This window comes from uncultured Aureimonas sp. (genome assembly GCF_913775355.1).
In the GTDB taxonomy this organism is placed as follows: Bacteria; Pseudomonadota; Alphaproteobacteria; order Rhizobiales; family Rhizobiaceae; genus Aureimonas.
This window is the reverse complement of record NZ_CAJYIU010000041.1, coordinates 1-56,990: the sequence shown is the minus strand read 5'-3', so window position 1 is coordinate 56,990 and position 56,990 is coordinate 1. Positions and strand designations below refer to the sequence as shown.

The window sequence follows — 56,990 nt, the reverse complement described above, 5'->3', positions numbered from 1 at the left end:
ATGCCGGGCTTTCCGCCTGCGCCTCGCGCTCGTCGATGCGCAGAACATCGTTCATCCGCGTGCGCCGGATGGGGCGCAGATCCGACAGGCCGCTGATCGGTACCACGAGATCGATGCGGGACATGACGGGCGCGGGCAGCGGCGAGTCGCTCGCGATCTGGCGCGCCACAAGGTGACCGCCGGCGGAATGGCCGACGAGGCGGATCGGGCCGGCGATGAGCCCTGCGGCGTAGACGATGGCTCGCGCCACGTCCTCGCCGATCTCGGCGACGCGCGCTTCCGGCGCCAGGCGATAGCTCGGGACGGCGACCGCGAACCCGTTGTCGCGCGCGCCCCTTGCCAGATGCGACCAGACCGACTTGTCGAGCGCCTTCCAGTAGCCGCCGTGGACATAGACGACGAGGCCGGCCGGCGTGTCGCGGTCGGGCCGGAAGAGGTCGAGGCGATGGCGCTCGTGCGGCCCATAGGGAATATCGAACTCGGCGAAGCCCCGCGCGCCCGCCGCCTCGCGATAGGCGGCGGCTTGGCGCGGAAGCTCGGCGATGATCGCGGCGGAGCCCGGCACCGCCGCCGAATTGTCGTAGGCGGCGTCGAAGTCGGCGACGGGCGTCCAGGCTGTCATCGGGGCTCTCCGGCGGGAAACGAGCCCCGTTCTATCAGTCGACGAAGGCGCGCTCCACGACATAGGTGCCGGGATTGGCGTTGGAACCCTCGACGAGGCCGAAGCGCTCGCACATCGCGGCCGTATCCTTCAGCATCGCCATCGAGCCGCAGATCATCGCGCGGTCTTCGGCCGGGTCGATCGGCGGCACGCCGAGATCGGTGAAGAGCTTGCCGGTCTCCATCAGCGTCGTGATGCGCTCGCCCTTGTGCTCGCCCTCGCGGGTGGCCGAGCCGTGGTAGAGGAGCTTGCCCTGGCTGATCTCGGCCAGCATCTCGTCGGTCCGCAGCGCCTCGACGAGTTCTTCGCCGTAGTGCAGTTCGGCCAGCGTGCGTGTCGTATGCGTCAGAATGATCTGGTCGAACTTCTCGTAGGTCTCCGGGTCGCGGATCGTGCCGGCGAACGGCGCGATGCCGGTGCCTGTCGAGAAGAGATAGAGCCGCTTGCCCGGCAGGAGCGCGTCGAGCACCAGCGTGCCCGTCGGCTTCTTGCGCATCAGGACCGTATCGCCGGGCTTGATCTTCTGCAGGTGCTCGGTGAGCGGGCCGTTCGGCACCTTGATCGAGAAGAACTCGAGTTCCTCGTCCCAGGAGGGGCTCGCGATCGAATAGGCTCGGAACACCGGCTTCTCGGCGTTGGGCAGGCCGATCATCGCGAACTCGCCGGTGCGGAAGCGGAAGCTCGCCGGACGCGTCATCCGAAACTTGAACAGCGAGTCGGTGTAGTGCTTCACCTCGGTCACCGTCTCGGCGAAGACGTTGGCGGGGATCGGGAAGCTCGGCGCGCCGGAAGCCTGGGCCGCGGTCTCGGCGGTGGCGGTCATGATCGAACCTTCGGGCAAGAGATCGTGTGTCGGCTCCGGAGATAGAGCCGGATGCGGTGCAGCAAAAGCCCCGCGGAGGTCATGATCCACCCGTTTGCACGAAGACGGGTCAGGCTTGAAGGGACGATATTCTCAAACCACGACCTCGCGCGGAATTTTCGCCGCCGTGCCGAACACCCGGCGATAGCGCTCAATGTCCTCCGGCCGGCCCGTCGCCTTGGCGGGATTGTCGGAGAGCTTGACCGCCGGGCGGCCGTTCGCCTCCATCACCTTGCAGACCAGCGAGATCGGGTGGAGGCCGAAGTTCTCCTCCGGCGCGACGCCGCGAAAATCGTTGGTGAGGTTGGTGCCCCAGCCGAAGCTCATGCGCACGCGCCCGTCGAAGTGGCGGTAGGTCTCCTCGATCGTGTCGATGTCCATCCCGTCGGAGAAGACGAGAAGCTTCTCGCGCGGATCGATCCCCTTCGAGCGCCACCACGCCATGATCGCCTCGCCGCCCTCGATCGGCGGCGCGGAATCGGGGCGGAATCCCGTCCAGTTGCCGACCCAGTCGGGCGCGCGCTCAAGGAACGAGGCGGTGCCGAAGGCGTCGGGCAGCACCACGAGGAGGTTGCCGCCGTACCAGCTCTGCCACTCCTCGAGCACACGGTAGGGCGCCTCACGCAGCTCGGCTTCGGTGTCGGCGAGCGCGGCCGCGACCATCGGCAGCTCGTGCGCGTTGGTGCCGATGGCTTCCAGATCGGCCTCCATCGCGAGGAGCACGTTGGACGAGCCGATGAAGCGGGGGCCGAGCTTTTCCTTCAGCGCCTCGACGCACCAGCGCTGCCACAGGAACGAGTGGCGGCGGCGCGTGCCGAAGTCGGAGATGCGGATCGCCGGCAGCTTGTCGAGCCGCTCGACCTTCTCCCACATCTTCGCCTTGGCGCGGGCGTAGAGCACATCGAGCTCGAAACGGCGGTAGGTCTTCATCGCCGCGCGCGAGCGCAGCTCGTTGATGATGGCGAGCGCCGGGATCTCCCACATCATCGTGTCGGTCCAGCGCCCGAAGAACATGAGTTCGTACTGGCCGTCGCGCTTGGACAATTCGTAAGGCGGAAGCTGAAAGTCCTTCAGCCATTCGAGGAAGGCGGGCCGAAAGATCTGGCGCTCGCCGTAGAACGTGTTGCCGGCGAGCCAGATCATCTCGCGCTTGGAGAAGCGGACTGAGCGCGCGTGGTCGAGCTGGGCGCGCAGTTCGCCCTCGTCGATCTCGTCGGCGACGCGCACGGTCTTCGTGCGGTTGATGAGGCGGAAGGTGACGTCGGTGTCGCCGTGCAGCCCCCAGACCATCTGCAGCATCAGGAGCTTGTAGAAGTCCGTGTCGAGCAGCGAGCGGACGATGGGGTCGAGCTTGAACGTGTGGTTCCAGACCCGGGTGGCGATGTCGATGGCGACCATGATTCGTCCTGGCGTCCGCTGGCGCTCGTGGGGCGATCGACCCTTAGCCGAACGCGCGAGCACCTGACAAACCCTTCAAAGCCTTGGATGGCCCCTGCATCAACGGTTCCCGCCATGCCTGTGCCCGATTTGCAGCCGACGCCTCGGCGACGGGACACCTGACGGGAGCGGACCCCTCATGACACGCCACGCGATCATCGCCGCCCTTGCCGCCGCGGCGCTCGGGACCGGCATCCCGGCGGCCCGCGCCGAGTTCCGGCTCGGGCTGCCCGTCGCCTGCACGATCGGGCAGGACTGCTTCGTCCAGCAGTGGCCCGACATGGACGCGGGGCCGGGCGCCAGCGACCCGTTCTGCGGCATGGCCGCCTATGACGGGCACGACGGGCTCGACATCCGCGTGCGCTCCATGGCCGACGTGGCGCGGGGCGTCGCCGTGGTCGCGCCCGCCGCCGGCACCGTGAAGGGCTTTCGCGACGCGATGCCCGACCGGCTGATCGGGCCGACGCGAGAATCGCGCGACAGCGTGAAGGGCGTCGAGTGCGGCAACGGCGTCGTGATCGACAACGGCGACGGCTGGGAAACGCAGGTCTGTCACCTCCGCCGCGGCAGCATCCGGGTGAAGACCGGCGACCGGGTTGAGGCCGGGGCGGTGCTCGGGCAGATCGGTGCGTCGGGCGCCGCCGAGTTTCCGCATGTCCACCTGTCGGTGCGCCACAACGGCGAGAAGATCGATCCGGCGAGCGGGCGCGCGGTGGGCGCGGGCTGCTCCGCCGGCCCGGCCTTCGCCGGCACGCTCTTCGATCCGGTGGCCGTCGCGGCGCTCTCGAAGGGGCCGACCGCCGTTCTCGGCCTCGGCATCGCCGCAGCCCCGGTCGACTACGCGCGCCTCGTCGTCGAGGGCGGGCCGCCGACCCCGCTGGCTGGCGGCGATGCGGCGATCGTCTGGGCCTGGGTCAACAACCTGTCGAAGGGCGACACGCTCGCCTTCCGCATGACGGCGCCGGACGGCACGCCGTTCTACGAGGGATCGAGCTCCCCGGTCGACAGCAGCAAGGCGGCCTATTCCGCCTTTGCCGGACGCAAGCGCCCCCTCGCCCCCGGCCTCTGGACGGTGTCGGTCGATGTGGTGCGCAACGGCGAGACCGTAGTGTCCGAGAGCCGCCGGATCGATGTGAAGGGCTGATGGTTCAGCCAGCGGCCGGAAGGCGCTCGACGAGCCAGCCGCCACCCGCACGGCGGAGACCGACATCGGCGAGCAACCGCGCGTCGAGGTGACGAATGGCGTCGAGCGCCGCGCGGCGGCGACGGCGAGCGCTGACGAGACGGCTGAAACGGGCGAGCATGGCGTCCTCCTTTGGATCGGCCTCGTTCTGCCGCTAGTCGGTTTCTCCCGAACGACAGGTCCCATGTCGCTTTCGTTTCGACAGCGCGGCCGAGTTGCGCCATCCTCCCGCGTGTCCAAGAGATCGGGGAGCCTCTTCATGTCCATCCATCGACTTGCGCGCGCCGGCCAGGCCGGCGTCCTGACGCTCTGCCTGCTGCAGACCACCGCCGCCTTCGCCGCCTCGCCCGCGCCGGTCGCCGGCGAGAACGGCATGGTCGTCACCGCCCAGCGGCTGGCGAGCGAAGTCGGCGTCGAGGTCCTGAAGGCGGGCGGCAACGCGGTGGATGCTGCGGTCGCCGTCGGTTACGCGCTCGCCGTCACCTATCCGACCGCCGGCAATCTCGGCGGCGGCGGCTTCATGACGATCCGCCTCAAGGACGGGCGCTCAACCTTCATCGATTTTCGCGAGCGCGCGCCCGGACGGTCGACCCGCGACATGTATCTCGACCGGGACGGCAACCCGGTCGAGGGCCTGTCCACCGACGGCTATCTCGCGGTCGGCGTGCCCGGCTCGGTCGCGGGCTTCGAATACGCGCGCGAGCGCTACGGCACGCGCGAGCGACCCGACCTTCTCGCCCCGGCGATCCGGCTCGCGAGCGACGGCTTCGCGCTCTCGCCCGGCGATGTCGCGAGCTTCCGGGAGGGCAACGCGGACCTCGCCAAGGACCCCGCGGCCGCCGCGATCTTCTTGAAAGCCGGCGCGACGCCCTACGCGGTCGGCGAGCGGCTGGTGCAGGGCGATCTCGCCGGCGTCCTGCGGACGATCTCGGAACGCGGCCCCGATGGCTTCTATCGCGGGCCGGCCGCGCAGGCGATCGTCGACGCCTCGCGCGCCCATGGCGGCATCCTCGAGACCGCCGACTTCGAGGGCTACAAGGTCCGTGAACTCGCGCCCATCCGCTGCGACTACAAGGGCTACGAGATCGTCTCCTCGCCGCCGCCGAGTTCGGGCGGCGTCATCATCTGCGAGATCCTCAACATCCTGAAGGCCTACCCGATCGCCTATACCGGGTTCGGCTCGGCCGAGACCGTCCACCTGATGGCCGAGGCGATGCGCCACGCCTATGTCGACCGCAACTCGGCGCTCGGCGACCCGGATTTCGTCAAGAACCCGGTCGAGAAACTCCTGTCCGAGGAGCACGCGGCCGAGATCCGCGCCAAGATCGACCCCAACCGCGCGGGTGTCTCGGCCGACCTCAAGCCCGCCGGCATGGGCGAGAGCCACGAGACGACGCACTATTCGATCGTCGACAAGGACGGCAACGCGGTCGCCGTCACCTACACCCTGAACGGCTCGTTCGGCGCGCGCGTCGTCGCGCCCGGCACCGGCATCCTCCTCAACAACGAGATGGACGACTTCACGCAGAAGCCCGGCGTGCCCAACCTCTACGGCCTCGTGCAGGGCGAGGCCAACGCGATCGAGCCGGGCAAGTCGCCGCTCTCCTCGATGAGCCCGACGGTCGTCTCGAAGGACGGCGAGCCGCTGATGGTGATCGGCAGCCCCGGCGGCTCGCGCATCATCACCATCACGCTGGAGGCGATCCTCAACGTCATCGAGCACGGAATGGACATCCAAGAGGCGATCGACGCGCCGCGCATCCACCACCAGTGGCAGCCCGACCGCATCACGATCGAGCCGCACGCCCTGTCGCCCGACACGATCGCGCTTCTGGCCGCCAAAGGCCACAAGGTCGCCGAGGACCCGGACTGGCCGGTCTGGGGCGAGGCGGCCGGCATCCTGATCGGCGGCCCGAGCCTTGCCGCGCGGGACCCGTCGTCGAAGGAGCGCTTCTTTGGCGCGATCGACAGCCGCGCGACCGCGGGCGCCGCGATCGGCTACTGAGTGACGGCCGGCTCGCCGGTCTGCAGCGCGACGGCGCGGGTCGTCGTCGCCTCGCTGCAAGTGCCGGCGAGCACCCAGCCGGCGACGGTCGCGAGGACGACGTAGCCGGCAAGTTCGGCGGTCTCCTCGAGGAAGGTGCCGAGATCGGCGATGCCGCCGAGATAGGGCGCGCCGTCGAACACGGCGCCGAGGCCGACGAAGCCCGCCGCCAGCACGAACGGCCAGCCCTGAAAGCCGAGCCCGTAGCGCAGGAAGGTGCGCCAATGACGCCGGCCGGCGACGATGGGCGGCAGGACGAGGACGGCGAGCGCGATCGCCTCGTGCCAGCGGAAGGCGTCCGACACGAGATAAGTCGTCACCGGCCCCGTCGGCGGCAGTTCCAGCTCGCGCAGCAGGAAGACGAGATAGAGCAGCGTCGCGAGATAGGCGGCCAGACGCTCGGCGCCCCTCAGGCCGAGCGCCGCCGCGCCCGAGAACAACGCAGCAGCCAGAAGCGCGGCTTCCTGCGTCCATTCCAGCGGTCCGTTCTCGTGCGCCGCCAGCGGCAGGCCGAGAATCCAGGCCGCGACGAGAGTGCCCGCAAGGGTCAATCCCACCGCGCCCGCCAGAAGCCTGGCGAAGCCGTTTCGAAATTCCAGATGTGGCATCGTGTCCCCTCAGTCTCGGCGACATGCTAGAGACCGTAAGGATGCCTGTCATCCCGTATGACGGAATGATGAATAGCCGCCTACCCGCTCGGGCGGCTCGATCAACCGATCGTCATAACGCAGACTTATGCCGCAATGCAGCTATGCGCTTTTTGCACTACAGCATTCCGGGGGAGGCGCTTATATTCCAATCAACAGAGCGAGACGGACAGCCCTTCGGGACGTGACCGCACCGTTCGAGAGTTTCGCATCGGTCATCCTCCTCCCAACGACCGAAGCGGATCGAAGCCCGCGTTCCTCCCACGCTGGCTTTACCCATGACGCCCTGCCGGTCCTCCCCCGGCGGGGCGTTTTGCGTTGGGGCACGATCATCGGCCAAGCCCCGACACGAAAAAGGGGAGGCGCCGCAGCCCCTCCCCCTCGGACGGCTTGTCTGCGTTGCGCCGCCCGCCTCAGCCGAGCCGGGTCTTCGCGCCGTCCGCAAGCGTGCCGAGGATCATCGCGCAGGACGTCGCGCCCGCGTCGAGCACGCCGCGCGAGCGCTCGCCGAGACGGCTCGCCCGGCCGATCTTCGCCACGAGATCGATCGTCGAGTCGCGCCCCGTGTCGGCCGCGGCCGTCAGCGCGTCCAGCGCCTCGGCAAACGACTTGCCCTCAGCCGTCGCCGCATCGAACGCCTCGACCGCCGGCACGAACGTGTCGAGGAGGGTCTTGTCGCCGACCTTGGCCGAGCCGATCGACTGCACGCCCTCGAGGCCCTTGTGGAGCATGGTCGAGAACAGGGCGGCGTCGATGGCGTCCCGGCCCTCGATGCTTTCCGCGAACTCGGTGAAGGTCATGCCGTAGAGCGGCCCCATCGAGCCGCCGATCTCGCCCATCAGCACCTCGCCGAGAAGCGCGAAGGCCTCTGCCAGCGACGCGTCGCGGCCCTTCAGCCGCTCGGCCGCCATGCCGAAGCCCTTGGCCATGTTCACGCCGTGGTCGCCGTCGCCGATCTTGCCGTCGATCTCCGACAGGTAGGCCTTGTTCTCGACGATCCGCGCCGCCATCGCCTCGACGATCGCGCCGCTGCCGGCATTCGGGAAGCTCTGCATCGGTCCGGTCTCCCTCAACCCTGGAAGCCGGGCGCGCGGGCCTCGGCGTCGAGAAGGCGCTTCAGTTCGTCGTCGAGCGCGAGCACCGTCAGCGTCGCGCCGACCATCTCCAGCGAAGTGAAGTAGTTGCCGACATAGGTGCGGTAGACCGAGAGGCCGCGACCGACGATCTCGGCCTCGATCGTGTCGTTCAGGATGTAGAGCTCGTTGAGCGGCGTCGCGCCGAGGCCGGAGACCAGGACCGCGACTTCGGTGCCCGAGGCGAGCGCATGGTCGTCGAGGACGATCTTGGCCATGTCGCGCGCCACCTCGGCGGCGGTCTTCAGCGGTTCCACGCGGATGCCCGGCTCGCCGTGGTGGCCGATGCCGACCTCCATCGTGCCGGGCTCGATCTGGAAGTTCGGATGGCCGACGGCCGGCAGGGTGCAGGGGCCGAGGCCGACGCCGATCGAACGGCAGTTGTCGATCGCCTTCTGGGCGGTGGCGCGCACCTCCTCGAGGCTCGCGCCCTCGTTCGCCTTGGCGCCGCCGATCTTCCACATGAAGATCTCGCCGGCGACGCCGCGGCGCTTCTCGCGCTCCTCCGGCGGGGCCGAGCAGACGTCGTCGTTGGCGACCACGACGGCGACCTCGATGCCGTCCTTGGCGCTGAGCTTCTGCGCCATCTTCACGTTCATGTTGTCGCCGGCATAGTTGCCGTAGAGGCAGACGACGCCCGCGCCGCCGCTGGCTTCCTTGATCGCGTCATGGAAGCTCTTGGCGGTCGGCGAGGAGAACAGTTCGCCCACCGCCACCGCGTCGACCAGCCCCTTGCCGGTGTAGCCGATGAAGGCCGGCTCGTGGCCGGAGCCGCCGCCGGTGACGACGCCGACGCGCCCGCTCTTCGGCGCGTTCGTCGACACGACCACGCGCCGGTTCGTCTCCGACAGGCGCACGAGGTCGCGATGGGCCTTCACGAAGCCGCGGACGGTGTCGTCCACCACATTGTCGGGATCGTTGATGAAACGCTGCATGGCGCGGGGTCCGTTGTGAAAAGGATGGTCTGGAAGGCCGGGCTTCAGAGGATGGTGTAGCCGCCGTCGACGACGAGGTCGGCACCGTTGACCATGGCCGCGGCATCCGAGGCGAGGAAGACGGCCGCCGCCGCGATCTCGCCCGGATAGGCGAAGCGGCCGGTCGGGATGCGCTTCTTGGCAGCCTCGCCTTTCTCGCCGGCCCAGGCAGCTTTGCCGAGTTCGGTGAGGACGACGGTCGGCGAGATCGTATTGGCGGTGATGCCGTGACGGCCCCATTCGGCCGCCAGCGTCTTGGTGAGACCGATCACGCCGAACTTCGAGGCGCAGTAGGCGATGTGCTCCTCGATCGCGACCGTTCCGGCCTGCGAGGCGAGGTTGACGATGCGCCCGCCGCGCCCGGCCGCGATCATGCGCTTTCCGGCGGCCTGGCTGACGAGGAACGTGCCCTTCAGGTTGATCGCGATCGTGCGGTCCCACTGGTCGAGCGTCAGGCTCTCGGCCGGCGCGAGCGCGACGATGCCGGCACTGTTGACCACGATGTCGATCGCGCCGAACGCGCTTTCGGCCGCCGCGACGGCCTCCTCGACCGAGGCGGGATCGGCGACATCGCAGCGGAAGGCGCGCGCGTCGGCCAGCTCGCCGGCGGTCGCCTCGGCGGCCTGGAGGTTGTTGTCGAGAAGCGCGACCCGCGCGCCCTTCTGGCTCAGGGCGCGCGCGATCGCCTGGCCGATGCCCGAGCCGCCGCCCGTGACGAGCGCGACCTTGGCGGCCAGCGAGAAGTCGAGATCGATGGAAGGGGCGTCGCTCACGGGACGGGCTCCGGGCTTTGGGGAAAGGGACGGGCGATGGGCGGCGGCCGGACTGCCGGCCGCCGCCCGTCAGGCGTCTACTGGCGCGACTTCAGGAGCTCGTCGGCGTTGGCGGTCGTCACCGGCGTCCAGGGGACGAGGTAGGTCTTGGCCTTGCCGTCTTCCCACTTCATCGACGGATACTGGTTCCAGATCGGCGACTGCGGCTGGTAGTCCGCCTTCACGGCCTTGATCGCTACGTCGAGCGCGCCCTGGGCCTGCGCGTTCGCGTCCTGCAGGATCGACGCCATCTCGCCGGCCTTCACCGAGTTGATCGCGTCGGTCACGCCGTCGATGCCGGCGATCGCGAAGTCGTTGACGTTGAGGCCGGCGGCCTTGATCGCCTCGATCGCGCCGAGCGCCATCTCGTCGTTCTGGCCGATCACGCCGTTGATCTGGCCGGGATGCGAGGTCAGCCAGTTCTCCATCAGCGTCTGGGCCTCGGCGCGCGACCAGTTGCCGGTCTGCTTCTCCAGCACCTTCACGTCGGGGCAGGCGGCGAGCGCCTTCTCGTTGCCCTCGAGGCGCTGGATCTGGCCGCTCTGGCCGATCGGGCCCTCGATGATCACGAGGTTGCCCTTGCAGCCCATCTTGTCGAGGACGGCCTTGCCCTCGAGCTCGCCGGCCTCGACGTCGTTGGAGCCGACATAGGAGGTGAGAAGATCGGAGTTGACGCGCGCGTTCGAGCCGACGACCGGGATGCCGGCGTCGACCGCGGCCTGCACGGGCGCGGCGCCCGCCTCGATGTCCATCGGAACGAAGATGATCGCATCGTACTTCTGCGTGATCATCGTGTTGAACTGCTCCTGCTGGACCAGCGCGTCGTAGCGGCCGTCGAACACGGTCACCTCGACCTCGCCCTTCTGCACGGCCGGATGCTTCTGCAGCGCGGCGGTCCAGATCTGCATGAACTCGGCGTTGAGACCGTAGACGGTCGCGCCGATCTTCAGCTTCTCCTGCGCCATGACGGGCGCCGAGAGTGCGGTGGCAAGGCCGAGGGCCAGCAATAGGGTCTTCATCGTCTTCCTCCCTGTGGAACCTGTCTCGGAGAGCGCCGGGATGGCACCTCTCCCATCGGCCCGGCGTCGCCGCCGGGCGGAATTTTCCGAGCGCTCAGCCGGCGTGACTGCGCTTCTGGTCCAGCATCACCGCGCCCACGATCAGGGCGCCCTTGAGGATCTGCTGGTAGTAGGACTGGATGCCCATGAGATCGAGGCCGTTGTTCATCACGCCGATGATCAGCGCACCGATCAGGGTGCCGGTGACGCGGCCGACGCCGCCCGAGAGCGAGGTGCCGCCGATGACGACCGCCGCGATCGCGTCGAGCTCGTAGGCGACGCCCGCCTGCGGCAGGGCCGAGCCGGTGCGCGCCGACAGGATCATGCCGGCCAGACCCGCGAGCGCGCCCGAGATGACGTAGACCATGAAGCGGATGCGGGCGACGTTGATGCCCGAGGTCTTGGCCGCGTGCGGGTTGCCGCCGACGGCGTAGATGTAGCGACCGAAGCGGGTCGAGGAGAGAAGCCACCACGAGACGGCGAAGACGACGGCGAGGATCACGACCGGCAGCGGCACGCCGAAGACGTTGCCGGTGCCGATCCAGCGGAACTCGGGGATGAGGCCCGGCACGGGGCGGCCGCCGCCGTAGATCAGCGTCATGCCGCGTGCGGCCGACAGCATGCCGAGCGTCGCCACGAAGGCCGGCACGTTGAAGCGCGAGACGATGAGGCCGACGATCGCGCCGGAGAGAACGCCGACGCCGATGCCGATTGCGAGCGCCAGTACCATCGGGTACGGACCGCCCGCGACGCTGGCGTTCGCCGTCGTCGTCACGAAGCTGGCGCTGACGATGCCGGCCAGCGCCACGACGGAGCCGACCGACAGGTCGATGCCGCGCGTCAGGATGACGAAGGTCATGCCGATGGCGAGGATGCCGTTGATCGACGTTTGCAGGAGGACGTTCGAGATGTTGCCGGCCGTCAGGAAGTAGGGGCTGGAGACGGCGAGCACGCCGACCAGGATCAGGAAGGCGATGAAGATGCCGTATTCCTGGATTAGGAGCCGGCGGCGCTCGGCGCCCGCATTGGGATCGGCGGCTTTTGCGTTGATGTCGGTCACGGGATCGTCTCCCCCCAAAGGGTCTTGCGCGGGCGCGGGCTGCGGGAAGCCCGGTTCAGGTCGAAAGATGGACGAGCGATTGCGCGCTGGCCTCGCCGCGGCCGAGGATGCCGGCCGAGCGCCCGCCCCGCATCACCATCACGCGGTCCGACAAGCCGAGCACCTCGTCGATCTCCGACGAGATCATCGCGACCGTGCCGCCGGCGGCGGCGAACTCGCAGATTATGCGGTAGATCTCGCGCTTGGCGCCGACATCGACGCCGCGCGTCGGCTCGTCGAGAAGCAGCACCCGTGGATTGCGCAGGAACCACTTGCCGAGCACGACCTTCTGCTGGTTGCCGCCCGATAGGCCGGACACCGGCATCGTGTCGCGCGCCGCCTTGATGCCGAAGCGCGCGATCATCTCGTGGGCGGCCGCCGCCTCGTCCCGGCCACGCATGGCGAAGGCCGGGCTCATCTCGGGCAGGCTCGCCAGCGCGATGTTGCCGCGCACCGAATCGTGGAGGTTGAGGCCGGTCTGCTTGCGGTCCTCGGTGACGAGCGCCAGCCCCTCCGCCATCGCATCGGCCGGCTTGCGGACCACGATCTCCCGGCCATCGACGGCGATGCGCCCCTCGGCCTTCGGGTCGAGGCCGAACAGCGCATCGAAGATCTCGGTGCGGCCGGAGCCCATCAGCCCGTAGATGCCGAAGATCTCGCCCTTGCGCACGTCGAACGAGATGTCCTCGATCCGGCCCGGGCTCGCCAGCCCCTCGACCCGCAGGCCGACCGTCTCGGACGGCGTGTTGGTCTTGATGTATTCCTCGCCGAGCTCGCGACCGACGATCATGCCGATCAGGCCGGGACGGTCGATCTCGGCGAGCTTGCCGCTCGCGACATAGGCGCCGTCGCGGAACACGGTGTAGCTGTCGGCGATCTGGAAAATCTCGGACAGGCGGTGCGAGACGTAGACGATGCCGCGCCCTTGAGCCTTCAGGCGCTCGATCGCGGCGAAGAGGTGCTGCGCCTCGCGCTCGCCAATGGCCGAGGTCGGCTCGTCCATGAAGATGACTTCGGCGTCGTGGCTCAGCGCCTTGGCGATCTCGACGAGCTGCATCTGCGCGACCGAGAGCGTCGCCATCGCCTGACGCGCGTCGATTGCGAAGCCGAGATCGTCGAGCAGCGCCTGCGCGCGGGCGTTCATGGTGCGGAAGTCGATGCCGCCGAAGCGGCCGGACGGCTCGCGCCCGAGAAAGATGTTCTCGGCGACGCTCATGTGGGGAACCGGGCTCAGTTCCTGCTCGATGATCGCGATGCCGGCCTTCAGCGCATCGGCGGGGCTGGAGAAGTCGACCGGCTGGCCGTTGCGCCAGATCGTGCCGCCGTCGCGCTTCTGGATGCCCATGACGATGGTGAGGAAGGTGGACTTGCCCGCGCCGTTGCCGCCGCACAGGGCATGCACGGAGCCGGCTTCGAGCTCGAAGCGGCCGTCTCGCAGCGCAGCGACGCCGCCGAAGGACTTGCGCAGCCCTTCCACCTTGAGAAGCGGTTCCGACATTCAACATCCTCCCGGAACACCCTTACGGCGTTCCCGGCGCCGATTCTCCCTTCGACGCCTCGTTTCGACATTAGTCAGATTGTTTCCGACAAATGTCAACGCCGCATCCGAATGCGCTGCCGGACCGTCGTCGGCCGGCCGGCGCTTGCACGATCGCCCGCGCGCTCCGACACTCGGCCCATGTCACGAATCACAGCCGACCAGTTCGTCGAGATCCTGCGCACGGTGGCGCGCCGGATCGACGAGGCGCGCGAGCATCTGGCCGAGCTCGACGGCGCAATTGGCGATGCCGACCACGGCCGTACCATGTCGGAAGGTTTTGCGGCCGTGGTCCGCGATGCGCAGGACGCGGCCCATGCCGGCGCCGGCGCGGCCGACCTCCTGCCGATCGCCGCCCGCTCCTTCCTCGACGCCGTCGGCGCGACGGCCGGACCCCTTTATGCCAGCGGCTTCCAGGAAGCCGGACGGCGCCTTGCGGGACGGGCCGAGCTGTCGGACGGCGATCTCCTGGCGCTCGTTGCGGGCCTCGGCGAGGGGATCTCGCGGCGCGGCAAGGCGGTGCCGGGCGACAAGACGATGATGGACGCGTTCGGCCCCGCGCTGCGGGCGATCGGGGCGGCCGAAGCATCCGGCGTGGACGTGGGGACCGCGCTCGGCGCAGCGGCCCGGGCCGCCGCGCAGGGCCGCGACGCGACCCGGACCATGGTCGCCTCGAAGGGCCGCGCGGCGCGGCTCGGGACGCGCAGCCTCGGGCATGTCGATCCCGGCGCCGCCTCGGCCGCGATCGTGGTCGACGCGCTGCGCGAGGCCTTCGAGGCGATCCGCGCCGCACGCGGTGGGCGCGGCTGATGGCCCGCCCCTCCCCCCGCGCGGCCGGCGAGACGGCGATCCCGCTCCGCTTCGGCGACGACGCGCTGCTCTGGGCGTCCTGGCTCTACCACGAGGAGGGCATGACGCAGGGCGACATCGCCGCCGAGATGGGCGTCTCGCGGGCCTCGGTGAACACCTATCTCGCCGAGGCCCGCACGCGTGGCCTCGTGACAATCGAGATCGAGCCGCGCCAGTTCCGGGCGCTGTCGCTCGCCGAGGCGCTGCGCAAGCGCTTCGACCTCGAGGACTGCCTCGTCGTGCCGACGAACGGCGGCGAGCGATCTCTGAACGCGCGCCTCGGCGCAGCCGGCGCGCAGGCGCTCGCCCGTTTCGCGCGGCCCGGCGACACGCTCGCCGTGACCTGGGGCCGCACCATCCTCGAGCTGGTCGAGGCGCTCCGGGTCGCCCCGCTCGGCGACGTTCGCGTGGTGCAGGCGACGGGCGGCACCACGGCCAAGATCCCCTGGACGCCGGAAGCCTGCGCATCGCGCCTCGCCGAAGCGCTCGGCGGTCGCTGCATCCCGCTGTCGGCGCCCGCGATCGTCTCCAGCGCGGCGATGCGCGACATGCTCTTTGCCGAGCCCGTGCTGGCCGAACAGATGGCGGTCCTCTCCGAGGCGAACCGCATCCTTTTCGGCATCTCCTCGCTGCGGCCGGAAAGCACGATCCACACGAGCGGCTTCCTCGACGGGCCGGAGCGCCACGACTACGAGCAGGTGGCGATCGGCTCGATCGCGGGGCGCTTCATCTCGGCTTCCGGCGAGCGCGTGCCGGGACCGCTCGACGGACGGACCATCGGCATCGACCTCGCGGCCCTTCGCGCCGTGCCGCAGCGCATCGCCGTGGCCGGCGGGTCCGACAAGGTGCCGGCCATCCTCGGCGCGCTGCGCGGCGGCTTCGTCAGCGTTCTGGTGACCGACACGCAGACCGGCTGGGGCATTCTGACGGCGGACGGCTGGAGCGAGACGCCGCGCCGCGCCGCCCCATCGCCGCCGGCCTCGCCGCCGCTCGGCCGCACGCACACCAAGAAGCTCCTCAACGATCCCCGTGCGGCGGTCGACGAGGCCCTGGAGGGCGCCCTCGCCGCCCACGGCGACACGATCGCGCCGGTGCCGGGCACGCCGCGCGCCGTGCGCGCCGTTCAGGGCCCGCGGCCGGGCAAGGTCGGCGTCGTGATCGGCGGCGGCTCGGGCCACGAGCCGGCCTTCTGGGGCTATGTCGGGCCGGGCCTTGCGGACGCGGCGGTCGTCGGCAACCTCTTCGCCGCCCCGCCGCCCGGCCCCATCCTCGCGGGCACCCGCGCGATCGACGGAGGCGCCGGCGTCCTCTACGTCTTCGGCAACTTCTCCGGCGACGTGATGAACTTCGAGATGGCCGCCGAGGAACTCGCGGCGGACGGCATCGAGACGCGCTCGGTCGTGACGATCGACGACATCGCCTCGGCGCCGGCGGAGGCGGTCGGCTCGCGGCGCGGGGTCGCCGGCAACGTCTTCGTCTTCAAGATCGCGGGCGCGGCGGCCGACCGGATGATGCCGCTCGACGCCTGCGAGGCGGTGACGCGCCGGGCCGCGGCGCGCACCTTCTCGATGGGCGTCGCGCTCGAACCCGGAACCATGCCGGAGACGCGCCGCCCGAGCTTCGCGCTGGGACCCACAGACATGGAGATCGGCGTCGGCGTCCACGGCGAACCCGGCGTCGCACGCGAGCCGCTGGCGAGCGCCGACGCGGTGGCGGACCTCCTCGTCGACCGCCTCTTCGCCGAGATGCGCCTTGCGGCCGGGGCCCGGGTCGCGGTCCTCGTCAACTCGCTCGGCGGAACGCCCGCGATGGAGCTCTACGTCGTCCACCGCCGCGTGGCGCAGCGGCTGGCGGCGCGTCGCGTCGAGGTCGTGGGGGCCTGGGTCGGTCCCTACTACACCTCGCTCGACATGGCCGGCGTCTCCCTGTCGCTCCTTCACTGCGACGACGAACTGCTCGATCTCCTCCGCCATCCCTGCCGGAGCGCCGCGATGACAGTGGTCCGCTAACGAGAATTTAAGGTGCGACAGATCGAACCAATCGCTGCCTAACGACTTATAGGCTCCGACAGCGGATCAACCGCTCGCCTATCAAGGAGTTTCGAACTCATGGACAACAACCGTCTCGAGGGCGCCGCCAAGGAGCTTGGCGGCAAGGTGCAGGGCGCTCTGGGTGACGCGTTCGGGTCCGAGAAGGACTCGGCCGAAGGCCGTCGCCGCCAGGCCGAAGGGGCCGCGCAGAACATTCTCGGCCAGGGCAAGGATGCCGTGCGCGAGGCGACCCACGATGCGCAGAAGTATGCGACCGACCTCTACGAGAACGCCGGCGCCTACGCCGAGGAAGGCACGCGCGTCGTGCGCCGGACGATCCACGAGCATCCGCTCTCGTCGCTGCTGGCGGCCGGTGCCGTCGGCTTCGTGCTCGGCCTTCTGGCCCGCGACCGCGACTGATCGAGCGGACTGACCATGCCTGACGCCTCCCGCGTGCCCGACCGGCGCGCGGGAGGTTTTTCGTTGTCGCCCGCTATTCGGCGGCCGAGCGGAACCCCTCCACCCCGCGATGGTCGGGGTTGAGGCGTGCCAGCGCCTCCTTGGCGGTCTCGCCGGGATATTCCGTGTCGATGTAGACCGCGCGCCCGTCCAGCGACTTGTTGACGAGGATGATCGTGTCGAGAACCTCGGTGAAGGTCGCGCGCTTGTCCTCGGGGCCTGCGATCAGGAGCTGAAGCCCCATGTCGCGGAAGAAGCGCAGGAGCGCCTGCGTGTTCGGCACGTCGAGCTTGTTGAAGGCCTCGTCGAAGAGCGCAAGGCCCATGCCGACCGGACGCCCGGCGATGTGGCCGGGGAAGTAGGCGAGCGCCAGCGAAGCGGCGATCGCGACGTAGAACGGCACCTGCGCCTCGCCGCCCGAACCCTTCATGGCGCGCGACGACAGCGTGGTGCGATTGCCGTCGGCGTCGCTCATCACGATCTCGAACGTGTAGTACTGGCGGTAATCGGCGAGCAGCGCCGCATCCTCCGCCCCCTCGATCATCGCCTCGACCTCGCCCATCGAGCTTTCGAACGTCTCGTCGGACAGCTGTCCGTCGGCGGCGCGCTGCGCGAGGTCGTGCATCCCCTCGAAGCGGCCATTCACCGCATAGGAGAACGCGTAGGTCTGGCCGGTGAAGCGGTGGCGCTTGAGGAGCCGGTTGATGCCGGCGAGGCGGTAGCCGACGCGCGCCAGCTTTTCCGACAGGCGCGCCAGGAGATCCTCGCGCATCATCCGGCGCATCTCGGCCGCCGCCTTCACGCAGGCGTCGCGGTGGCCGCGCAGTTCGTGCGTCTCCAGCCGCGCCGTTTCCTCCAGCACCCAGGCGAGCGCCGCGACCATGGTCTCGCCGTCGAAGGCCGGCACCGGCGCACTCCAGCGTCCGGCATATTCGGTGAGCTCGCGCAGCGCCGACAGCTGCTCGCGCCGTGCCGTGCCCTCGGCGCTCTCGGCGGCCGCCTCCGCCTCGTTGCGCCGGGTCGCCAGCCACGCCGGCGCATCGCGCCGCTCGGCCTCGCCCCCAGTGATCTCGGCCCGCAAGGCGGCGGCCACGCCGGCGAGCGTGCGCGGCGCACCGTCGCCGGCCGGTACGAGGGCGAGAAGCTCGGCGGTGGCATCGGTCGCGAGCACCGCCCAGCTCCGCCGCCGGCGCGCGAACGCCGCCCTGTGCCGCTCGGCCGCCATGTCGGCGCGCGCGGTCAGCGTCGCCACCGTCTGGCGCAGCGTCTCGACCTTGGGCTCGACCTCTTCGGCGAGTTCCGTCGCATAGGCATCGCGCTCGGCCCGGACCTCCTCGATCTCGGCCTTCAGCGTCGCCGCCTCGCCGTCTTCCAGCGCCTTGCGGTCGCGGACCAGTTCGTCGGCGCGCTGGCGCACGGTGAGCGCGCGGCGCGCGAGTTCGGCCGGTCCGGCCTCCGGCGACAGGGCGGCCAGAGCCGGCCCCAGCGCCCGCGCCCCCTCGCGCGCCTCGCGAAGCCGGGCGCGCACCTCAACGAGTTCCACCTCCAGCCGCCCCCGCTCCGCCTCGAGCCCGGCGCCGTCGCTCATTGCGTTGCCGCGCCCGAACAGAAGATCGCCGAGGTCGCGCTGGACCGAGAGGCCCATGCCCGACGAGGTCTTGCCGTTGCGCATGACGCCGCGCTCCAGCCGGTCGAGTTCGGCGTCGGTTTCGGCCTTGCGGAAGGCGCCGATGCGCACATTGAGGAAGGCACGCGCATGCGGATCGTCGGTCGTCAGCGCCTCGAGAATGCTGCCGGCGGGCGGGCGGGCGTTGGTCGAGCGCGTCGCGGAGGTCTTGACCAGCGTGCAGCCGGCAAAGGCGTTCCGGTCGCGCCACATCAGGTCGAAGGCCTGCGAGAGCAGCGCCGGCTCGACGATCAGCGCTTCGCGGCCTCGGCCGAGGAGAGCCTCGGCGGCGTACTGCCAGCTCGGATCGGCGACATCGACCACGTCGCAGAGCGGCACGGCCGGAATGCCGGCCGCCTGAAGCTGGGCGAGAAGGCGCGAGGCCTCGCGCGACAGGCTGCCGCCCGCCCCTTTCGGCCGCGACAGGGCCCCGCGCAGGCGCTCGAGCTCGGCCTCCAGCGCATGGGCGCGGCTCCCGAGGCGCTCGGTCGCCTTGTCGAGCGCCGCCTCGAACCCGTCCGCGCGGCGCGCCGCCGCCACGAGGTCCTCCAGCCGGTCGCCCTTGCCGCGCGCATGGTCGAGGAAGCTGTCGCCGTCGCGCACCAGGGTCAGCGCCTCGGCGGCCGCCCGGCCGGCCTCGACCGCGCCCGGCGGCAGGTCGGCCGCATGGCGCAGCACGAGACGGGCGAGCGTGCCAAGCGCGGCTGCGATCCGGCCCCAACCCTGCTCGATCTCGCGAATGTCGCGTTCGTTCAGACGCGTTTCGGCTGCGATCTCGCGCAACCGTCCTTCGCCGCCGCCGGCGGCCAGACGGGCGGTCTTGTCGCGGATTTCCTCGTCCCACGAGCGGATCCATTCGCGCCGCGTCGCCAGAACGCCCTGCTCGATCGACAGTTCACCCTGCCGCTCGGCCAGCGTGCGCCGGATGCCGAGCCATTCCTGCCCCGTGCGGCGCGCCTGGAAGGCGGCGGAGCGCCAGCGGCCGAGATCGGCCGCGAGGCGCTCGCGCCCCCAGGTCTGGAATTTCGACGCGATGCGCGAAACGTGGGCGTGCTTCGCCTCGGCCTCCTCGATGAGGCCCTCCAGCTCGCGCCAGGTCGCGATCGAGGCACGCACGCGCTCGACGTCGAGCGGATCGGGCTCCAGCACGAAATCGCGCACGAAGACGGTCGGGTCGAAGATCGGGCGGAAGGCGAGCGCGTTGGAGAAGGCGCGCAGGAAATGGCGCGCGTTGGGCGCCGCCGCCGGCCCGCGCATGGCGACCAGCATCTCGGCGGTGAACTTCTCGGCCGACGCCTTGTACTCGGCAAAGGCCGGGCAGTTCGCCCGCAGGTCGGCGGCGATCTCGCTCCACGGCATCACCGTCTCGACGCCGTTCTCGCGGCGCCGGACGGCTTCCAGCGAGAAGGCATGGCCGGGCGCGATGAAGCGCGACAGGATCTCCTCGCGCGTGTCGCCCTGGCGGGCGGCCATGGCGATGCCGACGGCGATCGGCTCGCCGGTCTGGTCGTTGGCGAAGGTGAGGACGAGGAGCGTCTCGCAGGATGAACGCAGCGGGCGGCCGTTCTCGGCCGGATCGCCCGTCATCCCGAGGCAGTATTCCAGCACCGAGCGCGAGGAGCGACCGGAGGCGCTGGCGTTGAGGTTCAGCCGGTTCTGGCTGGCGCCGGTGATGACGGTCTGGATCGCATCCTGGATCGAGGTCTTGCCGGCACCCGTCGGGCCGATCAGCGCCGCCTCGCCGCGGATGTCGATGTCCTTGGCGTCGATCAGGTACCAGTTCGAAAGCGAGATCCGCCTGAGGCTATACATTCGGCTCGTCCCCGGGCGACGCGTCGCGATCGTTGTCGGCGGTTCTCGCCCCGGAGGGAAGGGCCACCGGGGCGCTCGCCCACAGGATCAGCTCCTTCACATAGGAATCGGGCACGAGAATGCCGACGCCGGGCAGAACCGTCAGCGGCGACAGGCGGCGCACGCGGTCGCGCTCGCCAAGGCGCAGGGCGCCGTGGCGGGCGAAGGTGCGCAGGATCTCGAGAAGCCGGACCTCCTCCGGCGGCGGAGCCTGCGTCAGCGCCGCGATGCGATCGACGAGATCGTCGGTGGTGGCGGTGACGACGCTCCCGTCGCCGGCCTCGTGGGCGCGCAGCGCCTCCTCCCAGAGAAGACGCAGCGCGAGGAGCACGATCGTCTCGTCCTTGCGCAGCCGCTCGAAGAGGCCGTCGTAGCGCGGCGCGTCGGCGGGCACGGCGAGCGCCACCATCTGGTCGCGCGGCGAGACCATGAGCCGGTAGCCGAGCGAGCCGAAATAGCGCTCGAAGAAGGTCGGATAGGCGCGCACGAGATCGTAGGTGCGCCCGACATTGGGCGTATGCGAATAGACGCACTGGCGCGTCATCATCACCTGCAGCGCGCGCGTCATCTCGTCGGCCGTCGGTCGCTTGCCGGCGATGTGGCCGCCGGCCCAGTCGCCGTCGACGATGTCGCGGAATTCGTCGGTCTCAGGCGGCATCGACATGGGCTCCCGGCCGGCGGCGGATCACGAAGTCCTGGCAGGTGATCCAGCGGTTGGCGCAGCGGTCCTCGAGAAACTCGATCTCGTAGCGCTTGGCCAGCAGGCCGCCGAAGATCGAGGGCAATTCGCGCAGGCGCTGGAAGGCGACGAAGTCGTCGACCGAGGCGAGCGTCACGTCGCGCGCCCGCACCTCCGCGCGCGGCCCGAGGACGCGCTCGACATAGGCCGACAGCACCGGCGCGGTGACGCGGGTGCGGCGGACGTATTCCTCCTTGGCGCGGGCATAGAGCACGGCGGCCGGATCGGGCGTCAGATCGCGCAAGGCCACCACAGCCACCGGCGCCTTGTCGCGTCGGGGCGCCGGCACATGCGGCGGCCCGAGCGGCAGGATGCGCGGGATCAGCATCGGCGCGACCGGCACCTCGCCCTCCTCCGGCCGCAAGGCGACGAGCCGCAGCGCCTCGGCGAGTTCCGCGGTCGAGCCGGCGGCGATGCGGTCCATCTGGCGCGCGGCGTTGACCATGCGTCGCTCGATGCGCGCGACCGTCGCGTTGATCGCGTCGAGGTGCCGCTCGGCGGCCTCGAAGACGTGGACGATGCGCGACAGTTCCTCGCGGATCTCCGCCTCGCCGTCGGCGCCGTCCTCGAGCCGCCCCTCGCGCCCATAGGCATCGCCGAGCGTCGAGAGCAGCGCCCGGTTCTCGAACATCTCCGTCGCCTGCCGGATGATCGCAGTGCGGAAGCGGAACGGGTTGTCCTTGGTCTGAAGCGTCTTGAAGTCGCGGATGAGGTGCCGCTCGACGAAGTCGCCGAAGAACTGGTGGAAGATCGCGCGCAAGGAGGGCTGGCGCAGGATGCGCTCCTCCGCCTGCCGGAGCGAGACCGCGACCGTGCGCATATGGCCCATGAAGTCCTCGGCACCGCGCAGCGCGTTGCGCAGGGCTTCGGAGCGCTCGTCGGGATGGGCGGCGGCACCCTCGAGGCCGCTCAACACCTCCAGCACCGCGCCGCCGTAGGAGCGCGTCTCGCCGCGCTCGATGCGCGAGAGAAGATGGAGAAGCCCGGCCGCCTCCGGATCGAGGTCGACGAGGCGCAGGTAGCGGTCGCGGTGCTCGACCATCCAGCCGGTCTCGACAAGACGGTCGTAAACGGCCCGCGCCCGCTCCTCGGGTCGGCCAGCCGGCATGTCCGGCTCGTCGTCATTGCGTGCGGCAAGGAACGTCTCGATCGCGCGCAGGACGTCGACCCGTCGCGGCGCCTCGGCCGAGGGCTCGAAGGTCTCGTGGAAGATGTGGAGGAGGAGGTCGGAATAGAGCCGCTTCGCCGGAGCCGCCAACGGCTTGAAGAGATCCGGCGGCAGGACGTCGAAGAGCGGCATTCCGATCCGGGAGCTGGTTGAACGAGGGCGCGGCGCGCCGAAACGGTCCGATCACGGACCGGGCTGCGCCCGGCCGGACCTTGCGTGGACCTGTTCCCCGCTCTTAACCCTCTCGCGGGGCGGGATCAACCGGGACCCGATCCACCCGCCGACGGCCGTCCGTCCCGCGCCGCCTTCCTGGCCCGCTTGCCGTCGAGGACGAGGAAACGCCGGGCGGGTTCATGGCCGGGAAGCCGCAGGAAGAGCTGGCCGAGGTCGGCCTCCTGCACGTGGTCGGCGGCATCGACGATCGAAAACCAGCGCCGCTCGCGCTGGTCCTTTTCCTTCCAGGTCTTCAGCGCCTTCTCGACGCGCAGGAGGAAGACGTCCACCTGCAGAAGGCGGGTCTCGACCCGGCCGCGCTGCCAGTAGGCGTAGCGTCCGACGGGCTCGGCCAGAAGCTTGCCCTTAACCCCGGCCTCCTCGCGGGCCTCGACACCCGCCGCATCGTGGTCGTCGAGGCCGTTCATCGGCCAGCCCTTGGGAATGATCCAGCGGCGCGTCTCGCGCGAGGTGACCAGCAGCACTTCCAGTTCGCCGTCCTCGCGCAGGCGGACCGGGAGCGCGGCGATCTGATCGCGCGGCCCCTTGGCCGGTTCGGGATCGAACATCTGCATCGCCGTCTGCATCATCGCCTTCCAAAGCCTGGGCACGTCGCTCACAACCCTAGCGCGGGAGGCACACGCATGCGTCGTTGAATGGCCGTTTCAATCAATTTTTGTGTGGTCATTGCGTCGATCGACGGCGCCATCGGACCAGCCGGGCACGCGCGTTGAACGGGCGTTCAACGTATACGCCCAATGGGGCCTCGCGTCTTGCGTTTTTTACTTCGGCGTGTAGCCGGTCGGCGGGTAGCGATGCACCTGCCCGCTCGGATCGGTGACCTCGTACGCCTCGTCGACCTCCTCGATGAAGCCGGGCCCGATTGGCACCTTGCCATGGCCGCCAGGGATGTCCAGCACGTAGATCGGCTGGCAAAGGCCGGAGATCTGGCCGCGAAGGCCCTTCATCAGCGCCTGCCCTTTCGCCACCGTGGTGCGCAGGTGGCTGGTTCCCGGCGCGAGATCGCCCTGGTGGAGGTAGTAGGGCTTGATCCGGTTCCCGACGAAGCAGCGCATCAGACGCGACAACGTGTCCGCGTCGTCGTTGACGCCGCGCAGGAGCACCGACTGGCTGACGAGGGGCACGCCGCCGTCGACGAGGCGGGCGACCGCGGCCTGCGCGGCCGGGGTGAACTCGCGGGGGTGGTTGGCGTGGAGCGCGACGAAGGTCGCGCCGGGAAAGGCGCGCAGCGCGGCGACCAGCGCCGCATCGACGCGCGCCGGCTCGACCACCGGCACGCGCGTGTGGAAGCGCATGACCTTGACGTGTCCGATCGCCCCGAGCGCGCGCCCGAGCGCCTCCACCCGGCGGGGCGACAGGAGGAACGGGTCGCCCCCGGTGACCACGACCTCCCAGATCTCGGGCCGGCTGGCGATATAGGCGATCGCGGCGTCGAGTTCCGCCTCCGACAGGCTGCCGTTGCCGTCCGGCCCCACCATCTCGCGCCGGAAGCAGAAGCGGCAGTAGACCGGACAGACGTGCAGCGGCTTGAGGAGCACCCGGTCGGGATAGCGGTGGACGATGCCCGCCACCGGCGAATGCGCGTCGTCGCCGATCGGGTCGGCATCCTCCTCGGGCGTCGCCTGAAGCTCGGCCTCGCTCGGCACGAACTGCCGGCCGATCGGATCGTCGGGGTCGTCGATGAGATCGGCCATGTCGGGCGTGACCGAGACGGCGTAGCGCGCGGCCACCTGTTCCAGTTCGGCCAGCCGCTCCGGCGGCGCGAGGCCGGCCTCGACCAGCGCGGCGGCGCTGCGCAGGGGGCGCGTCACGAGCGGATATCCGCGACCGGTGTCCAGACGACGTCCTCGATGCGCGAGGCGCCGGTCGCCAGCATCACCAACCGGTCGAAGCCGAGCGCGATGCCGCTGGCCTCCGGCATCGCGCCTAGCGCCGCGAGGAAGTCCTCGTCCAGCGGATAGCGCTCGCCGTAGACGCGTTCGCGCTCGTCCATCTCCGCCATGAAGCGACGGCGCTGCTCGGCGGCGTCGGTCAGTTCGCCGAAGCCGTTGGCAAGCTCCACGCCGCAGCAGTAGAGCTCGAAGCGTTCGGCAACGCGCGGATCGCCGGCGCTGACGCGCGCCAGCGCCGCTTCCGGCACCGGGTAGTCGTAGAGGATGGTCGCACGGCCCTGCCCGAGGCGCGGCTCGATCCGCTCCGTCAGGACGCGGCTGAAGAGATCGGCCCAGGTGTCGTCGGGCGCGGTGCGCAGGTCCAGCGCCCGGACCGCCGCGGCCAGCTGGTCGCGATCCGTCGCGCCGCCCGGCTCGACGCTCGCCAGGATGTCGATGCCCGCAAAGAGCTGGAACGCCTCGGCGACGCTGATGCGTGCAGGCTCGAAGTAGGGGTCGGCCCGCCGGTCGCGGAAGGCGAAGCGCCGGACGCCGGCCGTGTCGGCGGCGAGCGCCAGAAGCGCCGCGCAGTCCGCCATCAGCGCGTCGTAGGTCTCGCCGGCGCGGTACCATTCCAGCATCGTGAAGGAAGGATGATGCAGCGCGCTGCGCTCGCCGTTGCGGTAGACGGGCGCGAGCGAGAACAATCGCTGTTCGCCCGCCGCCAAGAGCTTCTTGCAGGCGAACTCGGGCGAGGTGTGGAGGTAGAGCGGCTGGCGCGTGCCGTCGGAACGCGCCTCGAGCGTGGCGAATGCCGCCAGATGCGCCTCGTTGCCGGGCGAGACCTGCAGCGCCCCGGCCTCGACCTCGACGAAATCGCGTGCGCCGAACCATGCGCGCAGCGCGCCGGACAGGGCGTTGCGCAGCATCAGCCGCGGGCGGCGATCGGCGTGGACATGGGGCGCCCACCAGGGCGAGGCATCGGTCATGGCGGCCTTGGACAAGGGGGCGCGTTGGCTGGAGCGGCCGATCGAAACGGACCCGCCCGACTGGCGGCGGACCGTCAGATGCGCTAGGGCCCGGGGATCGAGGCTCGGACGAGCTCCCTTACAACATCAGACCGAAATCAGGAACAAAGCCCGTGAAGGTGATCGCCAGTTCGCTCCGCAAAGGCAACGTCGTCGAACGCGACGACGGCAAGCTCTATGTGATCCTGTCCGCGGAGAACATCCACCCCGGCAAGGGCACCCCCGTCACCCAGCTCGACATGCGCCGCATTTCCGATGGCGTGAAGGTGTCGGACCGCTACCGCACCACCGAGCAGGTCGAGCGCGCCTTCGTGGAGGAGCGCGAGCACACGTTCCTGTACTCGGACGACGAGGGCTTCCACTTCATGAACCCGGAGACCTTCGACCAGGTCGCGGTGCCCGAGAGCGTCGTCGGCGACTACGCGCCCTACCTGCAGGAAGGCATGGCGGTTCAGGTCGCCGTCTACAACGGCCTTGCGATCTCGATCGAGCTACCGCAGCGCGCGATCTACGAGGTCACCGAGACCGAGCCGACCACCAAGGGCCAGACGGCCTCCTCGTCCTACAAGCCGGCCGTCCTGTCGAACGGCGTGCGCACGCTGGTTCCCCCGCACATCGCGGCCGGCACCCGCATCGTGGTGATGACGGCGGACGGCTCCTACGTCGAGCGCGCCAAGGACTAACGGACCAGGCGCGCCATAAGCCGGCGAACCAATCCGCCGATGGTGCGTTCGGACCAACGGGTGGGAACCGACAAGGCTCCCTCCCCCGCAGTGACTATGGAGACTCGACCTCGCATGGTGCTCCCTCTCGAGGAACGCGGCGCGATCGGCGCGCTGATCGGCTCGCGCAACTGGAGCGACGGCCCGCTCGGGCCCCCGGCCGCCTGGACGCCGACGCTGCGCACCGCCGTCGACCTCATCCTTTCGTCGCACGCCCAGATCGTCCTCTTCTGGGGACCGGACCATCTCGCCTTCTACAACGACGCCTATGCGCCGACAATCGGGACGAAGCACCCGCGCGCGCTTGGCCGACCCGCCCGCGAGAACTGGTCCGAACTCTGGGACGATCTCGGGCCGCTTCTCGCCGGTGTGGTGCGGACCGGCGAGACGATATCGGCCAAGGACCGCCCGTTCCGGATCGAGCGCCACGGCTTTCACGAAGAGGTGTTCTTCGACATCAGCTACTCGCCGGTGCACGACGAAAGCGGCGCGGTCGCGGGCGTCCTGTGCATCGTGTCGGAGACTACGGGCCGCGTCATCGGCGAGCGTCGGCTTCTGGAGAGCGAGAGCCGATTTCGCAACATGGCCGACAACGCCCCGGTGATGCTCTGGGTGACCGACCCGGACGGGCGCTGCACCTATCTCAACCGATCCTGGTACGAGACCACCGGGCAGACGCCGGAGGCCGCGGAAGGCTTCGGCTGGCTCGATGCCACGCATCCCGACGACGCCGAGGAGGCGGGGCGCGTCTTCCGCCGCGCCAACGCCGCGCACGAGGCGTTCCGGCTCGAGTATCGCCTCCGTCACCGCGACGGTCGCTATCGCTGGGCGATCGACGCCGCCTCGCCGCGGTTCGACGAGACCGGCGCGTTTCTCGGCTTCGTCGGATCGGTGATCGACATCGACGAGCGCCGGGCCGGCGAGGATCGCCTGCGCGCCAGCGAAGCCGGGTTCCAGGCGATCGCCAACACGATCGACCAGATGGTCTGGACGACGCTGCCCGACGGCTTCCACGACTACTACAACGATCGCTGGTACGAGTTCACCGGCATGCCGCACGGCTCGACCGACGGCGAGGGCTGGAACGGAATGTTCCACCCGGACGACCAGGACCGGGCCTGGGGCGTGTGGCGCCGGTGCCTCGCGACCGGCGAGCCCTACCATATCGAGTACCGGCTTCGGCACCGCTCGGGCGAGTACCGCTGGGTGCTCGGCCGCGCGCAGGCGATGCGCGACCCGGCGGGCCGCATCATCCGCTGGTTCGGCACCTGCACCGACATCCACGACTTCAAGCTGGAGGAGGAGCGCCGCGCCTTCCTCCTCGACCTCAGCGACACGCTGCTCGGCCACCCCGATCCTGCCGGCGTCGAGACGACGACAACCCGGCTTCTCGGCCAACGGCTGGGCGTCGCGCGCTGCGGCTACGGCGACATGGATGCCAGCGGCGAGATCGTGCGTGTCGCGCGCGACTGGACCCGTTCGCCGGAGATCATGAGCCTTGCCGGCGAGAACCGCATCCTCAACAAGTTCGGCCCCTCCGCCATCGCCGAACTGCACGCGGGCCGGACGCTGGTGGTCGAGGACGTGCGCGCCGATGCGCGCATCGACGAAAGCTTTTACGGGACATGGGACGGGATCGGTTGCAGGGCGCTCGTCGTCGTACCGATGCTGCGCGACGGCGCGTTGCGCTCGCTCCTCTACCTTCACGAGCCCCTCCCCCGGCGCTGGACGCCGGCCGAAATCCAGCTCTGCGACGAGGTCGCCGCTCGCACTCGCGAGGCGCTGGAGCGCGCACGCGCGGAAGCCGCCCTGATCGAACTCAACGCCTCGCTGGAAGAGCGTGTGCGCGAGCGCACCGCCGAGCTCGAGCGCACTTCGGAGGTGCTGCGGCAGGCGCAGAAGATGGAGGCCGTCGGCCAACTGACGGGCGGCATCGCGCACGACTTCAACAACATGCTGTCGGTGATCATCGGCTCGCTCGACCTCCTCGGCCGCCGCCTGCCCGAGGGCGAGGCGCGGCTGCGCCGCTACGCCGAGAACGCGATGGAGGGCGCGCGGCGTGCGGCGACGCTGACGCATCGGCTTCTCGCCTTCTCGCGCCAGCAGCCGCTCAACCCGCAGGCGGTCGACCTCAACAAGCTCGTCTCGGGCATGTCCGAACTCATGCGCCGGACGCTGAGCGGCAACATCCGGCTTGAGACCGTTCTCGGCGGCGGTCTCTGGTCCTGCTCGGTCGACGCCAACCAGCTCGAGAACGTCATCGTCAACCTCGCCGTCAACGCCCGCGACGCGATGCCGGAGGGCGGGCGCCTGACGATCGAGACGCAGAACGCCCATCTCGACGACCGCTATGCCGCGGCCGACATCGGCATCGTGCCGGGCCAGTACGTCCTGGTGGCGGTGACCGACACCGGCACCGGGATGAGCCCCGATGTCATGGCCAAGGCCTTCGACCCGTTCTTCACCACCAAGGAGATTGGCAAGGGCACGGGTCTCGGCCTCAGCCAGGTCTACGGCTTCGTGAAGCAGTCCGACGGGCACGTGAAGATCTATTCCGAGCCCGGCCGGGGCACGAGCGTGAAGATCTACCTGCCGCGGCTCGTCGGCGAGCACGACGTGACCGATCAGGTCGCGGCAGCGCTGCCGGAGCTCACCGACCCGTCCGCCGAGCTGATCCTGGTGGTGGAGGACGACGAAAGCGTGCGTCGCGTCACGATCGAGGCGGTGCAGGAACTGGGATACCGCACGCTCGAGGCCGACGGCGCGGCGGAGGCTCTACGGCTTCTGGCGCAGCGGACCGACATCGACCTCCTGTTCACCGACGTCGTGATGCCAGACATCGATGGGCGCATGCTGGCCGAAGAGGCGCGGCGGGAGCGCCCCGACCTGAAGGTCGTCTTCACCACCGGCTACACCCGCAACGCCATCGTCCACCATGGCGTGCTCGATGCCGGGGTGCGGCTTCTGACGAAGCCCTTCTCGCTGGAGGATCTGGCGATGAAGCTGCGCGACGCCCTCGACGAAACCTAAGCCGCATCACGCGCGTCGCCGCGGCCACGGCGCCGCCGGAAGACACGCCGGACATGAAAAAGCCCGGCGGCGACCGAAGCCGCTCCGGGCCAGTGCGGGAGCGTGGGCAGGATCTGGCGCCGCTCGGGCGCCGACCGTCAGTTCGTCGGCGCGATGTCGCCGGCGACCTTGCGCAGCGAGTTGGCGTCGTAGGGCTTGGGCAGGAGCGGCCAGTCGAGCTTCTGGACGTTGACGTAGCCCGACACGAGCACGATGCGCACATGCGGATAGCGCTCTGCCACCGCCTGCGCGAGCTCGGGACCCGACATGCCGGGCATGCGACAGTCGCTGAACAGGAGCGCGACCTCGGGACGACGCTCCAGAACCCGAAGGGCCGAGGCCCCGTCGGAGGCTTCCAGCACCTCGAACCCCATCTCCTCGAACATGTCGACCGCGTTCAATCGCACCAGCGGCTCGTCGTCGACGACGAGCACGACCTTCCGCGACCCAGTCTGCAAATCACCGTGCATTCCGATGCCTGTCCGTCCGATCGGGAGCCTGAAGAAAGCTGGCTCCGCCGATCTCATGAGGGTGGTTCCATCCCGGCTTCAACATAGCCGGGCGAGCGCTTGAAATTCTAAATGGTGCGCCGGCAACGGATGGGAACCCCCTGAACGCGCGTTCAGCCGAGGCCAAGACCGGAATCGTGCAACCGCGGCGCGTAGCTTCGGTCCCGCGGGACCGGTGACGGCGCGCCGGCCCGCACCCGCCCGGCGCGTGCCGGGCGACCGCGCAGGCCTTCGGCCAGCGTCAGCGCGTCGGGCCAGGGGCCGAAGCCGCTCGCGATGTTGACGTGCCCCGCCTCGCCGAGATCGTAGAGCGCGGAGCCCCAGGTCGCGGCGCAACGCTCGGCGCCCGCAAAGCTCATGTAGGGATCGTTGCGGCTGGCGACGAGGATCGAGGCGAACGGCAGGCGGGATTGCGCGCCCTCTGCGAAAGAGGCGGCACTCGGCACGGTTTGCGAGAGGCTGGCGACATCGGCCGGAGCAACCAGCAGCGCACCCCCGACATGGGAGGCGGCCGGGCGGCCGGCGAGCGCAGCGACCAGCGCGCAGCCCAGACTATGGGCGACGAGGATCACGCCGGGACGGCTCGCCATCAGCGCCGCCTCCAGCTGGTGCAGCCAGTCGGTGAGAACCGGCCTTGCCCAGTCCTCCTGCTCCACCAGCGTCGCCTGCGGGTCGATTTCCAGCCAATGGTGCTGCCAGTGGCCGGCGGGCGAGCCGTTGAGGCCGGGGACGATCAGCGTCTCGGTCATGGGTCGCGAGCCTTTCCTGCCGCATCGAAGTCGACAGGGAAGGTAAGGCCCGACGTCGCCGGCCGACACGCACAACATACTCTTTTTATCGACTGAGGCGGAAAGCCGATCCGCCGCCCGCCACCTTATGCGCCGAGCGCCAGTTCGCGGAACTCGGCCTCGAGGCTTTCGGGTGCGCCCGCCGCCTCCGCCAGCGTGCGCTCGTCGAGCACGGCGGAGATGGCGTTGCGCACCTCCAGCATGATCCGCCGCACGGCGCAGGAGCGCTCGTCCCGGCAGTCGTCGCAGCGGCGATAGGCGGTCCGGCTGGCGCAGGGGATGGGCGCGAGCGGCCCGTCGAGCACGCGCAGGACATGGCCGACCCGGATCTCGGACGGCGGGCGGGCGAGAATGTAGCCGCCGCCCCGCCCCTTGCGGGCATGGATCATCCCGGCGACGCGCAGTTCGCCGAGGATGGTGTCGAGGAACTTCTTGGAGATATTGTGCGCCCTTGCGATCTCCTCGGAGAGCGCGCGCTGGCCTTCGGGCAGTTCGGCAAGATGCAGCATGGCCTTCAGGCCGTACTTGCCCTTCATCGTCAGCATGGCGGGGACTTCGTTGGCGGGAAGCGGAACAGGGGCACGCTCCGACAGGTAGACCGCGCCGCGCCGGATTTCCAGCGCGGCGCGGGAGACCGAGGGGCTGCTCCGGCGGAACCGCCCCCGTCCGGTCGATCAGAACGGCGAGTCGGGGTAGTAGAACTCCTTCGCGTTGTCCTTGGTGACGAGCGTCGCGTCGAGGACGTAGTTGCCGCGCACCGGGTTCTGGTCGAAGAGGCCGGCGGCCGTCAGGTCCATCGCGGTCGCGATCATCGCGGGCGGATAGAGAACGTCGACCGGAACCATCTTGTCGCCGTCCTGCACCTTCTTGATCATGTCCTTCATGCCGGCGCCGCCGACCACGAACTGGATGTCGGACCGGTTGCTCTGGGCGATCGCCTCAAGGATGCCGACGACCATGTCGTCGTCCTGCGCCCAGACCGCGTCGATCTTGGGATACTTGGCGAGGTAGTCCTGCATCACCTTGAAGGCGTCGTCGCGCGACCAGTTGCCGAACTGGCGGTCGAGGATCTTGACCTTGGAGCCCGCGATCCCTTCGTCGAAGCCCTTCTGGCGCTCCTCGTCGATGACGATCGGCAGGCCGCGGATGACGACGATGTCGCCGCCGTCCGCCATGCGCTCCTTCATGTATTCGCCCGCAACGCGGCCGAGGCCGTGGTTGTCGCCGGCGACATAGAGGTCCTGGATCGAGGGATCGGAGAGAGCCCGGTCGACCACCGTGACGAAGACGCCCTTCTCCTTCACCTGCCGGATCGGGTCGGTCAGTTCGTCGGAATTGTGCGGCAGGGTGACGAGGGCGTTGATGCCCTGCGCGGTCAGGTCCTCCAGGGCGTTCGCCTGGGACGCGCCGTCGGGCGAGGTTTTCACCACGATGTCGAGGCCGGGATAGCGCTCCTCGAGGAGTTTGGCCTCGCGCTCGGCGTGGTAGACGACGCCGCCCGTCCAGCCGTGGTCGGCGGCCGGGATCGACACGGCCATGGTGAGCTTCTTGTCCTGCGCGAGCGCGAGACCGGCGGTGGACAGGACGGCGAGGGCCGCGAGCCCGGCGACGATGCGTTTCATGTGGGTTCCTCCCGAATGCCGGAGCTTATCTGGTTTGCGGCGGACGGCGCGCCCCGGACAGGGCGCCGCCCGCTTCGGTCACCGGCGCGACAGGGAGCGCTGGATCAGCATCGCCAGGATGATGATCGCCCCCTGGACCGCGCCGATGAGGTATTCGCTGACGAGGTCCGAAAGGACCATGATGTTCCCGACGAGTTCGAGGATCAGCGCCCCGCAGATCGTGCCCCAGACCCGCCCGACGCCGCCGCGCAGCGCCGTGCCGCCGATGACGACGGCGGTGATCGCCTGCAGCTCCCACAGAAGACCCGTCGTCGCCGTCGCGGCGCCGAGGCGCGGCACGTAGACGAGGACCGCGACCGCCACGCACAGTCCCTGGATGACGTAGGTGATGGTGCGCACGCGGTTAACGCGGATGCCCGAATAGCGCGCGACGTCCTCGCTGGAGCCGACGGCCATGACGTGTCGGCCGAAGCGCGTGCGGTAGAGGACGAAGGCGCCGAGCGCGGCGACCACGAGAAACGCGATCACCGGCACGGGCACGCCGAGGACATTGCCGAAATAGACCGGCCGGTAGGCCGCACGCAGCTCCTGCGAGCTCAGGGCGATCGACCCGCCCTCGGCAAGCCAGATGGTGAGGGCGCGGAAGATACCCATCGTGCCGAGCGTGACGATGAACGGCTCGATGCGGCCGAGCGTCGTCATCAGGCCGTTGGCGAGGCCGCAGAGCGCCCCGACCCCGAGCGCCATCGCCATGCCGAGCGCGATCGTCGGCACGGCGCCCTCCACCGGCGCCGCGTTCAGGAACAGAATCATCGTCCCGGCGACGAAGGCCGCCATGGAGCCGACCGACAGGTCGAGCCCGCCGGCCGAGATCACGAAGGTCGCCCCCACTGCGATGATCGCGATGAAGGCCGAGCGGGTCACGACGTTGGAGAGGTTGTCGATCCCGAGGAAGTTCGGGTTGATCAGCGCGCCGAAGACGAGGAGCGCGGCGAGCGCGACGAAGGGCGCGACCGCCCGAAGGTCGATCTCGCGGCGGGAGCTCGGCGCCTGGGCTGGCGAGGTGGCGTCGGTCATGCGGGTTCGGCTCCCTCGACCGCCAGCGCGGCCTGTTTCTCGCCGGCGCCCGTCGCCAGCATCACGATGTTGCGCTCGGTCATCGCCTCGCCCGCGACCTCGCCCGCGATCGTCCCCTCGCGCATCACGACGATGCGGTCGCACAGGCCGATGAGTTCCGGCATTTCCGACGAGATCACGATCACCGCACGGCCCTCGGCCGCGAGCTGGGCGAGGAACCGGTAGATCTGCTCCTTGGTGCCGATGTCGATGCCGCGGGTCGGCTCGTCGACCACGACGACGCGCGGGTCGAGCAGCATCATCTTGGCGAGCAGCAGCTTCTGCTGGTTGCCGCCGGACAGCTGCCCCGCGAGAAGATCGCGCCGGCGGGTGCGGATGTCGAAGTCGCGGATGGCCGTGTCGAGCGCCTTGTCCTCGCGCGCCGGCTGAAGCAGCGGGCCGCTGGCGAAGCGGTCGAGCGCGGCGAGGGTCAGGTTGGTGCGCAGCGTCTGGGCGAGCAGCAGCCCTTTGCCCTTGCGGTCCTCGCTGAGGTAGACGATCCCCGCGTCCATGCTCTCGCGCGCGTCGCGAAAGCGAACCGGCTCGCCGTCGAGGCGCACCGTGCCCTCGGCCGGCCGAAGGCCGAGAACGCCCTCGAGAAGCTCGGTGCGCCCGGCGCCGACCAGCCCGGCAAAGCCGAGGATCTCTCCCTTAGCCACCTCGAACGCGCCCGATCGGACATAGCCCGGCACGCGCATGTTCTCGGCCGCCAGCACCGGCGTGCCGCGCCCCTGCGCCACGCGATCGGGATAGAGCTTGGAAACGTCGCGCCCGACCATCAGGCGCGCCATGTCGGCGGGCTCGAGGTCGGCGGCATCGTAGCTGCCGACCCGCCGCCCGTCGCGCAAGACCGTGACGCGGTCGGCGAGACGCTTCACCTCCGGCAGGCGATGCGAAATGTAGAGGACGCCGACGCCGCGAGCGCGAATGTCCGCGATCACCCTGAGAAGCGCCTCGGTCTCGTGCGGGGTGAGCGAGGCAGTGGGCTCGTCGAAGATCACCACCTCGTGCGGCACGAGAAGGGCGCGGGCGATCTGCACGAGCTGGCGCTGCGCGATCGACAGCGAGCCGACACGCACACGCGGGTCGATCGAAGCGCCGAGGCCCTCCAGCGCAGCCCGTGCCGAGGCGTTCATCACGCGATCGTCGAGCGTCAGCCCGCGGCGCACCTCGCGCCCGAGGTGGATATTCTGGGCGACCGTCAGGTCGGGTGCGAGCAGGATCTCCTGATGGACCAGAACGACGCCACGCCGCTCGGCCTCGACCGGTCCCGACAGGCGCACCGGCTCGCCCTTGAGCAACAGGTGTCCGCCGGTCGGCTGGAGATGCCCGGCGAGGATCTTCATCAGCGTCGACTTGCCGGCGCCGTTCTCGCCGATGATGGCGTGCACCTCGCCCGCCCGAAGGTCGAAGCGGATGTCGCCCAGCACCTCCACCGGCCCGAAGGACTTCGAAATGCCCTCGGCCGCGATCGCGACGCGCGCGCCGCGATCGGCTCCCGCGCTGGGACCGATCATCGCTGTTCCCTCCCAAGACCGACGGGGGCTCTCCCAAGCCCGATTCCGTCGTCTCCTCGATCATCAGTCTAGCTTGTCGATTTGTCCGACAAAATCAATCGCCTCGCGCGAGTTCACACAACCGTCAACGACCCGGATCAGCCGACCGGCGTCCAGACGCTGCCGCCGCGCGACGAGGCGACGGCCGCCTCGATGAAGCGCATGCCGGCCAGCCCGTCCGCGACGGTGGGATAGGTGACGGCACCGTCCGGTGCCCCGCCGCCGCGCGCGGCGAGGATCGCCTCGGCCACCTCGGAATAGATGTTGGCGAAGCCCTCGAGATAGCCTTCGGGATGGCCCGGCGGCACTCGCGTCATCCGCGCAGCGGCAGCCAGCGAGCCCGCGCCGTTGCGGGTGAGGAGCTGCTTCGGCTGCCCGAGGCGCGAGAACCAGAGCTGGTTGGGGTTCTCCTGGCACCATTCGAGCCCGCCCTTGGTGCCGTATACCTGCAGCCGCAGCGCGTTCTCGTTGCCGACCGCGACCTGGCTCGCCCAGAGCACGCCCTTGGCGCCGCCCTCGTAGCGCAGGAGCACGCGCACGTCGTCGTCGAGTGCTCGGCCTTCGACGAAGGTCGTGAGCTCGGCCAGAAGCTCGCGCGTCTTCAGGCCCGAGACGAAGGCGCCGAGATTGTAGGCATGCGTGCCGATGTCGCCGATGCAGCCGCCGGCGCCCGAGCGCGCCGGGTCGGTGCGCCACTCGGCCTGCTTCGAGCCCGTCGCCTCGGCGCGCTCGGACAGCCAGTCCTGCGCGTACTCCATCTGCACGAGGCGGATCTCTCCGAGCTCGCCCGCCTCGACCATCGCCCGCGCCTGCCGGATCAGGGGGTAGCCGGTGTAGTTGTGGGTGAGCGCGAAGATGCGCCCGCTCTTCGCCTGCAGCGCCACGAGGTCCTCGGCCTCCGCGACCGAGACCGACAGGGGCTTGTCGCAGATGACGTGGATGCCGGTTTCCAGGAAGGCCTTGGCCGCCGGAGCGTGCATGTGGTTGGGCGTGACGATCGAGACCGCCTCGATCCCGTCGGCGCGCGCGGCCTCGGCCGCGGCCATCTCGGAGAAGCTCGCGTAGGAGCGATCCGGGGCGAGCCCGAGGTCGGCCGCCGACGCGCGGGCACGCTCGGCGTCCGACGAGAGCGCGCCCGCCACGAGCTCGTACCGGTCGTCGAGCCGCGCGGCGATGCGGTGGACGGCCCCGATGAAGGCCCCCTGCCCGCCGCCCACCATGCCGAGCCGGATGCGCCGCGCGCCGCCTTCGGTTCCCTTGCCTGCCTCGATGGCCATGTTGCGTCTCCTTAAGCGTCGAGGCCGAGCATGCGGCGGTTGGCGGCGTCGTCGGTGCCGCCGGCGGCAAAATCGTCGAAGGCGCGCTCGGTCACGCGGATGATATGGGCGGCGATGAAGGGCGCGCCCTCGGCCGCGCCCTGCTCCGGGTGCTTGAGCGCGCACTCCCATTCCAAGACCGCCCAGCCGTCGAAGCCGTATTGCGTGAGCTTGGAGAAGACGCCGGAGAAATCGACCTGCCCGTCGCCGAGCGAGCGGAAGCGGCCGGCCCGGTTCGCCCAGGACTGGAAACCGCCGTAGACGCCCTGGCGGCCGGTCGGATTGAACTCGGCGTCCTTGGCGTGAAAGGCGCGGATGCGCTCGTGGTAGATGTCGATATAGGCGAGGTAGTCGAGGCCCTGCAGGACGAAATGCGAGGGATCGTAGAGGAGGTTGGCGCGGGCATGGTCGCCGGTGCGCTCCAGGAACATCTCGTAGGAGGCGCCGTCGTGGAGGTCTTCGCCGGGATGGATCTCGTAGGCGATGTCGACGCCTTCGGTCTCGGCATGGTCTAGGATCGGCTTCCAGCGGCGCGCCAGCTCGTCGAACGCGGTCTCGACGAGGCCGGCCGGCCGCTGCGGCCACGGGTAGACGAAGGGCCAGGCGAGCGCGCCGGAAAAGGTCGCGTGCGCCTTGAGGCCGAGATGACGCGAGGCGGTGAGCGCGCGCTTCACCTGGTCGGTCGCCCAGTCCTGACGCGCCTTCGCGTTGCCCCGCACATGGGGTGCCGCGAAGCCGTCGAAGGCTTCGTCGTAGGCCGGGTGCACGGCGACGAGCTGGCCCTGGAGGTGGGTGGACAGCTCGGTGATCGCGAGACCGTGCTGCGCGGCGACACCGGCGATCTCGTCGCAGTAGTCCTTCGATTCCGACGCGCGCTCGAGATCGAAGAGGCGGGCGTCCCAGGTCGGGATCTGCACGCCCTTGTAGCCGTGCCCGGCGGCCCAGCCGCAGATCGCGTCGAAGGAGTTGAAGGGCGCTTCGTCCCCGGCGAACTGCGCCAGGAAGATGCCCGGTCCCTTGATGGTCTTCATCCTGCGTCGTCCTCCCCTTGCGAAGCGGCCGCCGCCCGCCGCCGCCGCCGCGAACGGGCGGTGCGGCGGCGCAGACGGACGCCCGCGCGGCCTGTTTCCTCCCGGCCGGCGCGGGCGCACGATGGCACGATTCGGCCGAGCGTCCCACCCGTCTCGCGCGTGCGCCCGGCCGCAATCGCTTTGCCTGGAAGTGGCCGCTGCTCGCTTTCAAAATGCGATGCCCGAGAGGAAATCTGACGTTGCGGCACCTCGAGGAACGCCGCGCGCCATATTTTTGAAATAATCTCGTACACGATGGGAACGAGGAGCCCTCCCATTTGCTTATTCGGCAAAATGAAAGGGATCACTCCATGAAACTCACCATCCTTGCCGCCGTCTCCGCCCTTGCCCTGACCAGCGGCGCCGCCCTCGCGCAGTCCGCGCCGTCGGTCGCGACCCCGCAGAACTCCTCGTCGGTCCCGGTGCCGGGCACCAGCGCGGGCCTCGACAGCGTCCTGCCGGCCGATCAGGCCTCCGAGGTCAAGACCAACCGCGACGCGCCCCCGGCCACGACCGACGCCGCCACCAGCTCGATCCCGGTCCCGGGCAACACGTCGGGCATCGGTTCGGCGATCGACGCCGAGGCTGCCAGCACGGTCGTCGTGCCGCGCGACGCCGCGCCGGTTGCGCGCGACTCGTCGGTGCCGGTCCCGGGCACGAGCGCCGGTGACGACACGGTCACGCCTGCCAACTAAGGCCATCTCTGAACGGAAAGGCCGTCGCACTTCGGTGCGGCGGCTTTTTTGCGTGGGGCATTCCACGCGGTGACGGCGATCGGGGGAGCCGCTATCCTCGACGCTGGAGGATTCGCGCGTGGACGTCAGGCAGCTTCGATACTTCGTCGCCATAGTGGAGAGCGGCTCGATCTCGCGCGCCTCGGGGCGGCTCAACATCGCGCAACCCTCGCTCAGCCTTCATGTGCGCAACATGGAGGCCGATCTTGGCGTGCCGCTCCTGTTCCGCACCGCGCAGGGCGTGCAGCCGACGGAAGCGGGCGAGATTCTCCTGCGCAACGCGCGCGCCATCGTCGCGCAGTTCGAGGAGGCCGAGCGCGAGATCCGCGGCAGCGGCGCCGAGCCGGCGGGCGAGGTGCGATTGGGCCTCCCCTCCTCGATCGCGCAGGTGCTCGGCGTTCCGCTGGTGCTGGCCGCGCAGGAGCGCCTGCCGAAGGTCAAGCTTCGCATCGCCGAGGCGATGAGCGGCTACGTCCTCGACTGGCTGCGGCTCGGACGCGTCGACCTCGGCCTTCTCTACGCCTTCGTCGAGGATCGGGGCCTGCGCTCCATCGGCCTCCTGTCGGAGGCGCTGCACCTCTTCGGCCCGGCGTCGGACCCCGATACGGCAGCGCTCCCCCCGTCGGGGTCCTCCGTTCCGGCCTCGCTGCTGGCGGGCCTGCCGCTGATTCTGCCGAGCCCCGGCCATGGCTTACGCGACCTTCTCGACGAACGGGCGGCCACCGAGGGAACGCGCCTGTCCGCCGCCATCGAGATCGACGCCTACGGCGCGATCAAGTCGCTGGTCGAGAAGGGCCTCGGCTATTCCGTCCTTCCCGCCCATGCGATCCGGCGCGAGACCAAGGGCGGGGCGATCCGTGCCTGGCCGTTCGAGCCGGCCTTCCTGCGGACGGTGCATCTCGTCGAGCCGATCGACCGGCCGCTGTCGCACGCCGTGCAGGCCGTGGAGAAGCTGTGCCGGCAGACGCTGCGCGACCTCGTCCGCTCGGGCGAATGGAGCGGCGCGCAGATGCGGGTCAGCAGCTAGCCGCCACACCGGGCCGGGCATAGGGCAAGCCTATGCGAGGTCGCGCAAAACTGTGTTGGGCAGCGTGCCCGCCGCGGCCGATATCCTCCTGCGACACCGAACGGGCGGACGCGTTCGAGGAGGGTGGCTTGAGCGAGAGCGCTCGCCGCCGGATGCGTCCGCCTCCCCAGTCGCGTCGTGGCGAGGAGACCTTCATGAACGCCCACACCAAAGCTCCCGAAGCCGCCAAGGGCGTCTTCATCGACAACCGCTGGCACGCACCGGCCAGCGGGCGCACCGTTCCGGTGGTCGCGCCGGCCGAGGGCACCGTCTTCGCCGAGATCGCCGCCGGTGGCGCGGAGGATGTCGACCGCGCGGTCAAGGCGGCGCGCAAGGCCGCCGAGGGCGGAGCCTGGGGCCGGATGTCGGCGACCGAGCGCGGCCGGCTCCTGACGAAGCTCGCCCTCGCGATCGAGGCCAACGCCGAGGACCTCGCCCGCCTCGAGGCGCGCGACACCGGCAAGCCGATGAAGCAGGCGCGGGCGGACATGGTCGCCACGGCCCGCTATTTCGAGTTCTACGGCGGCGCGGCCGACAAGGTCCACGGCGAGACGATCCCCTTCCTGCCGGGCTACTTCGTCACCACCGAGCGCGTCCCCTTCGGCGTCACCGCCCACGTCATTCCCTGGAACTACCCGGCGCAGATGTTCGGGCGCACGGTCGGCCCGGCGCTCGCGATGGGCAATGCCTGCGTCGTCAAGCCGGCAGAGGACGCCTGCCTCACCCCGCTGCGCCTTGCGGAACTCATGGCCGAGGTGGGCTTTCCCGAAGGGGCCATCGCCGTGGTGCCGGGGCTCGGCGAGGAGGCGGGGGCGGCGCTTTCCGGCCATCCCGACATCGACTTCATCTCCTTCACCGGCTCGCCCGAGGTCGGCACGCTGATCCAGACGGCGGCCGCGCGCAACCACATCGGCTGCACGCTGGAGCTCGGCGGCAAGAGCCCGCATGTCGTGTTCGGCGACGCCGACCTCGACACGGCCGCGAGCGTGATCGCCAATACCATGGTGCAGAACGCCGGGCAGACCTGCTCGGCCGGCTCGCGCGTCCTTGTCGAGAAGGCCGCCTACGAACGGGTCGTCACCGCGCTCGCCGATCGGTTCGGCAAGCTCGTCGCCGGCACGCCCGAGATGGACCGCGACCTCGGTCCGGTGATCAACGCCACGCAGAAGCAGCGCATCGAGGGCTTCTTCGCCCGTGCCGAGGACGGATCGGTCCCGGTGCTCGCCAGCGGCACGATCGCCGCTGGCGTGCCGGACGGCGGCTTCTTCGTGGCGCCGCGCATCTACGGCCCGGTGCCGCGCGGCAACGAACTGGCCAACAAGGAGGTCTTCGGCCCGGTTCTGTCCGTCCTCCCCTTCGAAGATGAGGCTGACGCCGTGCGCCTTGCCAACGGCACGGACTACGGCCTGATGGCCGCCGTCTGGTCGCACGACGGCAACCGGGCCGTTCGCGTCTCGCGCGGCATCAAGGCGGGGCAGGTCTACATCAACGCCTTCGGCGCGGGCGGCGGCATCGAGCTGCCCTTCGGCGGCATGAAAAAGTCCGGCCACGGGCGCGAGAAGGGCTTTGCGGCCCTCCACGACATCTCGACGATCCGCACCACGATCATCAAGCACGGCTGATCGCGCGCCATAGGGTGCGACGATAGCGGCTCCACAAAAGCCCTATTGGCGCGGCGCTCGACCGCCGCGCCATCTTCGGTCCGACCGGCGGCCAGACCCGCCTCGGCGCTTCGGGAGGAAACGTCGTTGATCAGCCATTTCTACATGCCGACGCGCGTCGTCGCCGGCCAGGGCTCGCTCGCCACGATCGGGACGCTCGCGCGCGATCTGACGATGAGCCGCGTCCTCGTCGTGTCCGACCCGGTGATCTCGCAGCAGCCCTTCCATACCGACGCGATCGCCGCGCTCGAGGCCGCCGGGATCACCACCGCCCGCTTCGACGACTGCGGCATCGACGCGCGCTGCTCGCATATCGACACCGAGGGCGCGCGCGTCCGGCGCGAGGGCATCGACGGGGTCGTCTGTATCGGCGGCGGGTCGGTGATGTGCACCGGCAAGGGCATCGCCATCGTCGCGACCAACCACAAGCCGATGGCCGAGTGCACCGGCGTCGGCCGGTTCGACAAGCGCGCGCTTCCGATGATCATGGTGCCGACCACGGCCGGCTCGGGCTCCGAGGTCTCGCAGTGGACGATCGTCAAGGACGAGGAGCGCCACCTGAAGCTTCTCGGCGGCGGACCGCTCAGCTTTCCGGATGCGGCGATCCTCGATCCCGTGACGCTGCGCTCGCTGCCGATGCGCGTGGCGGCCCTGCCGGCGGTCGACGCGCTGACCCATGCCGTCGAGGCCTATTTCAGCGCCATCGGCTCGCCGATCACCGACGCGCTGGCGATCGCGGCCGTGCGCCTCCAGTACGGGTCGCTGCGCGCATCGATCAATTCCGACGACGAGCGCGCTCGCGAGGACAATCTCGTCGCCTCCTGCATGGCCAACATCGCCTGCGGCAACGCCCGGCTCGGTCACGGCCACGCCCTGTCGCTGCCGCTCGAGGGCCATCTCGACCTGCCCCACCCCTACGGCGTCGGCGTTCTCCTGCCGCATGTGACGGCCTTCAACCTTGCCGTCCTGCCCCACAAGGTGAAGCCGCTCGCCGAAGCGCTGGAGGTCGAGACCGCCGGCTTGGCGCGGTCCGAGATGATCGAAGCCTGCGCGGAGGCGATCCGCTCGCTCTACCGCGACATCGGCTTCCCCGAGCATTTCACCCGCGAGCAGTTGCACGAGGATCGTGTGCGCGAGATGGCGCAGCGCGCGGTGCCCGGCCTCTATGCCGGCATCGCCGCACGCGACTTCGACCCGGCCACCGCCAACGACCACACCGTGATCGCCTGTCCCTCGGCCCGCAAGATGACGGTCGGGCAAGCCGAGGCCATCTTCCGGCGCTGCCTCGCCTGAGGCCTCGTCATCATCGAAACGCGTTCTCGGGAGGAACGTCGCCATGGACCAGCCGATCCTGCACCACTACGACCTGTCCCCGTTCGGCGAGAAGGTCCGTCTCGCCTTCGGGCTCAAGGGGTTGGCCTGGCGCTCGGTGGAGACGCCGATCTGGCCGCCGCGGCCCGACACCGTGCCGCTGACGGCCGGCTATCGCCGTTCGCCGGTGCTGCAGATCGGCGCCGACGTCTACTGTGACACGCTCCTCATCTTCCGGGAGCTCGAACGCCGCTATCCCGAACCGACGCTCTATCCCGGCGGGCAGACGGGGCTGGCCGCCATCCTGTCCTGGTGGGCCGACACGACGACCTTCATCCCCGCGGCCTCGATCGCGACCTCGATCATCGGCGACGGCGTGCCGCCCGAATTCATCGAGGACCGCATCGCCTTTATGCGGCATGACTTCTCGAAAGCCGCCTCGCTGCGCGACCTCGGCCTCAACCGCCAGCGTGTCGCCGCCCAGATGACGCATCTCGCCGACATGCTGCGCGACGGCCGCCCCTTCCTGATCGGCGACACGGTATCGGCCGCCGACCTCTCCGCCTATCACCCGCTTTGGTTCGTGCGCACCCATGCGGGCGTGGAGGCGGATCGTCTCCTGCCCTTCGATCCGGCGATCCTCGCCTGGATGGAGCGCGTCGCGGCGCTCGGCCACGGCACGCGCAGCCCGCTCGGCGCCGACGAGGCGCTGGCGATCGCGCGCGCCGCCGAACCCGTCGTCCTCGAAGGCGTCGATCTCGACGACCCGAGCGGCCTGAAGGCGGGCGACGCGGTCGCGATCCGGTCCGACGACGCCAACGATCCGATCCACGGCGTTCTCGTCACCGCCGACCGGAACGAGATCGTGATCCGCCACGAGAACGAGCGGGTCGGGCTCGTCCACGTCCACTTCCCGCGCTTCGGCTACAGCGCGGTTCCCCTCGAGGCCGCCGCCTCGCAGGCCGAGGCCGCCTGATGCGCATCCTCACCAACACGACGTCACCCTATGCCCGGATCGCCCGCATCGCGCTCGGTGAGAAGGGGTTCGACCTCTCGGGCACCGAGATCGTCAATCCGTGGAGCGACGATCCGGGCCTTCTTGCCCTGAACAGCGCGGCGCGCGTGCCGACGATCGAGACCGACGAGGGCCTGCCGATCACGGAAAGCCTGCTCGTGGTCCTCTGGCTGGAGCGCAAGGTGCCGGAGCCCTCGCTCCTGCCCGGCCCGCTGGACCGGACGATCAGCCTTGCGGGCCGCGCGATGGGCGTCGTCGACGCGATGGCCAACATCGTCACCAACCGGATGCAGGTCGACCCGAATTTCGGCGAGCACCGCGTCGGCCTCAAGCGCCGGCGCACGATCGTCGAGGGGATGCGCCAGCTGGAGAGCGATCCGCCCGACTACGAGGGCGGCACGCCCTCGATCGCGGTGATCGCGAGCGTGGTCGCGCTCGACTACCTCGCGCTGCGTTTTCCCGGCGAACCCTGGGTCGAGGCCTATCCGCGGCTCGAAGACCTGCGCGCCCGGGTCGCCGACCGCCCCGCCTTCGCGGCGACCGTACCCAGCCTTTGACATCACAGAGCCGTCTCGGGAGGACGACACATGGCGACGCCGGAAGAGAACAAGCAACTGGCCAGGGACTACTTCAAGGCGTTCCAGGCCCATGACGAGGCCTGGTGGGCCGCCCACATCGCCGACGACTTCGTGCGCCACGACCCCGGCCTGCCCTTCGAGGTGCGCGGGATCGAGGGGGTGCGCAAGCTCGCAGACGTCCTCAACCCCGGCATTCCCGACATGAAGCTGCCCATCAGCCACGCCATCGCCGAGGGCGACCTCGTGCTCATCCACCTGCGCGTGCAGGGCACGCATGGCGGCGAGCTGATGGGACTGGAGCCGACCGGCAAGCCGATCGACATCGGGGTCATGGACCTCTTCCGCTTCCAGGGCGACAAGCTCGTCGAGCACTGGGCGCTGCTCGACAATCTCGGGCTCCTGAAGCAGCTCGGCGTCTCGTCGATCTGACGGCGACGCCACCCGCCGGGTCAGGCGCGGATGCGCCACCCCGTGCGGAAGATCCACCAGATCCCGGCGACGCACAGGACCATGAAGCCGAGCGTCGCCGCCAGACTCCAGCCGACGCCGACGTCGGACGTGCCGTAGAAGCTCCAGCGGAAGCCGCTGACGAGATAGACGACCGGGTTGAACAGCGTCACCGTCTGCCAAACCGGCGGCAGCATCGAGATCGAGTAGAAGCTGCCGCCGAGGAAGGTCAGCGGCGTGACGATCAGGAGCGGCACGATCTGCAGCTTCTCGAACCCTTCCGCCCAGATGCCGATGATGAAGCCGAGAAGGCTGAAGGTCACCGCCGTCAGCATCAGGAAGGCCAGCATGAAGCCGGGATGCTCGATCCGGAGCGGAACGAAGAGCGCGGCCGTGGCGAGGATGATTAGCCCGAGGATCACCGACTTCGTCGCCGCCGCGCCGACATAGGCGATGGTGATCTCGATCGCCGAGACCGGCGCCGACAGGATCTCGTAGATCGTGCCCGTGAACTTCGGGAAGTAGATGCCGAACGAGGCGTTGGAGATGCTCTGCGTCAGAAGCGAGAGCATGATGAGGCCCGGCACGATGAAGGCGCCGTAGGAGACGCCCTCGATCGCGTCCATGCGCGAGCCGATGGCAGAGCCGAACACCACGAAGTAGAGCGAGGTCGAGATCACCGGCGCGACGATGCTCTGGAGGAGCGTGCGCCAGGCGCGCGCCATCTCGAAGAGGTAGATCGAGCGGATCGCATGGAGGTTCATGGGCGGGCCTCCACCAGGCTGACGAAGATGTCTTCCAGCGTGCTCTGGCGCGTCGTCACGTCGCGCAGGCGCACGCCCGCCGCCGACAGGTCCTCCAGAAGCCGGCTGATGCCCGGCCGCTCCGACTGGCTGTCGTAGACGTAGGTGAGTTCCGTCCCCTCGCCCGACAGCGAGAGATCGTAGGCGGCGAGCGCCGGGGGAACGGCGGCGAGCGGCGCCTGCAGCGTCAGCACCATCTCCTTGCGGCCGAGCTTTCGCATCAGCGCGGTCTTCTCCTCGACGAGGACGATGCGCCCGCCCCGGATCACGCCGATCCGGTCGGCCATCTCCTCGGCCTCCTCGATGTAGTGCGTCGTCAGGATCACGGTGACGCCCCCGTCGCGCAGGCCCCGCACCACCTGCCACATGTCCTGGCGCAGGCGTACGTCGACGCCTGCCGTCGGCTCGTCGAGGAAGAGGACGCGCGGCTCGTGGCTCAGCGCCTTGGCGATCAGGACGCGCCGCTTCATGCCGCCCGACAGGGTCATGATCTTGGCATCGCGCTTGTCCCAGAGCGACAGCTGGCGCAGCACCTTCTCGATATGGGCGGGATCGGGCGCGAGGCCGAAAAGGCCGCGGCTGAAGCTCACCGTCGCCCACACCGTCTCGAACGCGTCGGTGGTCAGCTCCTGCGGCACGAGGCCGATCAGCGAACGCGTTCGCCGGTAGTCGCGCACGATGTCGTGGCCGCCGACCCGGACCACGCCCTCGCCGGGGTTCACGATGCCGCAGATGATGCTGATCAGCGTCGTCTTGCCGGCGCCGTTGGGGCCGAGCAGCGCGAAGATCTCGCCGGGCTCGATCGACAGGTTGATGTCGTCGAGCACCTTGGCGCCCGAGCGATAGGATTTCGAGAGATGGCGGACCAAGAGGATGGGCTCGCGCGCCGCACCCGGCGGCACGCCGGCCTCGGTCGCGGACAGGGAATTGGGCATGGGGCCTCCGTCCGGCGCGTCGGCGCCGATCGCAGGCACAATTCGGGCGCCTTGCGATTTGGACAAGCCCCGGCACGACCGCGGAGGGGTCAGGCGAAGCGCGTCGCGCCGCTGTCTGGTGCCATCATTCGTCTGAGAAAACGGTGGTACGGTTGAGTGGGTTCGAACCACCGACCTTCGGAGCCACAATCCGACGCTCTAACCAGCTGAGCTACAACCGCATACCGATGGGCCCGCAATAGAAAACTTTTGCGGCAAAGGCAAGCCTCGGGCGCGCGATCGGCGCCCGAGGCGATCTCATGTCAGAAATTGTCCTGGCCGGTGGCCTTCTGGGCGGCGTCGCGGCTCGGGCGGATGACGTCCTGCGCGACGTTCTGCGACAACGACTGCATTTCCTTCGCCTGATCGGCGAAGAGTTCCATCTGGCGGCGCATGAAGCTCGTCTGCAGTTCCACGAACTCGGCCATCGACTTGGCGGAGGCGAGCTTCTCGAAATGCTGGAAGTTCATCTCGGCCTGCGCCCGCATGCCCTCGATGGCGCGCTTGGTGAGATTCAGCGAGCCCGAGTGCGCGTTCTCGACGGTCGCTTCCAGCGTCTGCGTCGCCTGGTCGGCGGCCGACTTCATCCGCGCATAGGCTTCCTTCGACTGCTCGATCGACGTCTGCGTCATCGTGCGGAAGGCCTCGCCCATCTTCGACGGGTCGATGCCCATGGCGGCCTGGGCGCGCTTGGCGTTGTCGAAGGCGTCGCGCGCCGGATCGCCGGAGTTGAAGTTCTCGGTATCGGACATGACGGCATTCTCCTCGACCGGATGATGGCGGATCCACAATCCGCAAACGACAAACTAGGGGCGTGCGCGGGGCTCGAACAGGGCCGGCACGGCATTCACACAGCCATGTTAACCCTGCCCCGGCTTTCAGGTGCGGCGGCGGCCGTCGGTTCTGGATTTGATCTCACGCTGGCCTTATTAACGAAGCAGTAACCGATCGACCGCCCGCAGGAGCGCAAGGCCATTCCGTCCGCCCTCGACATCATGTCGCTGAAGTCCGTCCGCGCGGCCGCGCAGACCGGTTCGGCCGTGGCCGTGCTGGATGCCGGGCTGTCGCAAATCCTCTGGATGAATGCGGCCGGCCGACGGCTGCTGGGGCAGGCCGAGACGCCGGATGCCGACGCCATGCGCCAGGTTCGCTCGGCGCGCGAGGCCTTCGCGGGCAAGGGCCGCACCCAGCTTCTCCTGCGCCCGCCCGAAGCCAGCGGCCTCGGCAAGGCGCTCTTGGCGCGGCTCGAGGCGATCTCGGCCGGGGGCGCCCATCTGGCGCTCCTGTCCGTGAAGCTCGGCCTTGATGCGGCCCCCACGCCCGGGGAACAGGCGCGCGAATTCCTGCGGGACGCGGGGCTGACCGAGGCCCTGGCCTGCGTCGTCGGACCGACCGGAATGCTGGCGGCGACCGATCGCCTGCCGGAGGACGAGCACTCGCTTCTGGCGATCCAGGGACAGGAGTTCCTGCAGGCCGACGAGGACCGCCTCGTGGTCGAGGACGAGGCCGGCGCCCTGTCGTTCACCCGCGTCGGCAGCGGGCTGGTGCTGATCCACATCGACATGCCGACCGAGGCCGGGGGCGCTGCCGGGGATCAGGGCACGCCGGACGACACCGAGACGGTCGCCACGCCGGCCGAGGACGAACCGCCGGCCGAGGCGGAAGCCGAGGCGCCCGCCTCCGCCGAACCGGCCCTCGACGCGGATGACGATGCGCGCGAAGCCGTCGTTCCGCTACTGGCCGAAGCCGAGGCAAGCGCTCCGGCCGACATGCTCGACCTTCCCGACGAGATGCCCGAGCCGGCCCCGGCCGCCCTGTCCGCCGAGCCCTTCCGCGCCGTCCTCGACGCCGAGCCCGTTCGCTTCGTCTGGCAGACCGACGCCGAGACCTGCTTCTCGCAGCTGTCGCCGGAGTTCGCCGCGATCGTCGGCCCGCGCGCGGCGGACGTGATCGGCCGGCCCTTCGCCGATGTCGCGCGCGTCTTCGGCTTCGACGAGACCGGCGAGATCGAGCGCCTCCTGCAGCGGCGCGACACGTGGTCGGGCCGCACGATCCTGTGGCCGATCGAGGGCACCGACCGCCGCGCGCCGATCGATCTCGCGGGGCTGCCGCTCTACAGCCGCGATCGCGAGTTCCTCGGCTTCCGCGGCTTCGGCGTGGTGCGGCCGTCCGAGCACGAGAGCGATCCGGCGGCGATCGGCCTCGCGCTCGCGCTCCCCGAGCGCAGCGCCCGCATCGACGTCGCCTCGGCGAGCGCACCCGCGGGCGACGACGCGCCGGAGGCGCAAGCCGCAGCGGCCTTCGGACGCCGCACGGCGCCCCCGATGATGGGCGTCGAGACGGTCGCCGAGCGCCGCCGCCGTGAGGCTAATCTCTCGAATGCCGAGGTCGCGGCCTTCAAGGCGATCGGGGCGAAGCTCGGCCTTCGCGCGCACGAGGCTCTGGCCGACGCGCAGGCGCCCCTCGCCGCGCCGGTCGAGACCGCGGCCTCCGACGCCGCGCCGGACGACGGCTCGACGCTGCTCCTGCCGGTGCAGGAACTCGAGGACATGCTCGACGCCCTGCCGCTGGCCGTCCTCGTGCAGATGCAGGAGCGGCTGATCTTCGCCAACCGGCGCTTCTTCACGCTGACGCGCTACGACGACCTCGACGCGCTGGAAGCGGCCGGCGGCCTCGATCACCTCGTGCAGACGTCGGGCTCCGGCTTCGAGGACGAGACGGCGCTGATCCAGTGCGCCGACGGCTCGTTCGAGCGCGCGCGCCTGCATCTTCAGCGCATCAGCGTCGCCGGGCGCTCCTGCCTTCTCATGTCCTTCCCGCCGGCCGAGGCCGAGCCGGAGGAGGACATGACGCCGATCCTTCTCGACCTGCAGGGCGAGGTGGAGGAACTCCAGGCCGTTCTCGACACGGCCACCGACGGCATCCTCCTCCTCGACGAGGGCGAGCGGCTGCGCAAGATGAACGGTGCCGCCGAGGCGCTGTTCGGTCTTCGCCCCGAGTCCTACGTCGGCCTGCCGCTGCAGGAGCTTCTGGCGCCCGACAGCCGCCGCGTCCTCACCGACTACATCGGCACCCTGCGCGACAATGGGCTCGCCGCGATCCTCAACGACGGGCGCGAGGTCGAGGCGCGGGTTGCGGGCGGCGACCGCACGATCCCGCTCTTCATGACCCTCGGCCGCCTCAGCCAGGGCCGCGGCTGGTGCGTGGTGATCCGCGACATCGCGCAGTGGAAGAGCGCCGAATCCGATCTGATCGAGGCGCGCCGCCTCGCCGAGGACGCCAGCCTCCACAAGAGCCGCTTCCTCGCCAATATCAGCCACGAGCTGCGAACGCCCTTGAACGCCATCATCGGCTTTGCCGACGTCATGGCCTCGGAATGCTTCGGCCCGATCGGCCACGAGCGCTATCTCGAGTATCTCGGCGACATCAAGCGCTCGGGCCACCACGTGCTCGATCTCGTCAACGACCTCCTCGACATCTCCAAGATCGAGGCCGGCAAGGTCGACCTCGCCTTCGAGGCGGTGTCGCTCAACGAGGTGGTCGCCGAGGTCGTGTCGCTGATGCAGCCGCAGGCCAACCGCGAGCGCGTCATCGTCCGCTCGGTGCTGCCCGCGAGCGTGCCGAGCGTCGTCGCCGACCGGCGCTCGGTGCGCCAGATCGCCCTGAACCTCATTGCCAACGCCGTGCGCTTCACGCCGGCCGGCGGCCAGATCGTCGCCTCGACCCATTACGGGTCGTCCGGCGAGGTGGCGCTGCGCTTCCGCGATTCGGGGATCGGCATGACCGAGCGCGAGATCGAGATCGCGCTGACCCCGTTCCAGCAGGTGAATGCCGGGCGCGACGAACGCGGCGAAGGCACAGGCCTCGGCCTGCCGCTGACGAAGGCGATGGCCGAGGCGAACCGGGCGCAGTTCTCCATCGCCTCGACACCCGGCGAGGGAACGTTGGTCGAGATCGTCTTCCCCGCGCAGCGGGTTCTGGCGGACTGACGCACAATCCTTCGCAAGCATTATCGTCTGAACGTTGCTTCTAGAACGATTCCAATGTGGCAGTTGAACGGAACGTTACTGCCGTTTCTACTTGATTCCGTTTGCCGACTGGGGCATCCGAAACCGGACTGCGAGACACAAGTTTTGCGGACCGCCCGGCGGGGCCGTTTTGGTGCCGCCGTCCCCTTCTGCGACCGGCGCCCGGCGTCGGCGATGCCACGAGGACCCGATATGACCAAGCTTCTTTCGAGCCGAGCCGCCTTCGGACTGGGCGTCTGCGCCCTCGCTCTGTCCGCGCCGGCCGTGGCGCAGGCGGCCGACGTCAACATCTACTCCTCGCGCCAGCCGGCGCTGATCCAGCCGCTGCTCGACGCCTTCACCAAGGAGACCGGCCTCACCACGGCGACGATCTTCATCGAGAAGGGTCTCGAGGAGCGCATCAAGGCGGAGGGCGCCAACTCGCCGGCCGACGTCGTGCTGACGGTCGACATCGGCCGCCTCGACGCCACCAAGCAGGCCGGCGTGCTGCAGCCGCTCGAGGACGCGGTGATCGAGAAGGACATTCCGGCGGAATTTCGCGATGCGGGCAAGGAATGGTCGGGCGTCACCTCGCGCGCCCGCGTCGTCTACGCCTCGAAGGAGCGCGTCGGCGACGAGGCGATCACCTACGAGAGCCTTGCCGACCCGAAGTGGAAGGGCAAGATCTGCATCCGCTCGGGCCAGCACCAGTACAACGTCGCGCTGATCGCGGCCTATCTCGCCCATCACGGCGAGGAGGCGACGCGGACCTGGCTGACGGGCCTGCGCGACAACCTCGCCTCGGCGCCCGAGGGCGGCGACCGCGACCAAGCGCGCAACATCGCGGCCGGCCAGTGCGACATCGCCATCGGCAACACCTATTACGTCGGCCTGATGCAGAACAACGAGAAGGAGCCGGAGCAGAAGGAGTGGGCGAACGCCATCAAGGTGATCCTGCCGACCTTCGAGAACGGCGGCACCCACGTCAACATCTCCGGCATGGGCCTCGCCAAGAACGCTCCGAACCGCGACAACGCGGTGAAGTTCATGGAATTCCTCACGACCGACGAGGCCCAGCGCATCTACGCCGAGGTGAACTACGAGTACCCGCTGAAGCCGGGCGTCGCCCTGTCGGAGACGGTGAAGAGCTTCGGCACGCTGAAGCCGGACACGCTGTCGCTGAGCGACATCGCGGCCAACCGCGCCAAGGCCTCGGAGCTCGTCGACGAGGTCGGCTTCGACAACGGCCCGAAGTCCTGACCCCTCCTCTTGCAGGGATGATGGCGCTGGCGGCCGGAAAGGCCGCCCGCGCCGACGCGTGGACACACGAGGGACGGCTTTGAGCGAATTGCGGTTGGGCAGCGCGGGCGTCGTGCCGGCGCGGCGGGCGAGCGTCGGCTCGGAGCGCTTGTTCCTGGCCGCGGCGCTTGCCGTCGGGCTCCTCGTCGCGCTTCCCGTCCTGTCGCTCGCGGCGATCGCGCTCACCGGCGGCACCGCGAACTGGTCGCACCTCGCCCGCACCGTCCTGCCGCGCGCCACCGGCACGACGCTGGCGCTGATGGCGGGCGTCGGCCTTGCGACCGCCGTCGTCGGCACGCTCACCGCCTGGCTGGTCACGAGCTTCCGCTTCCCCGGCCAGCGCGTCTTCGCCTGGGCGCTGGTGCTGCCGCTCGCCGTACCGACCTATATCGCGGCCTACTGCTTCAACGAACTCCTGCATTATGTCGGGCCGGTCCAGTCCGGCCTCCGGGCGCTGTTCGGCTGGACGATGCGCTCCGACTACTGGTTTCCCGACATCCGTTCGGCCGGCGGCGCCGTCCTCGTCCTGTCGAGCGTCCTCTACCCTTATGTCTTCCTGACGGTCCGGCTCGTCTTCCTGATGCAGGGTCGCAAGGCGGCCGACGTCGCGCGCACGCTCGGCGCGGGTCGCCTGCGCATCCTCGCCACCGTGCTCCTGCCGATGGCGCGCCCCGCGATCGCGGTCGGCGTCGCGCTGGTCCTCATGGAGACCGTCAACGACATCGGCGCGGTCGAATTCCTCGGCGTCCAGACGCTGACCTTCGCGGTCTATGCGACCTGGCTCAACCGGGGCGATCTCGCCGGCGCGACGCAGATCGCGCTCCTAATGCTCGCCTTCATCCTCCTTCTCCTCTGGATCGAGCGCTTCGCGCGGCGGCGCCAGCGATTCACTGCGGGGCGGTCCGACACCGTGCGCGCCGGCGCCGAGCGGCTCGGCGGCTGGAAGGGCTGGGCGGCCGCCGCGGCCTGCCTCCTGCCGATCGCCTCGGGCTTCGGCGTGCCGCTCGCCATCCTCGGCGGATACGCCGTCCGGCGGCCGGAGGACTTCGCCGATCCGCAGCTCTGGCGCGCGCTCCGGCACACGATCGTCGTTGCCGGTTCGACCGCACTCCTGACGGTCGCGATCGGCTTTCTCGTCGCCTACGGCATTCGCCTCACCAACGCCCGGCCGCTCCGCGTCCTGTCGCGGCTGGCCGCCTTCGGCTATGCGGTGCCGGGCACGATCCTCGCCATGGGCATCCTCGTGCCCTTCGCCGCCTTCGACAACGCGCTGGACGCCGCCCTTCGCGCTTCGCTTGGGGTGTCGACCGGGCTTCTCCTGTCCGGCTCAGGCTTTGCAATCGTCTTCGCCTGCACGGCGCGCTTCATGGCGATGGGCCACGGCTCGCTCGACAACGGCTTCGCGCGCCTGTCGCCGCATCTCGACATGGCCTCGCGCGCGCTCGGTCACGGACCGGGCGGCACGCTGCGGCGGGTTCTCCTGCCGCTCATGCGCCCGGCCCTCCTCACCGCCATGCTTCTCGTCTTCGTGGAAGCCGCCAAGGAGCTTTCGGCGACGATCCTGCTTCGTCCCTTCGACTTCGACACGCTCGCCACCTTCGTCTACGCGCAGGCCTCGCGCGCCGCCTTCGAAGATGGCGCGATCGCCAGCCTTCTGATCGTCGCGACCGGCATCCTCCCCGTCGTCGTCCTCACCCGAAGCCTCGCGCGGGACGGCCGACCGCGCGCCGACTGACAAGGTTCGGGCAAGCCGGGCGCGCCGACGCCTTGGCTCCGGCACAATTCGGTGCGACACAGGCAGTGATCCGACGGACCGTTGTCCGGCCGACCGCCCGATTCCGCCATTCGAAAGGCCCTTCTTGACCTCAGCGCGCGATCCGTCACCTCGTGTCCCGACGGATGCGAGCCCGCGCCGACGCGGGGTCAGGCGCTCGCTGGCGATCGGCGGCGCGGTGGCGCTGGTGCTGGGCGGCGGCCTCGCCGCGGCCTTCTCGACCTTCCCCCTCACCCTGCCCGCGGCGCAGGCCGAAATCGAGGCCCGGCTCGGCCGGCTGGTCGGCGCGCCGGTCTCGGTGGCGGGCACGGCGGAATTCTCGCTCCTTCCACGTCCGAGCGTGATCCTTTCCGACGTGCGTGCCGTCACCACGGCGGACGGCGCAGCGCTGCAGCTCGACGTCGACCGGCTGGAAGCCGACTTCAACCTCCTCGACGCCCTGGCCGGGCGCGCCGAGATCCGCCGGGTGACGATGGTCCGGCCGGAACTCGGCCCCGCCGATCCCGCAGCGCTCAGTCCCCCTGTCCCGACCGCGGCCGCAACCCCGCCGGACGCGACCGTGCCCGCGCCGGCGGCGCCCGCCGGCGGGCGCGAGGCGATGCGGGCCCGGCTCGCACGGTTCCAGGGCGTCAACGAACTGCGGCTGCGCGACGGGCTGGTCCGCCTGCCGGGAATGGACAGTCCCGTGTCCAGCGCCGACATCGACTTCCGCTGGAACGGCGACGGCGCGCCTGCCAACCTGTCCGGCTCCTTCGTCTGGAACGGCCAGCCGGCCAAGGTCCAGGGGCAGCTGGACCGTCCCGTCCCCTTCTTCGACGGCGAGACGAGCCCGCTCCGGCTCGTCCTGTCCGGCCCTTCCGGCGAGGTCAGCTTCTCGGGCGAGGGCTCCGGCCGGACGCCGCTGCAGCTGTCCGGTCTCGTGCGCCTGGCGACCCCCTCCCTGTCGCGGGCGGCGCGCTGGCTCGGCGAACCGTCGGTGCCCGATCTCGGCGCGCTCGCCTTGGAAACGCGGATCGAGCTGTCGGGCGAGCGGCTGAACTTCGGCGCGGTCCAGCTCGACCTCGGCGGCAACCAGGCGCGTGGCGCGCTGGAGGCCGATCTGTCGGGCACGGCGGGACGGCGCTCGCTGTCGGGAACCCTCGCGTTTTCCGATCTCGACCTCGGGCGTGCGTTCCAGGCGATCGCCCCGATCCCGCGCAACGTTCTCGATCTCCAGCGGCCGATGCGCTTCGCGCTCGGGCGCGACCTCGACATCGATCTCCGCCTGTCGGCCGAACGCGCCCAGCTCGGCCCCGTGGCGGCGAGCGAGCTTGCAGCCGCCATCAAGGTGGTCGGCGGGGCCGGCACGCTCGACATCGGCGACATGGCGGCGCTCGGTGGGCGCGGCGGCTTGCGCCTGCGCTTCGCCTCGACCAACGGGCATCCGAGCGTCGACGCCAGCCTCCGCCTCTCGGCCGTCAGCATGACCGAACTCGACGCCCTGTCCGGCGTGCCGCTGCCGGTGTCGGCCGGGTCGGGCGATCTCGATGTCTCGTTCCGCGGCCCCGCCGCCAGTTGGGGCGACCTTCTGGCCAACGGGCGCTCGACCCTGTCGCTCCGCGTCTCGGACGGGCGGATGCGCGGCTTTGCCAACGAGCTGATGCGCGCGTCTGGCCGGCACGAGATCGAAGCCGGCGCAGCGTCGGCGGCGCAGGGCTTCCAGTCGCTCACCGCTTCGCTCGAAGGGTTCGGCACGCGCATGCGCCTCGACGCCCTGTCGATGACGACGACCGCGGGCAAGAGCGAGGCGCGCGGCGTCCTCGACGCCTACACGCGGCGCCTGAACCTCTTCGGCACGACGCAATCCTCGGTGGTCGAAGCGTCGGGCGCGGGGGGCGCGTTCACCTCCTCTCAACCCATTCCGTTTACGATCCAGGGAGAATGGCCCCGCCCGGTCATGACCGTGGACGCGCCCAAGGCGCCGATCTGAATCCGGCGGGCGGGGTGCCACCCTTGCCCGGGAGCCGGACGCCCATGGCCACGACGACCCACCGCCGCACCGCTGCGGTCCGCTCGCTGTTCCTCGCCCTCGCCGCCACGGCCGCCGTCGCGGGAAGCCCGGCCGCCGCCTCGTCGGTTATCGTCGTCGGCGCCGCCGGGACGACAGAAGGCCAGGCCGCGACGGTCGCCACGATGACGAAGCGCGCCTCGCCCGCCGCCTGCGCCGACGCCTTCCACGCCCGCTTCGGCGCCATCCGCGAGCGCGAGTTCGCGGCCCTGAAGGTTGCGGCCGGTGCCGATGTCGGTGCGTCGGATGCCGCGCTTCCCGGCGTTCTGATCTTCCCCCCCGCCGGCCGGTCGCAGCCGGGCGGCAATGCCGCGGCGCTGCGCACGGCGGCCGATCTCGCCAAGGCGCGGGGCCGCACCGTCGGTCCGCTCGACGCCAACGCGCGCTGGATTGCCGCGCGCATCCGCGAGGATCTCGGCGACTTCCTGTCCCAGAAGGAAACGCCGTTCCTTTGCAGCGGCATCGACGCCTATCTCACGACGCTGCGGGCGCAGGCCGCGCGCATCGGCCAGTCGCCCGACCGGCTCGCAGCCCTCGTGGAGACCCAGCGCGAGGCGGCTCGCGTCAGCCTCGACGCCGCGCGCACGGCGCTCCGCCCGGCGCCCCTCCCCCGGTTCGCGCCGGACGACCGGCCGGGCGAGGCGCTGGTCGCCAGCAACCTGCGCTCCAGCGTCGGCTTCCAGGCGAGCGACGTCTACGGCCCCGTGATGCGCGTGGCGACGCGCCAGGACGTCGGCGTGTCGGAAGGCAGCTCCGATCCCGACCTGCCGCCGATGAAGCCGAGCGAAGCGCTGGCCAGCGAAAGCGATATCGCGCGGGTGATCCGCGACCTGTCGAGCCGTGCCGAAACCGCAGGCGTCCTCGGCGGCCTCGCGGTCGCCGGCACGGACCCGATGCAGACCGGTGCGATCCCGGCGCCGGGGCCGAGCGCGTCGGATGTCCGGCCTTCGCTCACGCTTCTCGTCGAGCTTCGCCAGCGTCTGGTCCAGCCGTCCGCCGACCCGCTGCAGCGCGCCGACGTCGTGCGCGCCCTCTCCGACCTCGAGGCGCTCGACTACCTGATGGCGGCGGCCGCGGCGCCCTCCCACCCGCTGCCGGCGGCGCTGGAAGCCACCTTCTCGGCGATCGAGACGGCGCACGCGGACAGCTGCGGCTGCAAGGGCTGATCAGGCCCCGGCGGCGAGCCGCTCGTCGCGCTGCCGCCGAACCTCCTGGCGCTTCGTCAGCAGCGAGGCGATCACGACGCCGACCGCCACCACCGCGATCAGGATGGTCGAGATCGCGTTGATCTCGGGCGTCACGCCGAGGCGCACCTGGCTGTAGATGCGCATCGGCAGCGTCGTCGCGCCCGGCCCCGAGGTGAAACTCGCGATCACGAGGTCGTCGAGCGACAGGGTGAAGGCCAGCATCCAGCCGGCGGCGACCGCCGGCCAGATCACCGGCAGGGTGACGAGGAAGAACGCCTTCCACGGCGGGCAGCCGAGGTCCTGGGCCGCCTCCTCCAGCGACAGGTCGAACGACACCAGCCGTGACTGCACCACCACCGCCACGAAGCACATGGTCAGCGTCGTGTGGGCGATCGTCACCGTCCAGAAGCCGCGGTCGAAGTCGATCGCGACGAACAGGAGGAGGAGCGACAGGCCGGTGATCACCTCGGGCATCACGAGCGGCGCGAACACCATGCCGGAGAACAGGAGCCGCCCGCGGAAGCGCTTGTGGCGCACGAGCGCGAGCGCGGCGAGCGTGCCGAGGATCGTCGCCAGCGTCGCCGAGACGATGCCGACCCGGAGCGTCACGAAGGCGGCGTCGAGGAACAGGCGGTTTCCGGCGAGCGCCGCGTACCAGCGCGTCGAGAACCCGCCCCAGACGGTGACGAGCTGCGAGGCGTTGAACGAGTAGACGACGAGAAGCAGGATCGGCAGGTAGAGGAAGGCGAAGCCCAGCACCAGCGACACGACGTTGAAGAGCGAGAGCCCGCGCCGCATCAGTTCACCCTCGCCTGAACGCGCTGGAACAGCATGATCGGGATCACGAGGACGAGGAGCAGCAGCACCGCCACCGCCGAGGCCACCGGCCAGTCGCGGTTGGTGAAGAACTCGTCCCAGAGCGTCTTGCCGATCATCAGCGTCTGCGAGCCGCCGAGAAGATCGGGGATCACGAACTC

The 56,990-nt window shown here is 70.0% G+C and carries 48 protein-coding genes, 1 tRNA gene and 1 pseudogene (1 of these 50 running past the window's edge); 19 read left to right on the top strand and 31 right to left on the bottom strand.

Annotated features, from left to right (window positions below):
* The 3 genes from QZ753_RS03075 to pncB form a co-directional block, all read right to left on the bottom strand.
* On the bottom strand, positions 1-622 hold the 5' portion of the coding sequence (locus QZ753_RS03075; RefSeq protein ID WP_294641113.1) for an alpha/beta hydrolase. 224 nt of this gene lie to the left of the window's left edge; only the first 622 of its 846 coding nucleotides appear in the window; its start codon is at positions 620-622; its stop codon lies off the left edge, out of view.
* A 34-nt stretch (positions 623-656) separates the two neighbouring features.
* Positions 657-1,484, bottom strand: coding sequence for a ferredoxin--NADP reductase (locus tag QZ753_RS03070; protein WP_294641111.1), 828 nt, complete (start codon positions 1,482-1,484; stop codon positions 657-659).
* A gap of 132 nt (positions 1,485-1,616) precedes the next feature.
* Entirely contained in the window at positions 1,617-2,921 is a 1,305-nt protein-coding gene (gene pncB, locus QZ753_RS03065; RefSeq protein ID WP_294641109.1) for a nicotinate phosphoribosyltransferase, read from the bottom strand.
* A 178-nt stretch (positions 2,922-3,099) separates the two neighbouring features.
* Between pncB and QZ753_RS03060 the strand changes: the two genes are divergently transcribed.
* Positions 3,100-4,104 (top strand): M23 family metallopeptidase, encoded by a 1,005-nt coding sequence (locus QZ753_RS03060; protein ID WP_294641107.1) that lies wholly within the window; start codon positions 3,100-3,102, stop codon positions 4,102-4,104.
* Positions 4,105-4,108: 4 nt separating this feature from the next.
* Here QZ753_RS03060 and QZ753_RS03055 read toward each other — a convergent pair whose 3' ends face one another.
* Positions 4,109-4,264, bottom strand: a complete 156-nt coding sequence (locus QZ753_RS03055; RefSeq protein WP_294641106.1) for a hypothetical protein — start codon at positions 4,262-4,264, stop codon at positions 4,109-4,111.
* A 138-nt stretch (positions 4,265-4,402) separates the two neighbouring features.
* On the opposite strand from QZ753_RS03055, the gene ggt reads away from it, so the two are divergent.
* Positions 4,403-6,148 carry a gamma-glutamyltransferase gene (gene ggt / locus QZ753_RS03050; protein ID WP_294641104.1) on the top strand — a complete coding sequence of 582 codons (1,746 nt, stop codon included), beginning with the start codon at positions 4,403-4,405 and terminating at the stop codon, positions 6,146-6,148.
* On the opposite strand, the gene QZ753_RS03045 is transcribed toward ggt, so the two are convergent.
* The 7 genes from QZ753_RS03045 to QZ753_RS03015 form a co-directional block, all read right to left on the bottom strand.
* Positions 6,142-6,795, bottom strand: a complete 654-nt coding sequence (locus tag QZ753_RS03045) for a hypothetical protein (RefSeq protein ID WP_294641103.1) — start codon at positions 6,793-6,795, stop codon at positions 6,142-6,144. The two genes, ggt and QZ753_RS03045, sit on opposite strands and share 7 nt — an antisense overlap.
* 452 nt (positions 6,796-7,247) lie before the next feature.
* The gene (dhaL, locus tag QZ753_RS03040) at positions 7,248-7,889 is read right to left on the bottom strand and encodes a dihydroxyacetone kinase subunit DhaL (protein WP_294641100.1); all 642 of its coding nucleotides are present in this window, start codon (positions 7,887-7,889) and stop codon (positions 7,248-7,250) included.
* 14 nt (positions 7,890-7,903) lie between these two features.
* A complete protein-coding gene (locus QZ753_RS03035) occupies positions 7,904-8,902 on the bottom strand; it encodes a dihydroxyacetone kinase subunit DhaK (protein WP_294641098.1) in 999 nt (332 codons plus the stop codon).
* 44 nt (positions 8,903-8,946) lie between these two features.
* On the bottom strand, positions 8,947-9,714 hold the full coding sequence (locus QZ753_RS03030) for a GolD/DthD family dehydrogenase (RefSeq protein WP_294641096.1): 768 nt from the start codon (positions 9,712-9,714) through the stop codon (positions 8,947-8,949).
* A 77-nt stretch (positions 9,715-9,791) separates the two neighbouring features.
* Complete coding sequence (locus QZ753_RS03025; RefSeq protein ID WP_294641094.1) at positions 9,792-10,772, bottom strand: substrate-binding domain-containing protein; 981 nt, start codon at positions 10,770-10,772, stop codon at positions 9,792-9,794.
* Between the two features lie 94 nt (positions 10,773-10,866).
* A complete protein-coding gene (locus QZ753_RS03020) occupies positions 10,867-11,871 on the bottom strand; it encodes an ABC transporter permease (protein ID WP_294641092.1) in 1,005 nt (334 codons plus the stop codon).
* Between the two features lie 55 nt (positions 11,872-11,926).
* Positions 11,927-13,408 carry a sugar ABC transporter ATP-binding protein gene (locus QZ753_RS03015; protein ID WP_294641091.1) on the bottom strand — a complete coding sequence of 494 codons (1,482 nt, stop codon included), beginning with the start codon at positions 13,406-13,408 and terminating at the stop codon, positions 11,927-11,929.
* 180 nt (positions 13,409-13,588) lie between these two features.
* Between QZ753_RS03015 and dhaL (QZ753_RS03010) the strand changes: the two genes are divergently transcribed.
* The 3 genes from dhaL (QZ753_RS03010) to QZ753_RS03000 all read left to right on the top strand — a co-directional run bounded on the left by dhaL (QZ753_RS03010) (position 13,589) and on the right by QZ753_RS03000 (position 16,746).
* Entirely contained in the window at positions 13,589-14,257 is a 669-nt protein-coding gene (gene dhaL / locus QZ753_RS03010) for a dihydroxyacetone kinase subunit DhaL (protein ID WP_294641090.1), read from the top strand.
* Complete coding sequence (locus tag QZ753_RS03005; RefSeq protein ID WP_294641089.1) at positions 14,257-16,305, top strand: bifunctional sugar-binding transcriptional regulator/dihydroxyacetone kinase subunit DhaK; 2,049 nt, start codon at positions 14,257-14,259, stop codon at positions 16,303-16,305. The genes dhaL (QZ753_RS03010) and QZ753_RS03005 overlap by 1 nt, the downstream gene beginning before the upstream one ends.
* A gap of 99 nt (positions 16,306-16,404) precedes the next feature.
* On the top strand, positions 16,405-16,746 hold the full coding sequence (locus QZ753_RS03000; RefSeq protein WP_294641087.1) for a CsbD family protein: 342 nt from the start codon (positions 16,405-16,407) through the stop codon (positions 16,744-16,746).
* Between the two features lie 73 nt (positions 16,747-16,819).
* Here QZ753_RS03000 and QZ753_RS02995 read toward each other — a convergent pair whose 3' ends face one another.
* The 6 genes from QZ753_RS02995 to epmA all read right to left on the bottom strand — a co-directional run bounded on the left by QZ753_RS02995 (position 16,820) and on the right by epmA (position 25,303).
* On the bottom strand, positions 16,820-20,263 hold the full coding sequence (locus tag QZ753_RS02995; protein WP_294641085.1) for an SbcC/MukB-like Walker B domain-containing protein: 3,444 nt from the start codon (positions 20,261-20,263) through the stop codon (positions 16,820-16,822).
* On the bottom strand, positions 20,256-20,960 hold the full coding sequence (locus QZ753_RS02990) for a DUF4194 domain-containing protein (RefSeq protein WP_294641082.1): 705 nt from the start codon (positions 20,958-20,960) through the stop codon (positions 20,256-20,258). The genes QZ753_RS02995 and QZ753_RS02990 overlap by 8 nt, the downstream gene beginning before the upstream one ends.
* Positions 20,950-22,341, bottom strand: coding sequence for a Wadjet anti-phage system protein JetA family protein (locus tag QZ753_RS02985; RefSeq protein WP_294641080.1), 1,392 nt, complete (start codon positions 22,339-22,341; stop codon positions 20,950-20,952). Before QZ753_RS02985 ends, QZ753_RS02990 begins: the two co-directional genes overlap by 11 nt.
* 125 nt (positions 22,342-22,466) lie before the next feature.
* A complete protein-coding gene (locus QZ753_RS02980) occupies positions 22,467-23,033 on the bottom strand; it encodes an NUDIX hydrolase (protein WP_294641079.1) in 567 nt (188 codons plus the stop codon).
* Between the two features lie 171 nt (positions 23,034-23,204).
* The gene (locus tag QZ753_RS02975; RefSeq protein ID WP_294641076.1) at positions 23,205-24,254 is read right to left on the bottom strand and encodes a lysine-2,3-aminomutase-like protein; all 1,050 of its coding nucleotides are present in this window, start codon (positions 24,252-24,254) and stop codon (positions 23,205-23,207) included.
* The gene (epmA, locus tag QZ753_RS02970) at positions 24,251-25,303 is read right to left on the bottom strand and encodes an EF-P lysine aminoacylase EpmA (protein WP_294641148.1); all 1,053 of its coding nucleotides are present in this window, start codon (positions 25,301-25,303) and stop codon (positions 24,251-24,253) included. The genes QZ753_RS02975 and epmA overlap by 4 nt, the downstream gene beginning before the upstream one ends.
* A 152-nt stretch (positions 25,304-25,455) precedes the next feature.
* On the opposite strand from epmA, the gene efp reads away from it, so the two are divergent.
* Positions 25,456-26,025: an elongation factor P gene (gene efp / locus QZ753_RS02965; protein ID WP_294641074.1), complete on the top strand. Its 570-nt coding sequence runs from the start codon at positions 25,456-25,458 to the stop codon at positions 26,023-26,025.
* A 114-nt stretch (positions 26,026-26,139) separates the two neighbouring features.
* Positions 26,140-29,094: a PAS domain S-box protein gene (locus QZ753_RS02960; RefSeq protein ID WP_294641072.1), complete on the top strand. Its 2,955-nt coding sequence runs from the start codon at positions 26,140-26,142 to the stop codon at positions 29,092-29,094.
* Between the two features lie 137 nt (positions 29,095-29,231).
* Here QZ753_RS02960 and QZ753_RS02955 read toward each other — a convergent pair whose 3' ends face one another.
* From QZ753_RS02955 to QZ753_RS02920, 8 genes are all read right to left on the bottom strand, one after another.
* Positions 29,232-29,567, bottom strand: a complete 336-nt coding sequence (locus tag QZ753_RS02955; protein ID WP_294641070.1) for a response regulator — start codon at positions 29,565-29,567, stop codon at positions 29,232-29,234.
* Positions 29,568-29,755: 188 nt separating this feature from the next.
* Entirely contained in the window at positions 29,756-30,391 is a 636-nt protein-coding gene (locus QZ753_RS02950) for an alpha/beta hydrolase (protein WP_294641068.1), read from the bottom strand.
* Between the two features lie 125 nt (positions 30,392-30,516).
* Positions 30,517-30,975, bottom strand: coding sequence for an Rrf2 family transcriptional regulator (locus QZ753_RS02945; protein ID WP_055893361.1), 459 nt, complete (start codon positions 30,973-30,975; stop codon positions 30,517-30,519).
* A 129-nt stretch (positions 30,976-31,104) separates the two neighbouring features.
* Entirely contained in the window at positions 31,105-32,052 is a 948-nt protein-coding gene (locus QZ753_RS02940; protein WP_294641065.1) for a substrate-binding domain-containing protein, read from the bottom strand.
* Positions 32,053-32,130: 78 nt separating this feature from the next.
* The gene (locus tag QZ753_RS02935; protein WP_294641063.1) at positions 32,131-33,129 is read right to left on the bottom strand and encodes an ABC transporter permease; all 999 of its coding nucleotides are present in this window, start codon (positions 33,127-33,129) and stop codon (positions 32,131-32,133) included.
* Entirely contained in the window at positions 33,126-34,685 is a 1,560-nt protein-coding gene (locus QZ753_RS02930) for a sugar ABC transporter ATP-binding protein (protein WP_294641061.1), read from the bottom strand. Before QZ753_RS02930 ends, QZ753_RS02935 begins: the two co-directional genes overlap by 4 nt.
* A 137-nt stretch (positions 34,686-34,822) precedes the next feature.
* The gene (locus QZ753_RS02925) at positions 34,823-36,001 is read right to left on the bottom strand and encodes a Gfo/Idh/MocA family oxidoreductase (protein WP_294641059.1); all 1,179 of its coding nucleotides are present in this window, start codon (positions 35,999-36,001) and stop codon (positions 34,823-34,825) included.
* An 11-nt stretch (positions 36,002-36,012) separates the two neighbouring features.
* Entirely contained in the window at positions 36,013-37,071 is a 1,059-nt protein-coding gene (locus tag QZ753_RS02920; RefSeq protein WP_294641057.1) for a sugar phosphate isomerase/epimerase, read from the bottom strand.
* A 350-nt stretch (positions 37,072-37,421) separates the two neighbouring features.
* On the opposite strand from QZ753_RS02920, the gene QZ753_RS02915 reads away from it, so the two are divergent.
* The 7 genes from QZ753_RS02915 (at position 37,422) to QZ753_RS02885 (ending at position 43,904) form a co-directional block, all read left to right on the top strand.
* Entirely contained in the window at positions 37,422-37,805 is a 384-nt protein-coding gene (locus QZ753_RS02915) for a hypothetical protein (RefSeq protein ID WP_294641055.1), read from the top strand.
* A gap of 118 nt (positions 37,806-37,923) precedes the next feature.
* The gene (locus tag QZ753_RS02910) at positions 37,924-38,871 is read left to right on the top strand and encodes a LysR family transcriptional regulator (RefSeq protein WP_294641053.1); all 948 of its coding nucleotides are present in this window, start codon (positions 37,924-37,926) and stop codon (positions 38,869-38,871) included.
* A gap of 194 nt (positions 38,872-39,065) precedes the next feature.
* Positions 39,066-40,532, top strand: coding sequence for an aldehyde dehydrogenase family protein (locus tag QZ753_RS02905; protein ID WP_294641144.1), 1,467 nt, complete (start codon positions 39,066-39,068; stop codon positions 40,530-40,532).
* Positions 40,533-40,658: 126 nt separating this feature from the next.
* Positions 40,659-41,864, top strand: coding sequence for an iron-containing alcohol dehydrogenase (locus tag QZ753_RS02900; RefSeq protein ID WP_294641051.1), 1,206 nt, complete (start codon positions 40,659-40,661; stop codon positions 41,862-41,864).
* Positions 41,865-41,907: 43 nt separating this feature from the next.
* Complete coding sequence (locus QZ753_RS02895) at positions 41,908-42,858, top strand: glutathione S-transferase family protein (protein ID WP_294641050.1); 951 nt, start codon at positions 41,908-41,910, stop codon at positions 42,856-42,858.
* On the top strand, positions 42,858-43,454 hold the full coding sequence (locus QZ753_RS02890; RefSeq protein WP_294641049.1) for a glutathione S-transferase family protein: 597 nt from the start codon (positions 42,858-42,860) through the stop codon (positions 43,452-43,454). The genes QZ753_RS02895 and QZ753_RS02890 overlap by 1 nt, the downstream gene beginning before the upstream one ends.
* A gap of 30 nt (positions 43,455-43,484) precedes the next feature.
* Positions 43,485-43,904: an ester cyclase gene (locus QZ753_RS02885; RefSeq protein ID WP_294641048.1), complete on the top strand. Its 420-nt coding sequence runs from the start codon at positions 43,485-43,487 to the stop codon at positions 43,902-43,904.
* Between the two features lie 20 nt (positions 43,905-43,924).
* Here the strand turns inward: QZ753_RS02885 and QZ753_RS02880 are convergent, their stop codons facing one another.
* The 4 genes from QZ753_RS02880 to QZ753_RS02865 form a co-directional block, all read right to left on the bottom strand.
* Entirely contained in the window at positions 43,925-44,686 is a 762-nt protein-coding gene (locus QZ753_RS02880; protein WP_294641046.1) for an ABC transporter permease, read from the bottom strand.
* Positions 44,683-45,660, bottom strand: a complete 978-nt coding sequence (locus QZ753_RS02875; RefSeq protein ID WP_294641044.1) for an ABC transporter ATP-binding protein — start codon at positions 45,658-45,660, stop codon at positions 44,683-44,685. The genes QZ753_RS02880 and QZ753_RS02875 overlap by 4 nt, the downstream gene beginning before the upstream one ends.
* Before the next feature lie 144 nt (positions 45,661-45,804).
* A tRNA-His gene (locus tag QZ753_RS02870) sits at positions 45,805-45,881 on the bottom strand.
* Between the two features lie 81 nt (positions 45,882-45,962).
* Positions 45,963-46,451 carry a phasin family protein gene (locus tag QZ753_RS02865; RefSeq protein WP_294641042.1) on the bottom strand — a complete coding sequence of 163 codons (489 nt, stop codon included), beginning with the start codon at positions 46,449-46,451 and terminating at the stop codon, positions 45,963-45,965.
* Positions 46,452-46,694: 243 nt separating this feature from the next.
* Here QZ753_RS02865 and QZ753_RS02860 point away from each other — a divergent pair, with 243 nt between their 5' ends.
* From QZ753_RS02860 to QZ753_RS02840, 5 genes are all read left to right on the top strand, one after another.
* Positions 46,695-49,688: a PAS domain-containing protein gene (locus tag QZ753_RS02860; RefSeq protein ID WP_294641040.1), complete on the top strand. Its 2,994-nt coding sequence runs from the start codon at positions 46,695-46,697 to the stop codon at positions 49,686-49,688.
* 231 nt (positions 49,689-49,919) lie between these two features.
* Complete coding sequence (locus QZ753_RS02855) at positions 49,920-50,966, top strand: Fe(3+) ABC transporter substrate-binding protein (RefSeq protein WP_294641038.1); 1,047 nt, start codon at positions 49,920-49,922, stop codon at positions 50,964-50,966.
* A 79-nt stretch (positions 50,967-51,045) separates the two neighbouring features.
* Positions 51,046-52,740 carry an iron ABC transporter permease gene (locus QZ753_RS02850; RefSeq protein ID WP_294641036.1) on the top strand — a complete coding sequence of 565 codons (1,695 nt, stop codon included), beginning with the start codon at positions 51,046-51,048 and terminating at the stop codon, positions 52,738-52,740.
* A 124-nt stretch (positions 52,741-52,864) separates the two neighbouring features.
* Positions 52,865-54,748 (top strand): AsmA-like C-terminal region-containing protein, encoded by a 1,884-nt coding sequence (locus tag QZ753_RS02845; protein ID WP_294641034.1) that lies wholly within the window; start codon positions 52,865-52,867, stop codon positions 54,746-54,748.
* Positions 54,749-54,792: 44 nt separating this feature from the next.
* Positions 54,793-55,992, top strand: a complete 1,200-nt coding sequence (locus QZ753_RS02840) for a hypothetical protein (RefSeq protein WP_294641032.1) — start codon at positions 54,793-54,795, stop codon at positions 55,990-55,992.
* Here QZ753_RS02840 and QZ753_RS02835 read toward each other — a convergent pair whose 3' ends face one another.
* Positions 55,993-56,811, bottom strand: coding sequence for an ABC transporter permease (locus tag QZ753_RS02835; RefSeq protein WP_294641030.1), 819 nt, complete (start codon positions 56,809-56,811; stop codon positions 55,993-55,995).
* Positions 56,811-56,990: pseudogene (locus QZ753_RS02830) on the bottom strand (putrescine/spermidine ABC transporter permease); the annotation flags it as partial. The gene QZ753_RS02835 and the pseudogene QZ753_RS02830, both read right to left, overlap by 1 nt.

Coding starts and splice junctions, on each gene's coding strand:
- QZ753_RS02885 (WP_294641048.1), top strand. CDS start 43,485: ATGGCGACGCCGGAAGAGAACAAGCAACTGGCCAGGGACTACTTCAAG.
- dhaL (WP_294641100.1), bottom strand. CDS start 7,889: ATGCAGAGCTTCCCGAATGCCGGCAGCGGCGCGATCGTCGAGGCGATG.
- QZ753_RS02940 (WP_294641065.1), bottom strand. CDS start 32,052: ATGAAACGCATCGTCGCCGGGCTCGCGGCCCTCGCCGTCCTGTCCACC.
- QZ753_RS03060 (WP_294641107.1), top strand. CDS start 3,100: ATGACACGCCACGCGATCATCGCCGCCCTTGCCGCCGCGGCGCTCGGG.
- pncB (WP_294641109.1), bottom strand. CDS start 2,921: ATGGTCGCCATCGACATCGCCACCCGGGTCTGGAACCACACGTTCAAG.
- QZ753_RS03025 (WP_294641094.1), bottom strand. CDS start 10,772: ATGAAGACCCTATTGCTGGCCCTCGGCCTTGCCACCGCACTCTCGGCG.
- QZ753_RS02930 (WP_294641061.1), bottom strand. CDS start 34,685: ATGATCGGTCCCAGCGCGGGAGCCGATCGCGGCGCGCGCGTCGCGATC.
- QZ753_RS03055 (WP_294641106.1), bottom strand. CDS start 4,264: ATGCTCGCCCGTTTCAGCCGTCTCGTCAGCGCTCGCCGTCGCCGCCGC.
- dhaL (WP_294641090.1), top strand. CDS start 13,589: ATGTCACGAATCACAGCCGACCAGTTCGTCGAGATCCTGCGCACGGTG.
- QZ753_RS02880 (WP_294641046.1), bottom strand. CDS start 44,686: ATGAACCTCCATGCGATCCGCTCGATCTACCTCTTCGAGATGGCGCGC.
- QZ753_RS02915 (WP_294641055.1), top strand. CDS start 37,422: ATGAAACTCACCATCCTTGCCGCCGTCTCCGCCCTTGCCCTGACCAGC.
- QZ753_RS03000 (WP_294641087.1), top strand. CDS start 16,405: ATGGACAACAACCGTCTCGAGGGCGCCGCCAAGGAGCTTGGCGGCAAG.
- QZ753_RS02985 (WP_294641080.1), bottom strand. CDS start 22,341: ATGCCGCTCTTCGACGTCCTGCCGCCGGATCTCTTCAAGCCGTTGGCG.
- QZ753_RS02860 (WP_294641040.1), top strand. CDS start 46,695: ATGTCGCTGAAGTCCGTCCGCGCGGCCGCGCAGACCGGTTCGGCCGTG.
- QZ753_RS02875 (WP_294641044.1), bottom strand. CDS start 45,660: ATGCCCAATTCCCTGTCCGCGACCGAGGCCGGCGTGCCGCCGGGTGCG.
- QZ753_RS02920 (WP_294641057.1), bottom strand. CDS start 37,071: ATGAAGACCATCAAGGGACCGGGCATCTTCCTGGCGCAGTTCGCCGGG.
- ggt (WP_294641104.1), top strand. CDS start 4,403: ATGTCCATCCATCGACTTGCGCGCGCCGGCCAGGCCGGCGTCCTGACG.
- QZ753_RS03045 (WP_294641103.1), bottom strand. CDS start 6,795: ATGCCACATCTGGAATTTCGAAACGGCTTCGCCAGGCTTCTGGCGGGC.
- QZ753_RS02905 (WP_294641144.1), top strand. CDS start 39,066: ATGAACGCCCACACCAAAGCTCCCGAAGCCGCCAAGGGCGTCTTCATC.
- QZ753_RS03005 (WP_294641089.1), top strand. CDS start 14,257: ATGGCCCGCCCCTCCCCCCGCGCGGCCGGCGAGACGGCGATCCCGCTC.
- QZ753_RS02990 (WP_294641082.1), bottom strand. CDS start 20,960: ATGCCGCCTGAGACCGACGAATTCCGCGACATCGTCGACGGCGACTGG.
- QZ753_RS02995 (WP_294641085.1), bottom strand. CDS start 20,263: ATGTATAGCCTCAGGCGGATCTCGCTTTCGAACTGGTACCTGATCGAC.
- QZ753_RS02840 (WP_294641032.1), top strand. CDS start 54,793: ATGGCCACGACGACCCACCGCCGCACCGCTGCGGTCCGCTCGCTGTTC.
- QZ753_RS03070 (WP_294641111.1), bottom strand. CDS start 1,484: ATGACCGCCACCGCCGAGACCGCGGCCCAGGCTTCCGGCGCGCCGAGC.
- QZ753_RS02925 (WP_294641059.1), bottom strand. CDS start 36,001: ATGGCCATCGAGGCAGGCAAGGGAACCGAAGGCGGCGCGCGGCGCATC.
- QZ753_RS02960 (WP_294641072.1), top strand. CDS start 26,140: ATGGTGCTCCCTCTCGAGGAACGCGGCGCGATCGGCGCGCTGATCGGC.
- QZ753_RS03015 (WP_294641091.1), bottom strand. CDS start 13,408: ATGTCGGAACCGCTTCTCAAGGTGGAAGGGCTGCGCAAGTCCTTCGGC.
- QZ753_RS02855 (WP_294641038.1), top strand. CDS start 49,920: ATGACCAAGCTTCTTTCGAGCCGAGCCGCCTTCGGACTGGGCGTCTGC.
- QZ753_RS02865 (WP_294641042.1), bottom strand. CDS start 46,451: ATGTCCGATACCGAGAACTTCAACTCCGGCGATCCGGCGCGCGACGCC.
- QZ753_RS02890 (WP_294641049.1), top strand. CDS start 42,858: ATGCGCATCCTCACCAACACGACGTCACCCTATGCCCGGATCGCCCGC.
- QZ753_RS02945 (WP_055893361.1), bottom strand. CDS start 30,975: ATGCTGACGATGAAGGGCAAGTACGGCCTGAAGGCCATGCTGCATCTT.
- QZ753_RS02895 (WP_294641050.1), top strand. CDS start 41,908: ATGGACCAGCCGATCCTGCACCACTACGACCTGTCCCCGTTCGGCGAG.
- epmA (WP_294641148.1), bottom strand. CDS start 25,303: ATGACCGATGCCTCGCCCTGGTGGGCGCCCCATGTCCACGCCGATCGC.
- QZ753_RS03035 (WP_294641098.1), bottom strand. CDS start 8,902: ATGCAGCGTTTCATCAACGATCCCGACAATGTGGTGGACGACACCGTC.
- QZ753_RS02935 (WP_294641063.1), bottom strand. CDS start 33,129: ATGACCGACGCCACCTCGCCAGCCCAGGCGCCGAGCTCCCGCCGCGAG.
- QZ753_RS02835 (WP_294641030.1), bottom strand. CDS start 56,811: ATGCGGCGCGGGCTCTCGCTCTTCAACGTCGTGTCGCTGGTGCTGGGC.
- QZ753_RS02950 (WP_294641068.1), bottom strand. CDS start 30,391: ATGACCGAGACGCTGATCGTCCCCGGCCTCAACGGCTCGCCCGCCGGC.